The sequence below is a fragment of the Citrobacter sp. 172116965 genome, from assembly GCF_013458095.1.
Classification (GTDB): domain Bacteria; phylum Pseudomonadota; class Gammaproteobacteria; order Enterobacterales; family Enterobacteriaceae; genus Citrobacter; species Citrobacter braakii.
In genome coordinates, this window is the sequence record NZ_CP046673.1 from 572,160 (window position 1) to 628,798 (window position 56,639).

56 protein-coding genes, 1 tRNA gene and 1 pseudogene (1 of these 58 only partly in view) are annotated in these 56,639 nt (G+C 53.3%); 37 read left to right on the top strand and 21 right to left on the bottom strand.

Going from position 1 to position 56,639, the window contains the following annotated elements; all coding sequences use genetic code 11:
* Window positions 1–699 carry the 3' portion of a methyl-accepting chemotaxis protein gene (locus GPJ68_RS02810; RefSeq protein WP_016155535.1) on the top strand. 414 nt of this gene lie to the left of the window's left edge, so the window shows 699 of its 1,113 coding nt (coding positions 415–1,113); its start codon lies beyond the left edge, outside the window; the stop codon is at window positions 697–699.
* A 52-nt stretch (window positions 700–751) separates the two neighbouring features.
* On the opposite strand, the gene fbp is transcribed toward GPJ68_RS02810, so the two are convergent.
* Complete coding sequence (gene fbp, locus GPJ68_RS02815; RefSeq protein ID WP_016151459.1) at window positions 752–1,750, bottom strand: class 1 fructose-bisphosphatase; 999 nt, start codon at window positions 1,748–1,750, stop codon at window positions 752–754.
* A 175-nt stretch (window positions 1,751–1,925) separates the two neighbouring features.
* On the opposite strand from fbp, the gene mpl reads away from it, so the two are divergent.
* The 5 genes from mpl (at window position 1,926) to GPJ68_RS02840 (ending at window position 7,693) form a co-directional block, all read left to right on the top strand.
* A complete protein-coding gene (gene mpl, locus GPJ68_RS02820) occupies window positions 1,926–3,302 on the top strand; it encodes a UDP-N-acetylmuramate:L-alanyl-gamma-D-glutamyl-meso-diaminopimelate ligase (RefSeq protein WP_016151460.1) in 1,377 nt (458 codons plus the stop codon).
* Between the two features lie 287 nt (window positions 3,303–3,589).
* Window positions 3,590–4,342: a MurR/RpiR family transcriptional regulator gene (locus GPJ68_RS02825; protein WP_016151461.1), complete on the top strand. Its 753-nt coding sequence runs from the start codon at window positions 3,590–3,592 to the stop codon at window positions 4,340–4,342.
* Window positions 4,342–5,664 carry a 6-phospho-beta-glucosidase gene (locus GPJ68_RS02830; protein ID WP_104651656.1) on the top strand — a complete coding sequence of 441 codons (1,323 nt, stop codon included), beginning with the start codon at window positions 4,342–4,344 and terminating at the stop codon, window positions 5,662–5,664. The genes GPJ68_RS02825 and GPJ68_RS02830 overlap by 1 nt, the downstream gene beginning before the upstream one ends.
* A gap of 16 nt (window positions 5,665–5,680) precedes the next feature.
* Window positions 5,681–6,370, top strand: coding sequence for a 6-phosphogluconolactonase (locus GPJ68_RS02835; protein WP_104651655.1), 690 nt, complete (start codon window positions 5,681–5,683; stop codon window positions 6,368–6,370).
* A gap of 6 nt (window positions 6,371–6,376) precedes the next feature.
* Complete coding sequence (locus GPJ68_RS02840; protein ID WP_016155539.1) at window positions 6,377–7,693, top strand: PTS sugar transporter subunit IIC; 1,317 nt, start codon at window positions 6,377–6,379, stop codon at window positions 7,691–7,693.
* Window positions 7,694–7,756: 63 nt separating this feature from the next.
* On the opposite strand, the gene yjgA is transcribed toward GPJ68_RS02840, so the two are convergent.
* Entirely contained in the window at window positions 7,757–8,308 is a 552-nt protein-coding gene (gene yjgA / locus GPJ68_RS02845; protein ID WP_016151465.1) for a ribosome biogenesis factor YjgA, read from the bottom strand.
* Between the two features lie 95 nt (window positions 8,309–8,403).
* On the opposite strand from yjgA, the gene pmbA reads away from it, so the two are divergent.
* The 11 genes from pmbA (at window position 8,404) to GPJ68_RS02900 (ending at window position 17,927) form a co-directional block, all read left to right on the top strand.
* Complete coding sequence (gene pmbA / locus GPJ68_RS02850) at window positions 8,404–9,756, top strand: metalloprotease PmbA (protein ID WP_180837105.1); 1,353 nt, start codon at window positions 8,404–8,406, stop codon at window positions 9,754–9,756.
* Between the two features lie 49 nt (window positions 9,757–9,805).
* Window positions 9,806–10,192, top strand: coding sequence for a cytochrome b562 (cybC, locus tag GPJ68_RS02855; RefSeq protein WP_016155540.1), 387 nt, complete (start codon window positions 9,806–9,808; stop codon window positions 10,190–10,192).
* 330 nt (window positions 10,193–10,522) lie between these two features.
* Window positions 10,523–10,831 (top strand): PRD domain-containing protein, encoded by a 309-nt coding sequence (locus GPJ68_RS02860; RefSeq protein ID WP_016151467.1) that lies wholly within the window; start codon window positions 10,523–10,525, stop codon window positions 10,829–10,831.
* A 10-nt stretch (window positions 10,832–10,841) separates the two neighbouring features.
* Entirely contained in the window at window positions 10,842–11,204 is a 363-nt protein-coding gene (locus GPJ68_RS02865) for an SFCGS family glycine-rich protein (RefSeq protein ID WP_003830384.1), read from the top strand.
* 2 nt (window positions 11,205–11,206) lie between these two features.
* Window positions 11,207–11,506, top strand: a complete 300-nt coding sequence (locus tag GPJ68_RS02870; RefSeq protein ID WP_016151468.1) for a DUF4312 family protein — start codon at window positions 11,207–11,209, stop codon at window positions 11,504–11,506.
* A gap of 22 nt (window positions 11,507–11,528) precedes the next feature.
* Complete coding sequence (locus tag GPJ68_RS02875; RefSeq protein WP_005134210.1) at window positions 11,529–12,305, top strand: DUF4311 domain-containing protein; 777 nt, start codon at window positions 11,529–11,531, stop codon at window positions 12,303–12,305.
* Window positions 12,306–12,316: 11 nt separating this feature from the next.
* Complete coding sequence (locus tag GPJ68_RS02880) at window positions 12,317–12,961, top strand: DUF4310 family protein (RefSeq protein ID WP_003830379.1); 645 nt, start codon at window positions 12,317–12,319, stop codon at window positions 12,959–12,961.
* 58 nt (window positions 12,962–13,019) lie between these two features.
* Window positions 13,020–14,153 carry an amidohydrolase/deacetylase family metallohydrolase gene (locus GPJ68_RS02885; RefSeq protein ID WP_104651654.1) on the top strand — a complete coding sequence of 378 codons (1,134 nt, stop codon included), beginning with the start codon at window positions 13,020–13,022 and terminating at the stop codon, window positions 14,151–14,153.
* Entirely contained in the window at window positions 14,137–15,255 is a 1,119-nt protein-coding gene (locus tag GPJ68_RS02890) for a DgaE family pyridoxal phosphate-dependent ammonia lyase (RefSeq protein WP_104651653.1), read from the top strand. The genes GPJ68_RS02885 and GPJ68_RS02890 overlap by 17 nt, the downstream gene beginning before the upstream one ends.
* Window positions 15,252–15,992, top strand: coding sequence for a KDGP aldolase family protein (locus GPJ68_RS02895; protein WP_016151471.1), 741 nt, complete (start codon window positions 15,252–15,254; stop codon window positions 15,990–15,992). The genes GPJ68_RS02890 and GPJ68_RS02895 overlap by 4 nt, the downstream gene beginning before the upstream one ends.
* 21 nt (window positions 15,993–16,013) lie before the next feature.
* Window positions 16,014–17,927 (top strand): transcription antiterminator, encoded by a 1,914-nt coding sequence (locus GPJ68_RS02900; RefSeq protein WP_104651652.1) that lies wholly within the window; start codon window positions 16,014–16,016, stop codon window positions 17,925–17,927.
* Between the two features lie 66 nt (window positions 17,928–17,993).
* Here the strand turns inward: GPJ68_RS02900 and GPJ68_RS02905 are convergent, their stop codons facing one another.
* From GPJ68_RS02905 to GPJ68_RS02930, 7 genes are read right to left on the bottom strand one after another with little or no spacing between them, the layout of a single operon-like run.
* Complete coding sequence (locus tag GPJ68_RS02905; protein WP_016155543.1) at window positions 17,994–18,386, bottom strand: DUF4280 domain-containing protein; 393 nt, start codon at window positions 18,384–18,386, stop codon at window positions 17,994–17,996.
* Window positions 18,383–19,189, bottom strand: a complete 807-nt coding sequence (locus GPJ68_RS02910) for an ImpA family type VI secretion system protein (RefSeq protein ID WP_255489353.1) — start codon at window positions 19,187–19,189, stop codon at window positions 18,383–18,385. The genes GPJ68_RS02905 and GPJ68_RS02910 overlap by 4 nt, the downstream gene beginning before the upstream one ends.
* The gene (locus tag GPJ68_RS25040; RefSeq protein WP_255489354.1) at window positions 19,134–19,301 is read right to left on the bottom strand and encodes a type VI secretion system ImpA family N-terminal domain-containing protein; all 168 of its coding nucleotides are present in this window, start codon (window positions 19,299–19,301) and stop codon (window positions 19,134–19,136) included. The genes GPJ68_RS02910 and GPJ68_RS25040 overlap by 56 nt, the downstream gene beginning before the upstream one ends.
* On the bottom strand, window positions 19,298–22,831 hold the full coding sequence (locus tag GPJ68_RS02915) for a type VI secretion system protein (RefSeq protein ID WP_104651651.1): 3,534 nt from the start codon (window positions 22,829–22,831) through the stop codon (window positions 19,298–19,300). Before GPJ68_RS02915 ends, GPJ68_RS25040 begins: the two co-directional genes overlap by 4 nt.
* Window positions 22,828–23,577: a DotU family type IV/VI secretion system protein gene (locus GPJ68_RS02920; RefSeq protein ID WP_049043247.1), complete on the bottom strand. Its 750-nt coding sequence runs from the start codon at window positions 23,575–23,577 to the stop codon at window positions 22,828–22,830. The genes GPJ68_RS02915 and GPJ68_RS02920 overlap by 4 nt, the downstream gene beginning before the upstream one ends.
* The gene (gene tssK, locus GPJ68_RS02925) at window positions 23,558–24,895 is read right to left on the bottom strand and encodes a type VI secretion system baseplate subunit TssK (protein ID WP_104651650.1); all 1,338 of its coding nucleotides are present in this window, start codon (window positions 24,893–24,895) and stop codon (window positions 23,558–23,560) included. The genes GPJ68_RS02920 and tssK overlap by 20 nt, the downstream gene beginning before the upstream one ends.
* A gap of 14 nt (window positions 24,896–24,909) precedes the next feature.
* Window positions 24,910–25,278 carry a T6SS protein Cts2N gene (locus GPJ68_RS02930; protein WP_255489355.1) on the bottom strand — a complete coding sequence of 123 codons (369 nt, stop codon included), beginning with the start codon at window positions 25,276–25,278 and terminating at the stop codon, window positions 24,910–24,912.
* 466 nt (window positions 25,279–25,744) lie between these two features.
* Here GPJ68_RS02930 and tssB point away from each other — a divergent pair, with 466 nt between their 5' ends.
* Genes tssB through GPJ68_RS02970 form a run of 9 tightly spaced genes read left to right on the top strand, consistent with a single transcriptional unit; the run spans window position 25,745 to window position 33,172 of the window.
* The gene (gene tssB, locus GPJ68_RS02935) at window positions 25,745–26,257 is read left to right on the top strand and encodes a type VI secretion system contractile sheath small subunit (protein WP_016155549.1); all 513 of its coding nucleotides are present in this window, start codon (window positions 25,745–25,747) and stop codon (window positions 26,255–26,257) included.
* A gap of 19 nt (window positions 26,258–26,276) precedes the next feature.
* Window positions 26,277–27,758 carry a type VI secretion system contractile sheath large subunit gene (gene tssC, locus GPJ68_RS02940; RefSeq protein WP_104651649.1) on the top strand — a complete coding sequence of 494 codons (1,482 nt, stop codon included), beginning with the start codon at window positions 26,277–26,279 and terminating at the stop codon, window positions 27,756–27,758.
* A gap of 18 nt (window positions 27,759–27,776) precedes the next feature.
* The gene (locus GPJ68_RS02945; RefSeq protein ID WP_104651648.1) at window positions 27,777–28,262 is read left to right on the top strand and encodes an Hcp family type VI secretion system effector; all 486 of its coding nucleotides are present in this window, start codon (window positions 27,777–27,779) and stop codon (window positions 28,260–28,262) included.
* Window positions 28,262–28,642, top strand: coding sequence for a GPW/gp25 family protein (locus tag GPJ68_RS02950; RefSeq protein ID WP_019078239.1), 381 nt, complete (start codon window positions 28,262–28,264; stop codon window positions 28,640–28,642). Before GPJ68_RS02945 ends, GPJ68_RS02950 begins: the two co-directional genes overlap by 1 nt.
* A gap of 19 nt (window positions 28,643–28,661) precedes the next feature.
* Window positions 28,662–30,383, top strand: coding sequence for a type VI secretion system baseplate subunit TssF (tssF, locus tag GPJ68_RS02955; RefSeq protein WP_137380570.1), 1,722 nt, complete (start codon window positions 28,662–28,664; stop codon window positions 30,381–30,383).
* Window positions 30,347–30,670 (top strand): hypothetical protein, encoded by a 324-nt coding sequence (locus GPJ68_RS25045; RefSeq protein WP_230330186.1) that lies wholly within the window; start codon window positions 30,347–30,349, stop codon window positions 30,668–30,670. Before tssF ends, GPJ68_RS25045 begins: the two co-directional genes overlap by 37 nt.
* Complete coding sequence (locus GPJ68_RS02960; protein ID WP_230330187.1) at window positions 30,628–31,275, top strand: type VI secretion system baseplate subunit TssG; 648 nt, start codon at window positions 30,628–30,630, stop codon at window positions 31,273–31,275. The genes GPJ68_RS25045 and GPJ68_RS02960 overlap by 43 nt, the downstream gene beginning before the upstream one ends.
* The gene (locus GPJ68_RS02965; protein ID WP_180837109.1) at window positions 31,266–32,024 is read left to right on the top strand and encodes a Clp protease N-terminal domain-containing protein; all 759 of its coding nucleotides are present in this window, start codon (window positions 31,266–31,268) and stop codon (window positions 32,022–32,024) included. Before GPJ68_RS02960 ends, GPJ68_RS02965 begins: the two co-directional genes overlap by 10 nt.
* Window positions 31,964–33,172, top strand: coding sequence for an IS4-like element ISVsa5 family transposase (locus GPJ68_RS02970; protein WP_001339197.1), 1,209 nt, complete (start codon window positions 31,964–31,966; stop codon window positions 33,170–33,172). Before GPJ68_RS02965 ends, GPJ68_RS02970 begins: the two co-directional genes overlap by 61 nt.
* A gap of 12 nt (window positions 33,173–33,184) precedes the next feature.
* Here GPJ68_RS02970 and GPJ68_RS24935 read toward each other — a convergent pair.
* The 3 genes and pseudogenes from GPJ68_RS24935 to GPJ68_RS02980 form a co-directional block, all read right to left on the bottom strand.
* A pseudogene (locus GPJ68_RS24935) lies at window positions 33,185–33,286 on the bottom strand (DUF6387 family protein); the annotation flags it as partial.
* 111 nt (window positions 33,287–33,397) lie between these two features.
* Window positions 33,398–34,648, bottom strand: a complete 1,251-nt coding sequence (locus GPJ68_RS02975) for an integrase arm-type DNA-binding domain-containing protein (RefSeq protein ID WP_021517945.1) — start codon at window positions 34,646–34,648, stop codon at window positions 33,398–33,400.
* A 189-nt stretch (window positions 34,649–34,837) separates the two neighbouring features.
* A tRNA-Leu gene (locus GPJ68_RS02980) sits at window positions 34,838–34,922 on the bottom strand.
* A gap of 221 nt (window positions 34,923–35,143) precedes the next feature.
* On the opposite strand from GPJ68_RS02980, the gene GPJ68_RS02985 reads away from it, so the two are divergent.
* Window positions 35,144–36,163 carry an NAD(P)-dependent alcohol dehydrogenase gene (locus tag GPJ68_RS02985; RefSeq protein ID WP_016151513.1) on the top strand — a complete coding sequence of 340 codons (1,020 nt, stop codon included), beginning with the start codon at window positions 35,144–35,146 and terminating at the stop codon, window positions 36,161–36,163.
* A gap of 30 nt (window positions 36,164–36,193) precedes the next feature.
* Here GPJ68_RS02985 and idnK read toward each other — a convergent pair whose 3' ends face one another.
* Window positions 36,194–36,715, bottom strand: a complete 522-nt coding sequence (idnK, locus tag GPJ68_RS02990) for a gluconokinase (RefSeq protein ID WP_047358547.1) — start codon at window positions 36,713–36,715, stop codon at window positions 36,194–36,196.
* A gap of 217 nt (window positions 36,716–36,932) precedes the next feature.
* Between idnK and idnD the strand changes: the two genes are divergently transcribed.
* From idnD to GPJ68_RS03015, 5 genes are all read left to right on the top strand, one after another.
* A complete protein-coding gene (gene idnD, locus GPJ68_RS02995; protein ID WP_104652365.1) occupies window positions 36,933–37,976 on the top strand; it encodes an L-idonate 5-dehydrogenase in 1,044 nt (347 codons plus the stop codon).
* Window positions 37,977–37,987: 11 nt separating this feature from the next.
* A complete protein-coding gene (gene idnO / locus GPJ68_RS03000) occupies window positions 37,988–38,752 on the top strand; it encodes a gluconate 5-dehydrogenase (RefSeq protein WP_049268593.1) in 765 nt (254 codons plus the stop codon).
* Window positions 38,753–38,939: 187 nt separating this feature from the next.
* Window positions 38,940–40,259: a gnt-II system L-idonate transporter gene (idnT, locus tag GPJ68_RS03005; RefSeq protein ID WP_016155581.1), complete on the top strand. Its 1,320-nt coding sequence runs from the start codon at window positions 38,940–38,942 to the stop codon at window positions 40,257–40,259.
* Between the two features lie 52 nt (window positions 40,260–40,311).
* On the top strand, window positions 40,312–41,310 hold the full coding sequence (locus tag GPJ68_RS03010) for a LacI family DNA-binding transcriptional regulator (RefSeq protein WP_047358548.1): 999 nt from the start codon (window positions 40,312–40,314) through the stop codon (window positions 41,308–41,310).
* 79 nt (window positions 41,311–41,389) lie between these two features.
* On the top strand, window positions 41,390–42,892 hold the full coding sequence (locus GPJ68_RS03015; protein WP_104652367.1) for a helicase HerA-like C-terminal domain-containing protein: 1,503 nt from the start codon (window positions 41,390–41,392) through the stop codon (window positions 42,890–42,892).
* A gap of 39 nt (window positions 42,893–42,931) precedes the next feature.
* On the opposite strand, the gene lptG is transcribed toward GPJ68_RS03015, so the two are convergent.
* The 3 genes from lptG to GPJ68_RS24940 all read right to left on the bottom strand — a co-directional run bounded on the left by lptG (window position 42,932) and on the right by GPJ68_RS24940 (window position 45,227).
* Complete coding sequence (gene lptG / locus GPJ68_RS03020; RefSeq protein WP_008786067.1) at window positions 42,932–44,014, bottom strand: LPS export ABC transporter permease LptG; 1,083 nt, start codon at window positions 44,012–44,014, stop codon at window positions 42,932–42,934.
* Window positions 44,014–45,114, bottom strand: a complete 1,101-nt coding sequence (gene lptF / locus GPJ68_RS03025; RefSeq protein WP_016151506.1) for an LPS export ABC transporter permease LptF — start codon at window positions 45,112–45,114, stop codon at window positions 44,014–44,016. The genes lptG and lptF overlap by 1 nt, the downstream gene beginning before the upstream one ends.
* Before the next feature lie 62 nt (window positions 45,115–45,176).
* Entirely contained in the window at window positions 45,177–45,227 is a 51-nt protein-coding gene (locus tag GPJ68_RS24940) for a hypothetical protein (protein WP_212723231.1), read from the bottom strand.
* A gap of 153 nt (window positions 45,228–45,380) precedes the next feature.
* Here GPJ68_RS24940 and pepA point away from each other — a divergent pair, with 153 nt between their 5' ends.
* From pepA to GPJ68_RS03040, 3 genes are all read left to right on the top strand, one after another.
* On the top strand, window positions 45,381–46,892 hold the full coding sequence (gene pepA, locus GPJ68_RS03030) for a leucyl aminopeptidase (RefSeq protein ID WP_003025870.1): 1,512 nt from the start codon (window positions 45,381–45,383) through the stop codon (window positions 46,890–46,892).
* 110 nt (window positions 46,893–47,002) lie between these two features.
* Window positions 47,003–47,446, top strand: coding sequence for a DNA polymerase III subunit chi (holC, locus tag GPJ68_RS03035; protein ID WP_016151505.1), 444 nt, complete (start codon window positions 47,003–47,005; stop codon window positions 47,444–47,446).
* Complete coding sequence (locus GPJ68_RS03040) at window positions 47,446–50,301, top strand: valine--tRNA ligase (RefSeq protein ID WP_016151504.1); 2,856 nt, start codon at window positions 47,446–47,448, stop codon at window positions 50,299–50,301. Before holC ends, GPJ68_RS03040 begins: the two co-directional genes overlap by 1 nt.
* Before the next feature lie 56 nt (window positions 50,302–50,357).
* Here GPJ68_RS03040 and GPJ68_RS03045 read toward each other — a convergent pair whose 3' ends face one another.
* Window positions 50,358–51,548, bottom strand: a complete 1,191-nt coding sequence (locus GPJ68_RS03045) for a YjgN family protein (protein WP_172860584.1) — start codon at window positions 51,546–51,548, stop codon at window positions 50,358–50,360.
* A 193-nt stretch (window positions 51,549–51,741) separates the two neighbouring features.
* Here GPJ68_RS03045 and GPJ68_RS03050 point away from each other — a divergent pair, with 193 nt between their 5' ends.
* Window positions 51,742–52,245 (top strand): GNAT family N-acetyltransferase, encoded by a 504-nt coding sequence (locus GPJ68_RS03050; protein ID WP_104651639.1) that lies wholly within the window; start codon window positions 51,742–51,744, stop codon window positions 52,243–52,245.
* Window positions 52,246–52,271: 26 nt separating this feature from the next.
* Here the strand turns inward: GPJ68_RS03050 and GPJ68_RS03055 are convergent, their stop codons facing one another.
* The 3 genes from GPJ68_RS03055 to rraB all read right to left on the bottom strand — a co-directional run bounded on the left by GPJ68_RS03055 (window position 52,272) and on the right by rraB (window position 54,503).
* The gene (locus GPJ68_RS03055; protein ID WP_019078255.1) at window positions 52,272–53,102 is read right to left on the bottom strand and encodes a hypothetical protein; all 831 of its coding nucleotides are present in this window, start codon (window positions 53,100–53,102) and stop codon (window positions 52,272–52,274) included.
* A gap of 165 nt (window positions 53,103–53,267) precedes the next feature.
* Window positions 53,268–54,026 (bottom strand): tRNA isopentenyl-2-thiomethyl-A-37 hydroxylase MiaE, encoded by a 759-nt coding sequence (miaE, locus tag GPJ68_RS03060; protein WP_019078254.1) that lies wholly within the window; start codon window positions 54,024–54,026, stop codon window positions 53,268–53,270.
* 51 nt (window positions 54,027–54,077) lie between these two features.
* Entirely contained in the window at window positions 54,078–54,503 is a 426-nt protein-coding gene (rraB, locus tag GPJ68_RS03065) for a ribonuclease E inhibitor RraB (protein WP_016151501.1), read from the bottom strand.
* 163 nt (window positions 54,504–54,666) lie between these two features.
* On the opposite strand from rraB, the gene argF reads away from it, so the two are divergent.
* Window positions 54,667–55,674, top strand: a complete 1,008-nt coding sequence (gene argF / locus GPJ68_RS03070) for an ornithine carbamoyltransferase (RefSeq protein WP_016155574.1) — start codon at window positions 54,667–54,669, stop codon at window positions 55,672–55,674.
* Between the two features lie 99 nt (window positions 55,675–55,773).
* Here the strand turns inward: argF and GPJ68_RS03075 are convergent, their stop codons facing one another.
* Complete coding sequence (locus tag GPJ68_RS03075; RefSeq protein WP_103283427.1) at window positions 55,774–56,226, bottom strand: YhcH/YjgK/YiaL family protein; 453 nt, start codon at window positions 56,224–56,226, stop codon at window positions 55,774–55,776.
* Window positions 56,227–56,639: the final 413 nt, after the last annotated feature.

Genomic DNA, 56,639 nt, shown 5'->3' on the forward strand with positions numbered 1-56,639 from the left:
CAGCATCTGGCGCAACGTACTGAATCGACAGCCACTTCGCTGGAGCAGACCGCCGCCAGTATGGAAGAACTCACGGCGACCGTGAAACAGAATGCGCAGAACGCGGAACAGGCACACCAGTTGGCAAAATCGGTGTCGGATACCGCCGATCGCGGCAGTGAGATGGTGTGCTATGTGATTGAGAAAATGCGCGATATTTCCGGCAGTTCCAGCCGAATCGCCGACATCCTCAGCGTAATCGACGGTATTGCTTTCCAGACCAATATCCTGGCGCTCAATGCTTCTGTTGAAGCGGCGCGTGCCGGTGAGCAAGGGCGGGGCTTTGCGGTCGTTGCGGGTGAAGTGCGTAATCTGGCCAGCCGCAGCGCCGAGGCGGCAAAAGAGATCCGCACGTTAATCAGCGATTCACACACCCACGTGGGAGAAGGCAGCGAGCTGGCGCAGCAGGCGGGCGAAACCATGGATGAGATTGCCAATGAAGTGATGCGCATGACCAAACTGATGCGTGAAATTGCCAGCGCGTCGCAGGAACAGAGTCGCGGCATCGAGCAGGTGAATATCGCTGTGATTCAGATGGATGAAACGGCGCAGCAAAATGCGGCGCTGGTACAGCAATCTTCAGCGGCTACCCGCTCACTGGAAGAGCAGTCACATGCGCTGCTCGAAGCAATGGCGGCGTTTAAAGTACAAACGGCGTAGGGGATAAATTTGCCGGATGATGGCGTTAACACGTCTCATCCGGCAAAGCGTATTACGCGTCCGGGAATTCGCGGATAAAGCGTTCTACATCTTCAACCATATGGTCGTTACCTACGAAGAAGGAGCGACGCTGGTGCAGGCTTTCCGGGGTGATATCCAGAATGCGATCCTTGCCATCGCTCGCTTTGCCGCCCGCCTGCTCGGCCAGGAAGGCCATCGGATTGCATTCGTACAGCAGACGCAGCTTCCCTTGCGGGTGGCTGGCTGTGCTTGGGTACAGGTAGATCCCGCCTTTGAGCAGATTACGATGGAAATCCGCAACCAGAGAGCCAATGTAGCGCGAGGTGTACGGGCGCTGAGTTGACTTATCTTCTTCCTGGCAGAATTTAATGTACTTCTTCACGCCGTTCGGGAATTTAATGTAGTTGCCTTCGTTAATGGAGTACGTGCTGCCTTTCGCCGGGAAGCGCATACGTTCCTGGCTGAGGCAGAATACGCCCAGAGAAGGATCGTAGGTGAAGGCGTGTACGCCACAGCCGGTGGTATACACCAGCATGGTGGAAGAACCATAAACAACGTAGCCCGCAGCAACCTGCTTGTTGCCTGGTTGCAGGAAATCCTCTTCCGTGACCGGCGTGCCGACTGGGGTTACGCGGCGATAAATAGAGAAAATCGTACCGACAGAGACGTTAACATCGATGTTGGATGAGCCATCCAGAGGATCCATCAGCACAACATATTTTGCGTGTTCACAGCCTTCAAAGACGACGATTTCATCTTCTTCTTCCGAGGCAATGCCCGCCACAATGTCGCGCGCCTTCAGTGCAGCTTTCAGTTTTTCGTTCGCGAACAGATCGAGTTTTTGTTGAACCTCTCCCTGCACGTTCTCAGCACCGCTGGCACCCAGGATATCGACCAGACCGGCCTTGTTGATATCGCGGTGGATGATCTTGGCGCCCAGCTTTATTGCCGACAACAAAGCAGTGAGTTCACCGGTAGCATGAGAAAACTCGTGCTGCTTTTCGACAATAAATTCACCTAACGTTTTCATAACACTTTCCCTGCAATTTATGTGGAGTAAAGCGACCGCAACAATATTAACAAATATTTCCATTGCCGCGCTTAGGTGAATCGCGCCAGCAAACTACGGAATATCCTGAAATGCGTTTCTCACTTGCCGGACATGTGCGTAAAATGGCCCCCAGATTAAAAAAGGATAGTGACGTATGCGCATTCATATTTTGGGAATTTGTGGCACTTTTATGGGCGGTCTGGCGATGCTGGCGCGCTCACTCGGTCATGAAGTAACCGGTTCGGACGCCAATGTGTATCCGCCGATGAGTACCTTACTTGAGAAGCAAGGCATTGATCTGATTCAGGGTTACGATGCCAGCCAGCTCGATCCGCAGCCGGACCTGGTGATCATTGGCAATGCCATGACCCGGGGTAATCCGTGTGTGGAAGCGGTGCTGGAAAAGAACATTCCGTACATGTCCGGCCCGCAGTGGCTGCATGACTTTGTGCTGCGCGATCGTTGGGTACTGGCGGTTGCGGGGACGCACGGCAAAACCACCACCGCCGGAATGGCGACCTGGATCCTCGAAGCCTGCGGCTATAAGCCTGGCTTTGTGATCGGCGGCGTACCGGGTAACTTTGAGGTTTCCGCGCGCCTGGGTGAGAGCGACTTCTTCGTGATTGAAGCGGATGAGTACGATTGCGCCTTCTTCGATAAGCGTTCTAAATTCGTACATTACTGCCCGCGTACGCTGATCCTCAACAACCTTGAGTTCGATCACGCTGATATCTTTGACGATCTGAAAGCGATCCAGAAACAGTTCCACCATCTGGTGCGTATCGTGCCGGGCCAGGGACGCATTATCTACCCGGAAAACGACATCAATCTGAAACAGACGATGGCGATGGGCTGCTGGAGCGAACAAGAGCTGGTTGGTGAACAAGGTCACTGGCAGGCGAAAAAGCTGACCACTGATGCATCCGAATGGGAAGTGTGGCTGGACGGTGAAAATGTTGGCGTGGTGAAGTGGGGCCTGGTAGGCGAGCACAACATGCACAACGGTCTGATGGCGATTGCTGCCGCGCGCCATGTTGGTGTCGTGCCTGCGGATGCAGCCAATGCGCTGGGCTCGTTCATCAACGCTCGTCGTCGTCTTGAGCTGCGCGGCGAAGCCAATGGCGTGACGGTGTATGACGATTTCGCCCATCACCCAACGGCCATTCTGGCAACGCTTGCGGCGCTGCGCGGTAAAGTGGGTGGCACGGCGCGCATCATCGCGGTGCTGGAACCACGCTCGAACACCATGAAAATGGGCCTGTGCAAAGATGACCTGGCGCCGTCGCTAGGGCGTGCGGACGAAGTGTTCCTGCTGCAACCCCCACATATTCCGTGGCAGGTAGCAGAAGTCGCTGAAGCCTGCGTTCAGCCTGCGCACTGGAGCGGCGATGTGGATGCACTGGCAGATATGGTGGTGAAAACTGCACAGCCTGGCGATCACATCCTGGTGATGAGTAACGGCGGGTTTGGTGGCATCCATCAAAAACTGCTGGATGGCCTGGCGAAGAAAGCCCAGGCAGAAGAAGAGTAAAAAAATGCCCGGTGGCGCTACGCTTACCGGGCCTACGATCCGTTGTGGGCCGGATAAGGTGTTTACACCGTTATCCGGCACTTTCTCAGGAGCACGATCTCCGTTGCCATCCGGCCTTCTGGTTACGCCATACTTCTCAACGGAATGGGAAGCCTCCATATGGAAATTTATAACTCAGATCGCAGAAATTAATTTCTAAATCATAAAATCTATTTCCGCTTTTCCCTTGCTAATATCCCCTCGAGAGCCAATGTGGCGTAAGTGCCACATAATAAAAGGTGCGCTCCATGCGAAAAAATTTAACCAATAATGAACTGCGAGTTTATAAATTCTGTCAGGAGAACCCTGCTGATGTTTATAAAATGAAAATTCATGAACTGGCAGATCGCGTTTATACTACCGCGCCATCTATTTCTAAGTTGGTAAAGAAATTAGGCTTTAATAATTTCCAGGAGTTTAAGGTCAACATTCGGGACGTATTCTCCAGATCGCAAAACTCGCAGCACCATAACGCGTTTGTTAGCGAATATATTCAAGAAATGCAGGATGCTTTAACCAGAGTGTCTGAGAATAAAGTCAAAGTCTTTTGTGATTTTTTGTCCGACTGCAATACGATTATCACCTGGGGATACGGTACATCAGATAGCGTGGCGAACTATGTTAGCTATAATCTGATGGTGCTGGGCTTTAATATCCTCAATGAAACAGACTACACCAACTGTAATGTCCGCAGCCGCTTTCTGACCGCTAACGATTGTATGCTGATTGTTTCCAACAGCGGTGAGTCAGAAATGCTGGAAGAGATAATTTTTAATGCCAGAAAAAACGGCATCAAGGTGGCCGCGATTACCAGCCGGGAAAACTCTACGCTGGCGCTTAAGGCCGATGCAGTCTTGATCTACAAAAACGCCATTATTAAAGATACTGCTTTCGAAAATATAAGCTATCCGATCCAGATAGCCATCGTAGATATTATGCTTTTCCATTTATCCAATGTCAGAAAAGTGTCGTTGAAATTTAATTCAAAAGTAGAAGACTAATGAAAAAACTAAAACTCGTGGTGATTGGTGCGGGTAGCAGCTATACGCCAGAACTGATTGAAGGTGTAATTAAAAACTACCACCAGCTTCCCATCTCTCACATCGCTTTTGTCGACGTTGAAATGGGTAAAGAGAAAATGAACATCATTTTCGATCTCACCAAAAGAATGCTTGCCAAAGCAAATTTACCAATTGATGTCATCCAAACTTTTGACCGCAAAACAGCGCTGCTGGGTGCCGACTTCGTGGTGACTCAACTGCGCGTCGGTGGTATAGATGCCCGAATCGTTGATGAAAAACTGCCGAAGTCATACGGTTTTATTGGTCAGGAAACCAACGGCGCGGGCGGGATGTTCAAAGCTCTGCGCACCATTCCGGTCATCATTGAAATAGCGAATGAAATGAAGGCGATTTGTCCAAACGCCTGGCTGATTAACTTCACCAATCCAGCTTCCATGGTGACAGAAGCGGTACTCAAATACAGCCACAACAATCGGGTCATCGGCCTGTGCAATGGTCCTGTCAATATGACCCATCAGGTGGCCGGGCTGCTGAATGCCAACGTAGAGGATTTATACGTCGAGTTCAAAGGCTCCAACCATATGAACTTTATTACCAAAATTTTGCATAACGGCGTCGACCGTACCCGTGAAACCATCGAGATAATCAACGCCGCTGACGTCGATGCATTGAGCTTTAAAAACATCAGCAATGAGCAGTTTAATAAAGAGCTGCTGGCCGCCACCAATCTGATCCCCTCTTCCTATTTAAAATACTACCTCAAGACGACTGAAATGCTGGCCGAGCAGGAAGCAGCCGAGCAATCACGGGGTGAGATCGTCAAAAATATCGAAGCCGAACTGTTTAAAAAATACAGCGACGTTACGCTTCAGGATACGCCTAAAGAGCTGGAAGCCCGCGGCGGTGCGCTTTATTCCACCGCCGCGCTGAACGTTATTCGCGCTATTTACCTCGACGATAAGAGCATTCAAACGGTCAACGTTCGTAACGGCGGTGCTATCACTAATTTACCGGAAGAGGCGGTAGTTGAAGTGAACTGTGTGCTTACCCGTAATGGTCCGATTCCAATTTGTACTGGCGAGATCCCATCTCCTGCGAAAGGGATTGTTTCCATGATGAAAGACTATGAAGCGCAGATCGTCAAAGCCGCCGCCACCGGCGATTATCAAGCGCTTATTTCAGGCTTTATTTTCAACCCATTATGCTCAAGCGACACCTCGGGCGTGGCGTTAGTCAAAGAGATGCTGCTGGCCAATAAAAAGTATCTTCCTTTATTCGCCAAAAAGATTGAATCACTTTAATAGCGAGAAGAAACGGATGAAATGTACAACGTTTGATACCAATGCCGCGCTGGCTGAACTGGTCGTTAGTGAGCTATCCGCGCTCAAACCACATTCTCGCGTGCTGATCCCCTCCGGTAGCACGCCTCACTGGATTTACGAAGCACTGGCAGCGACACCGTTTGCCGAACGCCTTACTTTCTTTGCGCTGGATGAGTGGGTCAACGTGCCCAGCGAATCAGATGGCAGCTGCCTGAACATGATTAATCAGGACTTTGTGCACAAATGTGCCTATCCGGTGCGGTTAGTCCATTTCAATCCGTTTGCCTCTACGGCACAAAATATTGCCCATTACCAAACCGCGCTCAACGGTGAAGAGTTTGACTATGTAATTCTGGGCGTGGGAATGAACGGGCATATCGGCTTAAACGAGCCGGGCGTGCCGTTTGATGAGGATTATCTACAAACTCAACTGGATGACGTAACAATTAACGTCGCCAGCCATAAATACTTCTCCGGAGATGTCACCCTCACCGAAGGTATTACCGTCGGGCTGAATAAAATCATCAAAGCTGGAAAGGTGATTGTCATCATCAACCACGATACGAAAAAAGATATTTATCAGGAGATTGTTAACGGCGATGCGCACCACACTCAGGTTCCTGCCATCTATATCAAGCAGTTCCCGCAGGTTAATTATTACGTGACAAAAAACCTTATAGGGTAAGCGGGCATGAGCATAACCTCTCTACTCGAACAAAAGATGTTGCCACTGGCCGAGAAAATCTCGTCAAACATCTACCTGACCGCACTAAAAAATGCGTTTATTGCCCTGATTCCCTTTTTGATTGTCGGTTCATTTTTCGTATTGTTAACCAACTTTCCTGTTAACGGCTATCACGAGTTTATGAGTTCGCTGTTAGGGGAAGGCGTGCTGGATAAGCTCAATTACGGGATTAACGCCAGCTACGGATTAATGACGCTGCTGGTGATTATCACCTTCTCAAAGGAGTTAGTTGAAAAGCTTAATCTCAGCCAAAGTTCCGCTATTTTACCGGTGGCGATCTTCTTCTTAATGTCGCCTGGTCATATTACGACAGGATCGGGAGAAATCGTCGCCGATGCTTACGCGTTGCTCGACTTTAGCTCTGAATCGATGTTCTTAGGGATTATCGTTACTGTGGTCACCATCAAGGTGGTTCAGTTTCTGGAAAACAGGGCTTTCACCATCAAGATGCCTGCGAGTGTCCCGCCAGAGATTGCCAGGTCGTTTAAATCGCTGGTACCTATCTTCTTAGTGCTACTGTTCTGGATTATCGTCAAGGTGCTGTTTGAGAACACGCCTTTTGGTACGCCGGGGAAATTTATCAGCGTCATGTTGCAACAGCCGTTGCTGTATCTGGGGAATTCCCTCTTATCGCAACTGATTGCTGAGATGATGATCAGTTTCTTCTGGTTCTTTGGGATCCATGGCGACTCTATCATGACATCCGTAATGGGGCCTATCTGGCAAACGCTCAGTGCGCAGAACCTGGCGCAAACTCAGGCCGGGCTGGTAGCGACCAACATCATTACTCAGCAGTTCAGGGATGTCTATTTGATTGCCGGCGGTACGGGCTTTACCGGGGCACTGTTGATTAGCATCTTTATGGTTGCCAAAAGTACGCGATTAAAGCAGCTCTCACGGCTGGCGGCACCGGCGGCAATTTTTAACATTAATGAGCCGGTTATTTTTGGTTTGCCAATCGTGCTTAATCCGCTGATGCTTATCCCGTTTATCATTACCCCAATGGTGCTGTGTACGGTTACTTATGTGGTTATCGCATTCGGCTGGGTTCCCCCCACCTCTGGTATCTCCATTCCCTGGACAACGCCGATCTTTATTTCTGGTTTCCTCACCACCGGGATTTCAGGCATTGTTTTACAGGCCGTGAATCTGGTTATCGCCACCGCGATTTATACACCGTTCGTGAAGATTTTAGATAAGCAGTATCTGCATGAAGAGAGTCAGTCAGAGAACGCTATGGGCGAAATGCAGCCCCAGCAGTAAGAGCACAGAATCCAGGCCGGATGAAGTATTTACATCATCCGGCACTTTCTGCAGACGAAGAGGTTAGATTTCGTTTTCCGCCAGTTCACGCAGATACTGGAAAATCTGACGTGCTGATTTCGGCGGCTTGTTGCCTTCTTGCTCTTTCTTCGCATTGCGAACCAGAGAACGAAGCTGCTGGCGATCGGCGTTTGGCCACAGATTCAGCACTTCCGCTACCGCATCATCACCTTCGGCGATCAGGCGATCGCGCAGTTGCTCAAGCTTATGAAACAGTACAACCTGTTGGTTGTGACGGTTTTTCAGCTTGTCCAGCGCCTGACGGATAGGATCAACATCGCGCTGGCGCAACATTTTGCCAATCAGCTGCAGCTGGCGGCGGCGACCTTCCATCTTAATACGCTGGGCCAACTCAATCGCGGCACGTAAATCCGCGTCGAGCGGGATTTTATCCAGCGCGTTTTTCCCCAGTTTTACCAGTTCCACACCCAGGTGTTTTAACTCCTCGGCGTCACGTTTTATTTCACTTTTACTAACCCAGATAATTTCATCGTCTTCGTCTTCGATGTCATCACCGGGAACGTCGTCGAGCCAGTCTTCGGGCTGCTTAGTCATGTCAGGCTCCTTAAAAAAAGAGGCTAATGTTACCAGTTAAGATGCGCACTGAAAAACGGTTCTCTGTTAGACTTCAGAGAAACTCTCTCTACATTATGGCATTTGCGATGAAAGTAATCTCACAAGTTGAAGCGCAGCGTAAGATTCTGGAAGAAGCGGTCTCGACGGCACTGGAATTAGCGTCAGGTCAGTCGGATGGCGCGGAAGTCGCTGTGAGCAAGACCACGGGTATTAGCGTCAGCACCCGTTATGGTGAAGTGGAGAACGTAGAATTCAATAGCGATGGCGCGCTGGGGATTACGGTTTATCACCAAAACCGTAAGGGCAGCGCATCGTCCACCGATTTAAGCCCGCAGGCGATTGCACGTACCGTGCAGGCCGCGCTGGATATTGCACGTTACACCTCACCGGACCCGTGCGCGGGCGTGGCAGATAAAGAACTGCTGGCCTTTGATGCGCCCGATTTGGATCTGTTCCACCCGGCGGAAGTTTCCCCTGACGAAGCTATCGAACTGGCAGCCCGCGCTGAACAGGCGGCGCTGCAGGCCGATAAGCGTATCACCAATACCGAGGGTGGCAGTTTTAACAGCCACTATGGCATCAAAGTGTTTGGTAACAGTCACGGGATGCTGCAGGGCTACTGCTCCACGCGTCATTCTCTTTCCAGCTGCGTCATCGCGGAAGAAAATGGCGATATGGAGCGTGATTACGCCTACACCATTGGCCGGGCGATGGGCGATCTGCAAACGCCGGAATGGGTGGGGGCAGACTGTGCTCGCCGCACCTTATCTCGCCTCTCTCCGCGTAGACTTTCCACCATGAAAGCGCCGGTGATTTTTGCCAACGAAGTGGCGACTGGGCTGTTCGGACATCTGGTCGGCGCGATTGCCGGTGGTTCGGTGTACCGTAAATCCACCTTCCTGCTCGACTCGCTGGGCAAGCAAATTCTGCCGGAATGGCTGACTATTGAAGAACATCCGCACCTGCTGAAAGGGCTGGCGTCGTCGCCGTTCGATAGCGAAGGCGTACGGACCGAACGCCGTGACATTATTAAAGACGGCGTGCTGACCCAATGGCTGCTGACCAACTATTCCGCACGTAAGCTGGGACTGAAGAGCACCGGTCATGCGGGCGGGATCCACAACTGGCGAATTCCGGGACAGGGTCTAAGCTTCGAGCAGTTGCTCAAAGAGATGGGCACAGGTCTTGTGGTTACCGAGCTGATGGGCCAGGGCGTTAGCGGCATTACCGGCGATTACTCGCGCGGCGCGGCGGGTTTTTGGGTCGAAAACGGCGAAATTCAGTATCCGGTGAGTGAAATTACCATCGCCGGTAACTTAAAAGAGATGTGGCGCAATATTGTGACCGTAGGCAACGATATTGAAACACGCAGTAATATACAGTGTGGTTCGGTATTGTTACCGGAGATGAAAATCGCCGGGCAATGATACTCGTTAAGGCGTTAATTTTTTTTAATAATAAAAAAGGAAGTGAGCAATGCGTAAACACCTGTTAGCGATCGTCGCGGCTTCAACGCTGGTTCTTGGTTCTTCTGCGTTTGCAGCCGATCTCGAAGATGACATGGGGATCCTCAACGACAACCTGAAGATCGTCGAAAAAACGGACAATGCGACTGAACTGAAAGACGCGTTGACCAAAATGCGTGCAGCCGCGCTGGATGCTCAAAAGGGAACGCCGCCGAAGCTGGAGAGCAAATCCCCGGACAGTGCGGAGATGAAAGATTTCCGCCACGGCTTTGACACGCTGATCGGTCAGATTGACGGCGCGCTTAAACTGGCGAACGAAGGTAAAGTCAAAGAGGCGAAAGCCGTTGCGGAAGACCTGAAAAAAACGCGCAACGAAAACCACAAGAAGTTCCGCTAATCTACTCTTTCCGGCCTGCATAACCGTAGGCCGGATAAGACGCTGCGCCCCTGCATCCCATAAGTAAACGCTATCCCCATCACATTTTTTCATTTTTATCGTCCATTCATTGTTCGCATTTCCTTCCATTTTGCTGCTCACTCTTGCGATCTCAATCACATTCTTCCAGTGATTAATCGTGGTCCCGGCCCTTTTTGCGGCACAGATCACTATCGCTGCGCCCCTTTCCACTTCGAAGTGGAAAACAACTCGCTACAAACTTTTAACCCCCGCCGCTAAGTTAACCTCAGAGCCACTAGTGGGGTAAGACGAGTGAATAACGGAGCTGTAATGAATGACATGGGGGAATCGGTGGAACTGGCCGACCGCATGCTGGCGCAGGTGTATGCCTTGCTGCGTGAACGCCACATTATTCCCAACGCTGTACAGGAACAGATGCTGACGTCGCATGTTCGCGCCATGGCGCACCGCTCGGTAACGGGTGAACCCTTACCAGAAGTCGATGCCAGCTTGTTTGATGAAATTTCTGCCGAATCAATGGCGCTTGCCCGTGACGTGGTCGCTGAGTTTGGCAATCTTCCTGAGGAAGAGGCCTGGCTGCTGTCGGTGCACTTCGAAGTCGCGAAAGACAACCTTTAAGGAGCAAAAGATGGAACAGATTACCGTAGTGATTGGCGATCGTCTGGGTAAAGGCCAGAAAGTGGCGGCAGGCGTTGAGAAAGCGGGCGGCCGTGCGGTTGTGGTGCCGGGCGTTGCGGCTGATATGAAGCTGGGTGACGTGATGAAAGCGGAAAACGCCACCTTTGGCATCTCGTTTTGCGGCAGTGGCGGCGCGGGTGCGATTACCGCGCAGACCAAATACGGCTACAAGGCGAAATACGGCATGCGCTCGGTTGATGAAGGGGTCACTGCCATCAACGAAGGTTGCAACGTGCTGGGGTTCGGTTTTATGGACAAAGAAGAACTCGGTGAGCGCCTGGTACAGGCGTGGCAAAAGAAACACGGCGCTTAAGCATGAAAGAACAATTCACCACCACGGTGAGAGTCACTGGCAAGGGCGAGGCCAAAGCGCGCGCCTTTGCCGATGCCCTGAACCACGTTCAGGCTGCGGTGATGAAAGCGTCGCCGCATATCTTACTGCGTATTGAGCCACAGGATGTGCAGGTTGTTCAAGCGCGTGAATCGGTGCGCAAAGAGGCATTTTTATTCCTCTTTTTGCGCCGGGAAAGACGCACCTTCAGCGTGGAGCTGGACGTGACCGTCAACGTGACTGCCATCAATCTCGACAAGGTGGATTTCGTTACGCAACGCTGATTCTTTATTAAAAGGCATAATTATGTTCCTGATAATATTAATAAAATCGCTCATCATCGGCGGCCTGGTTGGCGTCGGTGTCGGCGCTGGGGCTGCACGCATGTTTCATGCGCCTACCACTCAAGGGATGGGCGCGTTTCGTACTCTGGGAGAACTGAATTCCTGCGAAGGGGATCCGGCTTCTCACTTCTCGTTCGGCCTGGGCTTCTTCTTTAACGCCTGGGCTTCCTCTGTTGCGGCGGGGGCGTTCACTCAGGACGTCGACCATCGCATCATCCCCAACTGGGGCGCTGCTGCGCTGATGGTTAAAAACCGCAACGTCGGTGAAACGCTGCACGATCCCAAGCGCATGGCGATTGCCTGCGGCGTTATCGGGATGATCGTCGTGACCTTCCTGAACCTTACGGCGTCATCCGTACCGGAAGCGTTGCAGGTGACTGCCGTCAAGGTGCTGGTGCCTGCGGCTAACCTGCTGGTCAACACCGTGATGCCGGTGATCTTCTGGCTGGCGGCGATCGATGCCGGTAAAAAATCAGGCTTCTGGGCCACCGTCTTTGGCGGCGCGGCGCAGCTGATTATGGGCAACGCCGTTCCGGGTCTGGTCCTTGGCATTCTGATCGGTAAAGGCGTGGAAGAGAGCGGCTGGAACCACGTCACTAAAGTGATGATGGTGGCTATCGTCGCGCTGTTTGTCCTGAGCGGCTTCTTCCGCGGCTTCGACATGAAGATGATCGAATCCTTCCATCTGACCGTGCCTAACTGGCTCGAACTGATCCACAACTCGCTCAGTGGCAAATAACGGAGGCCATCATGGAACAGAATAAAGGTTTTTGGTTCGCTGACTGGTCGTTCCCGATCTTCGTTGGCCTGCTCTCCTCTGGCGTATTTGCCGGAACGCACATGTACTACCTGTACGGTATTGGCGCATTTAACGAAGTCGCTTTTGTGGCGATGCTGAAGGCGGGAATGGACACCGGCTCCTACGGGGCGGTGGCGGCATTTGGTGCAAGCTTCCTGTTTGCCCGCATCATTGAAGGTTCGCTGGTGGGGATTCTGGATATTGGCGGGGCGATTCAGACCGGGGTCGGGTTAGGTGTTCCGGCGCTGCTGTTGGGCGCAGGTATTATCTTCCCGGTTGCCAACTTCGCAGCGTCGCTGGTCACCGGTCTGGTGATTGGTCTGGCGATTGGCTACATCATTATTCTGGCACGTAAGTTCACCATCAATCAGAGCGACTCGACCTACGGTGCGGATGTCATGATGGGGGCCGGTAACGCCTCCGGCCGCTTCCTCGGACCATTGATTATCCTCAGCGCGATGACGGCGTCTATCCCTATCGGCATCGGTTCACTGGCGGGCGCGCTGCTGTTTTACCTGTGGCAGAAACCGATCACCGGCGGGGCGATCCTTGGGGCGATGATCCTCGGGTCCATCTTCCCGATTGCCATTAGCTAACTGTTGATTTGTAGGCCGGATGAGGCGGTTGCGCTGCCATCCGGCAAAGGAGAGAGCGATGTTTGATTTACTCCTGCGCCGTGCGCGCCTCGTTGACGATACGGTGAGCGATATTGCGCTCAAAGACGGCAAAATTGCGGCGTTGGGCGACGTTGATGGCCCGGCGCTGAAAACCATCGAACTGGGCGGCGAGTACTACGTCAGCGCAGGTTGGATTGATTCCCACGTTCACTGCTACCCGAAATCCCCGATTTATCACGACCAGCCGGACAGCGTCGGTATAGCTACCGGCGTTACTACGGTGGTGGATGCGGGCAGTACCGGGGCGGATGATATCGATGATTTTTATACCCTGACCCGGAAAGCGACCACCGAAGTGTATGCGCTGCTGAATATTTCCCGCGTTGGGCTTATCGCCCAGAACGAGCTGGCTAATATGGCCAACATTGACGCCGATGCGGTTCGACAGGCGGTGAAGCGCCATCCTGATTTTATCGTCGGCCTGAAGGCGCGCATGAGCAGCAGCGTGGTCGGTGAAAACGGCATTACGCCGCTGGAGCGCGCCAAAGCGATGCAAGCGCAGAACGGTGACCTGCCGCTGATGGTGCACATCGGCAACAATCCGCCGGATCTGGATGAGATCGCCGAACGCCTGACCGCGGGCGACATCATTACCCACTGCTACAACGGTAAGCCGAACCGCATTCTGACGCCGCAAGGCGAGCTGCGGGCGTCAGTGACGCGGGCGATTTCACGCGGTGTGCGTCTGGACGTTGGGCATGGCACCGCCAGCCTGAGCTTTGCGGTGACAAAACGCGCTATCGGTCTGGGGATTTTGCCGCACACCATCAGCTCCGATATTTATTGTCGCAACCGTATCAGCGGCCCGGTGTATTCCCTGGCGAATGTGATGTCGAAATTTCTCGCCATTGGGATGTCGCTACCGCAGGTCATTGAGTGCGTTACTGCCAATGCCGCCGATGGTCTGCGCCTGAAACAGAAAGGGCGGCTGCAGGTTGGTCTGGATGCCGATTTAACCCTCTTTACGCTTAAGCGCCAGCCAACCGTGCTGGTAGATGCAGAAAACGACAGCCTGCAGGCTGAACAACTGCTGGTGCCGCTTGCCGCAATACGTGCGGGCAAGGGCTATATGACCGAACAAGGGAGCGCGGAACATGCCTTCGATTTTTGAGAAATACAATTTAAAACAGGTGATTAACACCTCAGGCCGCATGACGGCGCTCGGCGTTTCTACGCCACGACCAGAAGTGGTTCAGGCCGCAATGGCGGGGATGAATCAATATTTTGAGATGAAAGACCTGGTCAATAAGACCGGTGACTACATTGCGAAATTGCTGGAGGTGGAAGGGGCAACCGTCGTCTCCTGCGCTTCGGCCGGAATAGCCCTGTCAGTGGCTGGAGTGCTGGTTAAGGACAGCGACTGGCTGCTGGAGAACCTGCACGTCGCGCCGATCGAGAACAACGAAATCGTGCTGCCCAGAGGCCACAACGTCAACTTTGGCGCTCCGGTTGGCACCATGGTGGCGCTCGGCGGCGGCAAGCTAGTGGAAGCGGGTTATGCCAACGAATGTTCCGCCGCTCAGCTGGCGGCGGCCATTACGCCACGCACGGCGGCCATTCTGTATATCAAATCTCACCACTGCGTCCAGAAAAGTATGCTCAGCGTGGAACAGGCTGCGGTGGTGGCGCGTACGCATAATCTGCCGCTAATCGTGGATGCGGCGGCGGAAGAGGATTTGCAGTGCTACTACCGGGTTGGTGCGGATCTGGTGATTTATAGCGGTGCGAAAGCGATTGAAGGGCCAACCAGCGGCCTGGTGATTGGCAAAACCCAATACGTTGAGTGGGTGAAGCGCCAGACCGCGGGGATTGGCCGGGCGATGAAGGTGGGTAAAGAGGGAATTCTTGGCCTGACCTGCGCCATCGAACTGTATCTGAACGCGCAGAAAGAGAGCGGCGCGGAGATGGTCGAGAAAATGACGCCGTTCATTAATGCGTTAAACCAGCTTCACGGCGTAAGCGCCCGCGTGGTGTGGGACAGCGCAGGGCGCGACATCGCGCGCACGGAAATTAAGTTTGACGAAGCGGTAACCGGGATCGCCACAGGTGAACTGGTCGACGCGCTCAAGCAGGGAGAGTACGCGATTTACTTCCGTGGTTACAAAGCTAACGAAGGCATTATCGAAGCCGATGTGCGCAGCGTGGATCGCGCGCAACTGGAGATTGTGGCCCGTCGAATTGGTGAAGTGATTTCGCAGGAGAAAAAAGCATGAAACTGACCCCTAACTTTTATCGCGACCGCGTCTGCCTGAACGTGCTGGCGGGCTCCAAAGAAAATGCCCGGGATATTTACGCGGCGGCGGAAGGACACGTACTGGTCGGTGTGTTGTCAAAAAATTACCCGGATGTCGCAAGCGCGGTTGCGGATATGCGTGAATACGCAGCGCTTATCGACAATGCCCTCTCCGTGGGGCTGGGGGCGGGCGATCCAAACCAGTCGGCGATGGTCAGTGAAATCTCCCGTCAGGTGCAGCCACAGCATGTTAATCAGGTCTTTACCGGCGTGGCGACCAGCCGCGCGCTGCTGGGTCAGCAGGAGACGGTGGTCAACGGTCTGGTCTCGCCAACTGGCACACCGGGCAGGGTGAAAATCTCCACCGGTCCGCTGAGCAGCCAGACGCCAGACGGCATTGTGCCGGTAGAAACCGCGATTGCGTTGCTCAAAGACATGGGGGGGAGCTCGATTAAATACTTCCCAATGGGTGGCCTGAAGTGCCGTGAGGAATACATTGCAGTTGCCCAGGCCTGCGCCCGCCATGACTTCTGGCTGGAGCCAACTGGCGGTATCGATCTGGATAATTTCACTGAAATTTTGCAGATCGCCCTGGATGCCGGAGTGAGCAAAATCATTCCTCACATCTATAGTTCGATTATTGATAAGGTGAGTGGTAACACCCGACCGGACGACGTGCGCCAGCTGATGGCGATGACCCGGGCCTGCGTAGGCTAACTGACTGATGAGGAAACTGACGTGCGATTCCCCAACCAACGTTTAGCGCAGCTGTTTGGCATGCTGCAAAACGAAGCGCTTCCACAGGACGAGCTGGCGCAGCGGTTGTCGGTTTCCACACGCACCGTACGGGCGGATATCACTGCGCTAAACGCGCTGCTCACCCAGTACGGCGCGCAGTTTGTCCTCAGCCGGGGTAACGGTTATCAACTCAAAATTGACGACCCGGCACGTTATCATGCCCTGCAAACGCAGCGACCAGACGCGTTGCTGCGCATCCCTCGCACCAGCCAGGAGCGGGTGCACTGGCTGGTGGTTCGTTTTCTGACGTCGGCCTTTTCGCTGAAGCTGGAGGATTTGGCTGATGAATGGTTTATCAGCCGCGCGACGCTGCAAAACGATATGGCTGAGGTGCGCGAGCATCTGCAACGTTATCATCTGACGTTGGAAACGCGCCCCCGTCACGGTATGAAACTGTTTGGCAGCGAGATGGCGATCCGCGCCTGTTTGACCGATCTGCTATGGACGCTGGCGCAGCAGGATCCACAGCACCCGCTAGTGACGCAAGAGGCACTAAATGCCGGGATCCCTGAACAGCTACAACCTGTTTTGCAGGATATTTTTGCCCGTTTTCACATTCGCCTGACCGATGAGGGTGAGCTGTTTTTGCGGTTGTACTGTGCGGTGGCGGTACGGCGGATTAGCGAAGGGTATCCCCTCCCGGAATTTGCCGCAGAAGAAGCCGAGCAATCGGTGTGCCTGGCCACGCGGGAAATCGCAGCGGTATTGCACCGACTGGCGGATAAACCGCTTACCGTTTCCGAAGAGAACTGGCTGCAGGTGCATATCGCCGCCCGCCAGGTACAAGAGATCGCCCCCAGCGCCATCAATGCGGATGATGACGAAGCGCTGGTTAATTACATCCTGCGGTTTATCAACAGCCAGTACAACTACAACCTGTTGAATGACAAACAGTTACATGCTGACCTTCTGACGCATATTAAGACGATGATCACCCGGGTGCGTTACCAGATAATGATCCCCAATCCGCTACTGGAAAATATTAAACAGCACTACCCGATGGCGTGGGACATGACGCTGGCCGCCGTCTCGGGATGGGGAAAATATACGCCGTACACCATCAGTGAAAATGAGATTGGCTTCCTTGTGCTGCATATTGGCGTCGGGCTGGAGCGTAGTTACAACATCGGTTACCAGAGGCAGCCGAAAGTTCTGCTGGTATGCGATGCTGGAAATGCGATGCTGCGGATGATTGAGGCGGTGCTGGCGCGTAAGTATCCGCAGATAGAAATCGTTGATACCGTGACGCTACGCGACTACGAACAGCGGGAAAGCATCAGCGAAGATTTCGTCATCTCTACCGCGCGGGTTGGTGAAAAAGATAAGCCTGTGGTGATGATTGCACCGTTCCCTACCGATTATCAACTGGAGCAAATTGGCAAACTGGTGCTGGTCGACAGAACCCGTCCGTGGATGTTGAACAAATTCTTCGATGCCGCCCATTTTCGTGTGATCGACGAGCCAATGGATCAACAAACGTTGTTCAACGTTTTATATCGCCAGTTGCAGGATGAAGGCTTTGTCGATGCGGAGTTTCTTGATTCGGTGGTTGAACGTGAGGCCATCGTCAGCACCATGCTGGGTGACAGCATTGCCCTGCCGCACGCCCTCGGTCTGCTGGCAAAGAAAACGGTGGTCTACACCATCCTCGCCCCGCAGGGTATCGCCTGGGGGGATGAAACGGCGCATGTGATCTTCCTGCTCGCCATCAGCAAAAGCGAATACGAAGAAGCGATGGCGATCTACGATATTTTCGTCACCTTCCTGCGCGAGCGCGCGATGACGCGGCTCTGCGCGTGCCGGAATTTCAGCGAGTTCAAAACGGTTGCAATGGAGTGTGTGAGCCGTTTTTAACGACGCTGCAACTATCTTGCTGCGTCGTCTCCTGCAACTGTTACCCTTAATTTCAAGAGGATAACATCACGCGACGACGGTCGTTAACTGCCCGGGAAAGCTAATTTGAATCAACCCACCCCAGGCGCACATTAACTGCGATTGCGCAGTAAGAGCCGGCGCATTGCCGACTATTATCGTCGGTGAACCGGGCATCCATGGCGCAATGGTGGCAGGAATGCACGGCATTGGCGTCAGCACGCCGAGCGCCGCGGCGGTTGCGGCAGCAACGGTCGGGTTGGCGATGCTGTTGCACATCCCGAACGGCAGAATGTTTACAAATGGTTTGTTATCCATAATATTCGCCATCGGCAGGCTGTTGACGATAGTTCGGCTGGTGGGCAACACGTTCAGTGTGGCGGGCGCTATGCCAAACGAGCAGTGCAGCATTGCGCCTGTACATACGGCAGGACAACTCATGGCAGTACCCCCAATTGTCTCCACAGTCGGCGAGCGGACTCATCACCAGTAATCAGTTCATTGAGCAGTTCTGGTAGTGGCGTATGTCCCCAGATATAGGCCCGCTGCAGTAGATACGGTACCGGACTGTGGGGCTCGGTACGCGCCAGATAATCGGCTACCTGTTTAATCATCTGATATGCCTCTTCGCGGTGAAGAAACGTGGCACCGTTGCTGACCGTTGATGCAGTTTCTTGCCCGACAGGTGGCGACTGTTCCGGCAAGGTGTTGCCCAACGCCTGCAGACAGGTCTTGATTTTTTGCTCAAGTGCCTTGAATGAAGGTGCCGATTCGGTAGGCCAACTCTGACAGACGTTGTTGAGCCGTTGGAGCCACTCCGTGCTGGATGTCAGGGATAATATGGTGGCCTCGTCCGCGCCAGGCAGCGGAACGTCAGCTAATTTTCCCTGCTGCCACTGGGTCAGGGAGATGTTTTCCCCATGAGCTATAAACAGCGGGGCTTCAGCGACCAGCGTGGCGTAATGTTGCGCTATCCAGCATAGTGGCGCGGCGCGATAGTCATAGTCACCTTCTTTAATTTTAGGATGTAATTGCTCCGGGTATTGCTCCAGCGCCAGGGTCACTAATTCCAGCGCATTGGGCAGGGCTGCTAAGCCGTGAACTCTAATCCATGCCTCACCCAACCAGCTCATAATGACCAGATCCTTACTGAGCGTTTTCGTCAGCACAGTGGCGATTTTGGCGACTTCATCCCAGTCGGCGCGGCGTACTTTGCCAGACGCCGGTGGGCAGCGTTTCGTCATCCTGCTGGCGGGCGGTGACCAACTGGTCGAACTCTGGTGAATAACGGATAGAGTCCCCGCACGGATTATCCGCCTGAATGGGGGCCAGTAATGCCTCAATATGTTCCATCATTTTCCTCCTGATAATCCCTGCTCGGTAAGCGGTATCCATGGTAGCGGCGCTTTGCTTTGTGCATCTAACAACGTGACCTGCCAAAATACGGTTGACTGCAATTGCTTCTGACCATCGCCCACGGGGAGCGAAAAACGCAGCGGTTGCGTCGGCGCGCCACCGACGCGCTGTTGTTCAATCATCCTGAGCAGTGCCCACGCTCCCTGCCAGCGCCAACGACCAGTATCACCGCTTACCGTTACGCCTGTCTGTGACAGGCCTGGCATTGGACGCCATGCGGAATTGGCTGCCCAACGCAGACTAAAGTTCAGACTATCGCTGCTGCGCCAGTGCAGGTCAGTTGTGCCGCCGGGGTAGCTAATCGATTGTTGATTACCGACAAGCCGCCAGTCGGCAATCTGATCCGCGCCAGCCTCATGGTTGCGTGAGGTCCGCCAGATAACCCGTAACGTCACGCCTTCAGGGCTGACCAACGCCGACAGTAACGGCTGTGCCGCTGCCAGTTGTTGAATGAGTGGCGGCTGTTCGGATAGCGTTTCGGCGGGGAGTTGCGCCAGTAAAAGAGTCAGTTCACGTACCCGATCGACATCTGCATCTGTTGAGTGCGGCACGGCGGTAAAGGGGAAGCGCCCTGCAAGCCAGGTGTTGTACAGATTGAAGATCTTCTGTACCGCACCAATGCTGGCCTGTTGGCGTAACTGCTGACATTTTTGCAATGATGCGTCTGCCAGCGCGTTCAGCGACTGACCGTAAAAATCGTTACTGCTGGCGGTGCGAAACTGCGTCAGTTCACTCTGGCAGTTCTGCGCAGAGAGCGTCGGCAGCGCGGCAGCAAGGGCCGCCATCTGCATCGGCGAACTGGCAGGATCTTGTTGTTGCAGCCGCTTCATGGTCGCCAGTGAATTGCTCCAGCGAGCGATAAGCTGGTTATCCGCTGCCATTAACCATGGACGCTGGTTGTCGAGCCAGTCAATATCCTGCTGATAGCGGACCAGGGCACCAGAGATTTGTTCTGCCTGGGCGCTAGCCCATCCGATAATTTTCTGTCCGCTGGCCTGCGCCTGTTCTGTCGTCGCGTAATTGACCGCCGGAGGGGTAATCGGCGGAAGTAACGCGCTGCCGTCCTGACGCACCCGTGCAATCACCTGGGCCGCCGTTTGTTGGCGCAATGCGATGGCAAGCTGAGGACGATTAAGCTGGTTGAAGGCTTCAATGATGTAATCCGCGCTGGCGGTGCTGACATTGCTGTTATCCGGGGTTCCGGTGGCCCCTGTGTATAGCGTCTGACGTATGGCGTTTTCCACCGTATGTCGCGCCAGCATGGTGATTTTAGGTCGCCAGATGCTGTCTGGAAGCTGCTGCATAAATCGTTCAAATCCGCCATACAGCGCCAGCGCCTGCTGAAGTTGCAGGTTGCCAGGATAACCGACGGAGAGCTCGGTAGGCTGGCTTGCCCCCTGCTGCCAGAAGGGTTGGTTAAGTAAATCACGCAAACTTTTTTGTAATGCCAGAAGATCCGGCGATACGCTGAATTGTCCTTCCGGGGATTGCTCGGTTAATGAGGAGAAGTGCAGCCTGGAGCCATCAACCTGCGCCAGAAAGCGTTGGCGCAGTAGGGTTTCGTGGCGGAGCAGTTCCTGAACCACGCTGTTGTCGATAAGCCTAAGGGTTCGTGCCTGCGTGAGCAGCTCATCCAGTGGCAGTCTGATTGGCGAATTTGTTGCGTCACGACTCAGGTTATTAATGGTCGTCAGTGTTGCTTGTAAGCGGCTGACCTGGCGGACCAGCGAGCGGACGAACAAGGGGGTAACCCCGGTGCCATTGCCAAACAGCGCCAACAGTTGTTCGAGCTGCTCTTCGTTGTTATCCAGGCTGGTATTGCCATAGTTTTGCTCCAGCCAGCGCATGGTTTCGTGAGAAAAAAGTACGCTGTTGCGCTGAGTCAGCTCGCTAGCGTCGGGTAATTTCAGACGCGAGAGATTGAGAGTGGCAAACATCTCGTTGAGCTTTTCCTGGGAGGGTAAAGAGTCAGTGTCAACGGTCACGCCCCAAACGCTGGCGCTGACGTTTGCCAACGTCTGCACAGTCGGTTGCTTCATCTGCATTAATTGTAGCAACGGCAAATAGCGCGACTCCATTTGTTTTGCCTGAGTGAGCAAGTTCTGAATTTGCCGGTAACGCTCTTCGGGTAGCAAATCGTCCTGCTCAAAGCCCCTTTCATTGTGATTTTGCAGGCAGATACTGTTGGTGGCTGGTACCAGCAGGCTAGCCAGGGTGACGTTGTTAAACGTCTCGCGCAATTTTGTATCGGTGCGGCTGAACAGCGAGCCGGGCCAGACGATGGAACGAAACTGCCACTGTGGAATGCCATTGAGAACGCGCCAGTACAGTGCGGTGGAACGCTCACCAGTGATATCGGCCCGGACGGCTGTGGCGAGGACCTGCAGACGATCGTGCAATAGTACGGCATGGGTGTGCTGGTATTGCCAACTCCAGGTCATCGCGACAAGCCAAAGAACGCAAAGGCAGCTATAGCACGCGAGAGTGATGAAATGGCGGCGTAAATTCACGCGCAGCAAACGGCGCACCGGAAGCGCGAGACCGCGCTCAGCGGTAATTTTGCTGCTCAGTAGCGACTGACAAAACTGCATCTGTGGTTTGTCATGGTCCAGCGTACGGGCAACAAACCAGATCCCGCGCAGCTGCGGTGGCTCATCGCGGGCATGACTGTTAAACAGGGCGTCAAAAGCGTCATGCAATGGTGCGGCAAGCGGCGGGAAGCTTTCTGGCAAGCGGAATAATTCCTCCGGCGTGTTGCCTCGCAGCGCGCCAAGCTCGGTGATGAACAGCCGCAGCGAAGTCCGGGTATTGTCCAGCGCATTGTCGATCCACTGCGGTTTCCAAATGGCTTCTCTGGCGACCGGAATCGTGCTGCCAATCGGACTGCGGCGAGCATCTTCCGGCAATAGCTCCAGCAGATCGGCTGTACCTTCCAGTGATTCCATGCCGCTGATGATCAGGTAAATTGGCAGACTCAGTCCGCACACCTGCTGCAACTGCTGACAGTTATGCAATAAGCTGGCGCGGACGGTATCATCGTCATGCAGCGTCTCTAATGAAAGGGTGATAATCAGTGCATCCAGTGGTCGCTGGGGGCGGCTTTTCACCAACGCAGACAGCGTCTTCTGCCAGTCATTCTGACGGATTAGCCGCTTCTTCCCAACGGTTTGTAGCGTTTGCGGCAGGCACAGAAGGCTGCACTGAGGATTAAACCACCATTGCCCGAACCAGTATTCCTGGCCGTCGGTAAGTGACCAACTGCGGCACAGCAGACGGTTATCCTCTTCGTCGCCAAGCATCAGGATTCGCACGCTGTCGTAAGGATCCTGACTGGTACAGGCTCGCTGGATCTCCTTTTGCGCACGGTTGAACGTATCGTTTCGGTATTCCCATTGCCACCAGACGCACCAGAGAGTCATCGCCAACAGCACCAGGAGAATAATCAGTAGCGTAAGCCAGGGTTGCGTCACTTATCATCTCCCTGGCAGGACTGGGTTACCGGGAAATCTGGCAGCGAATTTACGCCGATGGCATCTTCAATACTTAGCCACAGTCGCTGACTCAACAGCAATAACGCCAAAAGTATTACGAGGGCGATGAGATGCAGGCGCGAATTGTCTGGCAGGCGGCGATGCGCCGGAAGGTGTAAAGGCGTCCCCAGCGCGGTCGATTCCATGCGTTCGGCAATATCACTGAGCTGAGCGTCATGCTGAAAGGCAAAATGCCACAGCAGGCGGCAGGTTTCCTGATGATTCTGCAGGTTAAAATCGCCACGTCGGGAACCAAACCCCAGCGTCAGGCAGCGCAAATACAGCGCGGCTAAATCCCGCTTTCCTGGGTTACGTTCATTGAGCAGAGCGGTGATCTGGCGGGGGATCTGGTCCCCAGCGCTATGGGTTTGCCACAAATGATACTCCAGCGGGCAGGACTGCCACAGGGAGAGCGCGGGCCAGTCACCATAGAGTACGGACTCATCAATCAGCGCGACCAGGGCATAAACGGACGCGTCAATCTGCTGCTGAAACGGCGAACCCAGTTCGCGGGTCAGGCGTCGGTTATACTCTTCTACCACCTGACTGGCGTATACAAGGGCCTGATTATGCAACTCATCTGGCGGTAGTGGAGTGCGTTTCCAGCGTTCGAACTGCGCCAGCCAGCGGGTGTAAATCTCATCAAACAGACGGCTGGCAGGCATATCAGGATTGGCGATTGTCATGGCGATCCTCCTGACGGTAGAGCATGATCTGCTGCGGCATATCCTCTGTTTCATGCAATGGGGCAATAACCAACGGCGTCCCTTTTTCAAACCACTGGATGGTAAGGGTCAGGGTAAACAGGGCCACCTTGCCGTCGATTTCCCAGTCACTGCGCTGCTCTGCAGCCAGCGGCGTGAAAGTCATCCCGTGCATCCGCTGACGACGCAGAACAGGTACAAAGGGTTGGCTGGTGATAAGACTCATTTGTAACCACTTTTCAGCTTTGGAGGCGTTGTCTCCGGGCATCAGCAGGCCTATAACCACCTGCTCTCCCGCGTGGATATCTATAGGGAGTTGCAGTGAAAAAGAGTTATCCAGCTTGCTGAAATTCAGCCGCTGATAGCGGCGATGAATATGCGCCAACTGGTTTTTCAGTACGGTGAAAAGAGAGGCAAATGCGGGCAGCATGTTCTGATAATCAAAGGTTGGCAGCAGGGGCAGCGTTTTATCCTGAGTCAGTATTGCCGTTTGTCCGATAAAGAGACACAGCGCGCGGTAAAGATCCTGTGGATGTGGCCGCCCGCTGCTGAGCAAGCTTTCCACCAGCGGCAACGCCCCCTGGATACTATGCAGTGACAGCGTAAGCCATAGCCAGTCGTTGGTGCGTTGTCCGTGTTGCGCCAACTGCATTTCACGGCTCAGAAACAGAATTTTTTCTCTTGCCTGCAGGCAGAGTTGTCGGGTTTGGCGTGCCAGATAACTCTCTTCGTTGAAGGCGGGAGAGGGGGGAAACCACTCGCTCTGACGAAATCCACCTTCGCTATACACAACCTGCAGCAGCGGCAGACAGACGAAATCAGCGCGATCGTGCTGGCAAACCAGACGCGGTACGGGCTGCCATTGCGAAATGCTCTCGGGGAATTCACCGCTACTCAGGTCAGGTAGCGGGGCGCTGTTGACTGAGCGATAGCGGCTATTCATCAACTGCCACTGTCCGGCACGGTTTAGCGGCGGCAGCGCCAGCCAAAGGATATGTTCACTGTCTGGTACGGCAGGCAGCAAGCGGGCGCAGTCAAACTCCAGCGATAAATCGTCGCTAATGTCATAATTGACCGGCGTGCCATCGGGCATCATCGCCTCCAGGCGCAAAATACGCAGCGTTCCTGCACACAGCGCAGCCTCGTCAATCTGGAGCCGGTTGACGCCCCAGAACCACGGATTAGCGCACCCGGTGAGCGCGGCACAAAGTGTTTCATTACGCAATGCCTGCAACTGGAAATGTTGAGGTAGCATTGCCATCCCTTCATACCAGCAAACCATTGCCGGAATTGTGCTCATAGTCCCTTCCTTGTTCATGGTGCCAGGACGGCTTCATCCGTCATTAGTAACAGATGCAGTGAATCTGCTTTTTCCAGTGTTAATCGGTGTTCTCCTGCGCTGCTGTAGCGGGCAAACAGCAGAATTGCCTCTGCCTTAACGCCGTGCAGAGGGGAGCTTTTGGTCACAAAACGCGAATCCGGCACCAGCTCCAGCGACCAGACATGCAACCCGTCAGGGCTATCGCGCAGGAGTTGTGATTTGGCGTTAAACCACTGTGTCGCACTCAGCGATTGTACGGTTGGCAGCAACGCATTATCGGCAATCGCGGCAATATCCACGGCGACTGGCGTGTTATCGTTTGCATCTGCTGCGGTTTCAATGACCACATCATTAAATGCCACACGGTTTTGCCATAATGAACAACCGCTACTCAGTAAAATTAAAATACTGAATAGTATTATATTGGCTGAATGGAATAGGCCGTTTGTCATATAAAATCCTTTTATATTGTCATTAATAAGGTAATTAATGGTGGGGGTTGTTTTTTTGACTTAAATCATCATTGGATGAATCTTAAGTAATAAAATTTGTTAACATTTAAATATTCATTAAATTTATATTTTCAGTGCAAAGCATTATTTTATAATCAATTTTAATTGTAACGTGTTGATTTTTATTGGTTAATTTTTTGTTAATTGATTTTTATCAAACAATTTATTTTTTTGTGTGAAAAGTAAAAAATTAAGTTGATATTTATTGGGTGTTGTGTTTTTTATATTGCGGGTAGTTATTCATGAATATGACTTTTCGAATAATGGTGCGGTAAATGTCGTGCCAGGGATACTATTGCAATAAAAAGGATTAAATATGGCCGAGAGCATTCAGCATAAACTCAACCGTATTAGGCCGCCGCGCGTGCAAATAACGTATGATGTGGAAACAGGTGGCGCGATTGAGAAGAAAGAGCTTCCCTTAGTTGTTGGTATTTTAGCTGATTTATCCGGACATCCCGCATGCCCACCCGCTAAATTACGTGAGCGGCGATTTGTCGAAATTGACCGTGATAATTTTGACGATGTGCTTTCCTCCCTCTCACCTCGTCTGGCGATACAGGTTGAAAATCGTCTGGCTAATGATGGCAGCAAATTGAACGTTGAGCTGTGCTTTAACGAGTTCGATGATTTTTCTCCACTCAATATTATCAATCAGGTTAAACCCCTTCAGCGACTGTTTCTTGCCCGGCAGCGTCTGCGCGATCTGCTCACCAAACTGGATGGTAACGACGATTTGGATGCGCTGCTACAGCAGGTGGTAAACGATAACGCCGAGCTTCAGGCTTTGAGACCCATCGTTGAAGAAAAACCGGCTGAAAACGCGTAACTGAATCAGGAGAAGAACAATGGAAAATGTTCAGGAACAAGCTGAAAACGGCGGACAGACGGTCACGCTGAGCGTGCTGGATCGCATTATCCAGGAAGGGCGGATGGCGCGCGATGAGCTACAACAGACCTACGCGCGTGACATGCTGGAAGAACTGGCGACGCAAATTCTTGATGAAGGGATGGCGATAGGAAGCGATACGGTGGCGATGATCAACCATCGCATCGCGCAGATCGACGAGCTTATCAGCGGCCAGTTGAATGAGGTATTGCATCACCCGGATGTGCAGAAACTGGAAGCCTCCTGGCGCGGTCTGCATCAGTTTGTGATGAATACGGAGACCAGTACCCGACTGAAATTACGTCTGCTAAACGTTTCGCGCAAAGAACTGCAGGACGATCTGGAAAAAGCGGTTGAGTTCGATCAGAGCACGTTGTTTAAGAAATTGTATGAGGATGAATACGGTACTTTTGGGGGGAATCCCTATAGCGTGCTGGTCGGTGATTTCGAGTTTGGCCGTCATCCGCAGGATGTGGCGCTACTGGAAAAACTTTCCCAGGTCGCGGCGGCCGCGCATGCGCCGTTTATCGCCGCTGCCAGTCCTCGTTTGTTTGATATGGGATCGTTTCTCGAGTTAGGTGTCCCGCGCGATCTGGCGAAGATCTTCGAAAGCACCGAGCTGATTAAATGGCGGGCATTCCGCGAAAGCGACGACTCCCGCTATGTCTCATTAGTGCTGCCGCACGTGTTGCAGCGCCTGCCTTACGGCCTGGATACGGTGCCGGTGGAAGGCGTGAACTTTATCGAGGACGTCGACGGCCTTGATGCCAGCAAATATCTGTGGGGCAATGCCGCCTGGATGCTGGCCAGTCGTATTACCGAAGCTTTTGCCTTATACGGCTGGTGTGCGGCGATCCGCGGTGCGGAAGGCGGCGGCCTGGTATCCGATCTCCCTGCGCATACGTTCTCTACGCCATCCGGCGATATCAGCCTGCGCTGCCCGACGGAAATAGCCATTACCGACAGGCGTGAGAAGGAGCTTAACGATCTGGGATTCATCGTGCTGTGTCATAAGAAGAATACCAACACCGCCGCGTTCTTTGGCGGACAGACCACCAATCAGGCAAGGATCTACAACACCCCGGAGGCCAATGCCAACGCGAGGATCTCCGCAATGCTGCCTTACATCCTCGCCGCTTCCCGTTTTGCGCATTACCTGAAGGTGATTATGCGCGACAAGGTCGGCAGCTTTATGAGCCGCGATGATGTTGAGAGTTACCTCAATAACTGGATTGCTGACTATGTGTTGCTGCGCGACAGCGCGCCACAGGAGATTAAAGCGCGTTATCCGCTGCGTGAAGCACGGGTGGACGTGAGTGATGTTCCCGGCAAACCGGGCGTTTATCGCGCCGTTGTATTCCTGCGTCCGCACTTCCAGTTAGAAGAGTTGACCACCTCAATTCGTCTGGTGGCTGAACTGCCGCCGCCAGCTGCCGCTTGATTACTAAGGAGATAGACCATGGATGCGATTTTTTTAAAGCTTGACGATATCAAAGGCGAAAGCCAGGCCGATGGCTTCAAAGATCAGATAGAGATCATGTCCTACAGCCATAACGTGGCGATGCAGGTCACTAACGACGTCAGTAATACCGAACGTACTTCCGGGCGCACGCACGTGGGTGAAATGTCGCTGACCAAGTTTGTCGATCTCGCCACGCCGGTGCTCAATGAGTATTGCTGTAGCGGGAAGGTGATCAAAGAAGCGAAGTTGACGCTCTGTCGTAACGACAATAGCGCGATGCTGCCGTTTATTGTCTATACCCTGAGTAACGTGGTGATCTCGCACCTGAGCGTCAGCGGCGGGTCCGGCGGTAAGCCGGTAGAGACGATGTCGCTGAACTTCACCAAAATCAAATGGGAAATCACCGCCCAGAAATCGGAAGGCACCCAGCAGGGCACCAGTTCATCCGTCTGGGATATGGCGCTGAATAAGAAAGGCAGCTAATGGTGGAGCCTTTCATCCCGGTTGCGCTATTCGACAGGCTGCTGGATGAGGAGATAAGCCCACGAGAGTCGGTGTGCCGGGAGTTGAATCGATTATTCAACTCCCGAGCCCCTACGGATGATGACGCACTACCGCTGTTGCTTAGCTGGGGCGTCCCGGAATGGCACGGATGTAACGCGGGCGATGAGCGGGTGCTTAACTGGTATTGTCGCCAGCTACGCGCAGCCATTTTACGCAACGAGCCGCGGATTCAGGCGCTAACTGTCAGCGTGAAAGATGCGCATCATCAGACGCTGGCGCTGCATCTCGAGGTGATGTTGTGGCACGACGACGATCCGCTGACGCTGGATCTAACGTATCTGCACGGCAGCTGGCGATGACTATCGCAGGAGAAGATCAATGGACGATCGATTGCTGGAAGACTATTTGCAGGAGTTGAGATGGTTGCGTACCGCCAGCGGCGAGTTCGCCCGGCGGCACCCGCACGTTGCCTCTCGTCTGCGGCTGAGCGAATTTGATTGCCCGGATCCCCACGTTGAAAGGCTTTTAGAAGGTTTCGCCCTGCAAAGCGCCAAATTGCATCAGCGCCTTGATGATGGTTTTGGTGAACTGTGTGAATCGCTGCTGGAGCAGCTCTCACCTCATTCGATACGCCCTTTCCCTTCCACAGCTACCGCCAGTTTTACTGCGGATCCGCTGGCAGGTGATTTGAGTCAGGGTTACGCCCTTCCTGCCGGAACGCCGCTTTACGCGTTAACGCAAAGCGGTAAAACGATCTGGTGGCGTACCGCGCTGGCGCAAACGCTGTGGCCTATTGAGATTGACGATGTTACCTGGTGCGATGCGGCGCAGGCCCGGCAATTAACCGGGCTGACGAGGGCGCGCGGCGCATTGCGTATTCAGCTACGTTGTCTGCCGCCACATCAGTTTTCGACGTTGGCGGTTACACAGTTACGCATTCATCTCAGCGGTTCGCCGCAAAGCAACGCCACGCTATTTGATTTGTTGTACGCCCATGTCATTGGGCCGCTGCGCCCACATCCCATTGGCCTGCTGAATGCCGAAAAGATTTTGCCCTGCGAACCGGGCGTAGAGTCCAGCGTGCTGGCGCTCAGTGCCTGGATGAACAGCCCGCAGGCGCTGATGTATTTCGATTTGCCGCTGCCGCCTTCGGGGGAGGGCGACGGCATGATCTTGTGTATTCCTTTCGATCGCGCTCCGCCGGGGGCGCAGCATATTCACTCGGGTGATATTCGTTTGGGGTGTGTGCCTATCGTTAACCTGTTCACCCGGACCTCTGAGCCGCTGATCGCCGGGCATATTCGCAGCGAGCATCGGCTGGTGGCCGATCATCATGATCAACATGTACAGATCTACCGTGTACAGACGCTGTGGATGAGCCGCCGTGAAGAAGCCTGGCGCGTGCCCGCATATTATTCCGCTCACGGGCATAGCGAGTCCCGCTGGTTCTGGCATGCACGACGCAACCGCCAGCAGGGCAATGCGTTGTGGTTAACGCTGGTGGACAGCCGTTTCGACCCGTTTGCGCCGGATGAAGAAGCGAGCCTGACGGCGACGCTCTGGTGCAGCAACGGTGAGCAGGCCGCACTGCTTTGTGCGGGAACGCCACTAACCTTTGAAGTACCCGGCCCGGTTGCGCAGGTGCATTTACTGGGAACGCCGACCACGCCTTCAGCGCCTGCGTTGCAGCGAGATGCACGCTGGAAACTGCTCTCAACGCTTGCGCTCAACCATCTCTTATTGAACGAAGGTCAGAGCGCGCTGGACTCGCTGAAAGAACTGCTGGCCCTGTATGCCCCTTCCTCTGCGTCACCCGCTGTCTGGCAGCAGATCAATGGCATCCGCGAGATGTGTTGCCAACGGGTGAGTGAGCATCGGGGGCGGGATGCCTGGCGCGGCTGGCATAACGGTATCAAGGTGACGCTGGAACTCGATCCACAAGCCTTTACTGGAAGCAGCCGACTGTTGTTTGCGGGCGTTATTGCCCGTTTTCTGGCGCGTAATGCCACCGCAAACTGCTTTATCCACACGATATTGCAAGACGAAGGAGAGGAGCTGTCGCTATGGACAGACGTCGAACAGACCACGCTGATAGCGTAATCGCCCAGCTTAAGGCCGAGCCGTGGCGCTTCTCGCTGGAGCAGTGTGTCCGCATCCTGGAAGCGGCGGGTGAGACGCCCGAACTGCGGGGCGATCTGGGGCTGGCATTTAGCCCAGCGGAAGTCAGTTCGCTGAACGAAGACGTTGTGCAGGTGCGTAGCCTCGGGCCAGGGGGGGCGGATGGCGTATTGCCCTACAGCAGGCGACGCAGGATAAAAACAGCGCACTGCAGGATTTTATCTTTATGTTTCAACAGCGTTTTCTTCAACATCACTACCGTAGCCTGAGCCTGCATCGGCTGGCCAGGCCTTACGCCAGGCGAGAAGATGCGCCAGGGCTTTCTGTAATGCGTGCGCTGTGTGGTTTCAGGCTCGACGCCATGGAAAAGTATGAATCTGCGCAGGTACCGAGTCTGCTGATGCAATGCGGCAACCTGCCTAATCGCAGGCGTTCTACGGCTGGATTTGTGGCGCTGGTCGAGGCCGTACTGAACGTCACCGTGCATGTCGAAGAATTTGTCGGCCGCTGGCAGCCTTTGCCACAGGCATCAATAAGCCGGACGCGATGTCGGCTGGGGCGCAATAGCGTCGCCGGTCGGCGAATATGGAACCAGCATGCGGCGCTACGGGTGCATCTGCGTGCTAAAAACGCTACGCAGTGGCGCGAATTTTTACCCGGCAGTCAGGGTTTTCTCCAGCTCAGTAAGTTAGCGGAAATCTGGTTTGGCGCGGGAATAACGCAGGAATTGATGATGCGCGCAACCCTGACGCTGGATCATCGCTTAACCCGCGCTGCGCCGCCGCGTCTGGGGTATACCGCGCAACTGGCAGGGCGCAAGCCCGCCATGTTCCATTGCCAACAGCATCTTGAGGAGAACAGTAAATGGATTTGAAAGCGCTGGTAAAACGACTGAACCCCATTTGTTTTCGTGCGCTGGAACAGGCCGCCGAACGCAGCCGGGCGCAGGGACACTGGTTCGTTGAGCCGGAGCATATGCTGCTGGCTTTACTGGATGATGAACACTGTGATTTAGCGTATTGCCTGAGCAACGCGGCTATCTCCACCGATACGTTACGTGAAGAGATCCAGCGTGCTCAGGCGCAGTTCAAAGCGGGCTGTACGCGGATGCCGGTGTTTTCCGTACAACTGATAGAGCTACTGGAAGGGGCGATTTTGCAGGCGACATTCCAGCGTATTCCTCTGGTTCGTTCGGCCTTATTGCTCCTGACCTTACTCACCCGAGAACGGCTGCGTACCCAGTTGGCGCAGGGAATGCCACTGTTGTTACAGCTTCCGGCTGCGGAGCTGGAAAGCCAGTGGCAGACCTGGTGTCGCAACTCCGTTGAGGAGGCTGCAGACCCTGACAAGGGAGAATCCCCGAAGCGTGAAGGCGGGGTACTGGATCAATACACGCACGATCTGACTCGTGACGCGCGGGAAGGGCGGATCGATCCGATCATCGGGCGCGACGCGCTGATGAATCCCCTAATGATTTTGGTAAAAATCATTAAGTTAAGGTGGATACACATCTTGTCATATGATCAAATGGTTTCGCGAAAAATCAATAATCAGACAACAAGATGTGCGAACTCGATATTTTACACGACTCTCTTTACCAATTCTGCCCCGAATTACACTTAAAACGACTCAACAGCTTAACGTTGGCTTGCCACGCATTACTTGACTGTAAAACTCTCACTCTTACCGAACTTGGCCGTAACCTGCCAACCAAAGCGAGAACAAAACATAACATCAAACGAATCGACCGATTGTTAGGTAATCGTCACCTCCACAAAGAGCGACTCGCTGTATACCGTTGGCATGCTAGCTTTATCTGTTCGGGCAATACGATGCCCATTGTACTTGTTGACTGGTCTGATATTCGTGAGCAAAAACGACTTATGGTATTGCGAGCTTCAGTCGCACTACACGGTCGTTCTGTTACTCTTTATGAGAAAGCGTTCCCGCTTTCAGAGCAATGTTCAAAGAAAGCTCATGACCAATTTCTAGCCGACCTTGCGAGCATTCTACCGAGTAACACCACACCGCTCATTGTCAGTGATGCTGGCTTTAAAGTGCCATGGTATAAATCCGTTGAGAAGCTGGGTTGGTACTGGTTAAGTCGAGTAAGAGGAAAAGTACAATATGCAGACCTAGGAGCGGAAAACTGGAAACCTATCAGCAACTTACATGATATGTCATCTAGTCACTCAAAGACTTTAGGCTATAAGAGGCTGACTAAAAGCAATCCAATCTCATGCCAAATTCTATTGTATAAATCTCGCTCTAAAGGCCGAAAAAATCAGCGCTCGACACGGACTCATTGTCACCACCCGTCACCTAAAATCTACTCAGCGTCGGCAAAGGAGCCATGGGTTCTAGCAACTAACTTACCTGTTGAAATTCGAACACCCAAACAACTTGTTAATATCTATTCGAAGCGAATGCAGATTGAAGAAACCTTCCGAGACTTGAAAAGTCCTGCCTACGGACTAGGCCTACGCCATAGCCGAACGAGCAGCTCAGAGCGTTTTGATATCATGCTGCTAATCGCCCTGATGCTTCAACTAACATGTTGGCTTGCGGGCGTTCATGCTCAGAAACAAGGTTGGGACAAGCACTTCCAGGCTAACACAGTCAGAAATCGAAACGTACTCTCAACAGTTCGCTTAGGCATGGAAGTTTTGCGGCATTCTGGCTACACAATAACAAGGGAAGACTTACTCGTGGCTGCAACCCTACTAGCTCAAAATTTATTCACACATGGTTACGCTTTGGGGAAATTATGAGGGGATCTCTCAGAGCTCTGTATGCAGTTCTTTGATTGTAAGTGATTTTAACTGCTCATAGTTTTCGAGACTAAACCAGCTTTTTAATTCTTCATAAGGGCTTACTACTTTCATTAATCCCTCCACTGTATTCAAAGCTTGAATGAGTTAACACTGCTTATTTGAATTAATTCTCCCTTAACAAGGTTGATAAGGGAGAACGATTAATTAACTACTTATTCATAGTTAAGTCTTTTTAAAATCAAATGGTGAAACTTGTCGTATTCTAAGGAGGTCAAGGTAATCGGCCCACCACTGCAACATAAGCTTTCTCTCATCAAGGTGCTCTGCTTTATGTATGTAGGCAGCACGAACTGAGTTCCGCTCCTGATGGCTCATTTGCCGTTCAACAGCATCTTTCGACCACAAGCCGGATTCAATCAAGGCACTACAAGCCATAGCCCTGAATCCATGTCCACAGACCTCCACGGTTGTGTCATAGCCCATAGCTCGCAAAGCTTTATTAACTGTGTTCTCGCTCATAGGTTTGCGGAAATTATGATCGCCAATAAATACGAGTTCATGGTCACCACTGATCTCTTTGATTTTCGTCAGCACAGCCAATGCCTGACAACTCAAAGGAACAAGATGTGGAGTTCGCATTTTCGAACCACGGTGCGAATGTTTGACCCCTGGCAATGGTTCGCGTTCTCCAGGGATAGTCCACATCGCATTTTCAAAGTCGATCTCCGACCATCTTGCGAATCTGAGTTCACTGGAACGAATGAAAATGAGCAATGTAAGCTTTACGGCTAACTTAGTGAGTTTTCTACCCTTGAAGCTATCTATTCGTTCTAAAAGTTCTGAGAATCGTTCGAATGGCAAAGCTGGCCTGTGGACTCTTTTAGCTACCGCAATAGCTCCTGCCATCTCTTGAGCAGGGTTGTAATCTATCAGCCCGTTCTGGACAGCATATCGCATCACTGCCGTTGTTCTTTGCTGTAGGCGGGAAGCAACTTCCAGTCGCCCAGAAGCTTCAACAGCCTTGATAGGGGCAAGAAGATCTCTGGTATTAAGCTCGGATATTTTTCTTTTACCAATAGCAGTAAAGAGACCATCTTCCATGCTTTTTAGAACTCTCTCGCTATGGGAATCTGACCATTTCCTTTTACAAGCCTTATGCCAGTCCCTGGCAACAGATTCAAAAGTAAGAGCTTCGCTCTGCTCGATCTTGTCTGCCTTTTTCTTCTCGGAAGGGTCGATACCATCAGATACCAACTTTTTAGCCTCATCTCGTTTCCTGCGAGCTTCACCAAGAGAGACCATTGGATAAACACCCAATGCTAAAACTTTCTGTTTGCCATCGAAACGGTATTGGAGTCGCCAGTATTTTGAACCATTGGGGTTGATCAGCAGGTGCATACCCTGCCCATCTGTGAGTTTGAAAGGTTTGTCGGAGGGCTTGGTAGTCCTAACTTTGATATCGGTGAGAGCCATCAGTTGATACCTCCAGTGTTGGTACCAAAATCAATCGAACCGGGAATACCATCAGTTATACCATCATCGGTTGGTATATGTTCAAGGAACTGAGTAGACGTGAACAGACTAAGCCAAGTTAGAAACCTGCTTAACTTACTGTTTTTATGGACTAAAGTAGACGTTAGTAGACTTAAAAAAAGCTTTGTATGGTGCCGAAGGCCGGACTCGAACCGGCACGTATTTCTACGGTTGATTTTGAATCAACTGCGTCTACCGATTTCGCCACTCCGGCACGGAAGGGATGCGGAAAACGTTGTGGATTATACCTGTCATGCGCCACCATGCAAGCACCAGCGTGTGCCTGACTCGCTAAGTGTTGAAAATTTCAGCATTCCCTTTCTCACCTGCAACCATCGTCACAGTTTGCCCCCCTTATTAATCCCCCCTTCTGCGAAGCGTCCCGTTTCCCCATGCTCTACACTTCCAGTTCAACACCACACAGAGGGAAATACGATGTCGATGATAAAAAGCTACGCCGCAAAAGCGGCGGGCAGCGAACTCGAACTCTATGAATATGATGCGGGCGAGCTTAAGCCGGAAGATGTCGAAGTCCAGGTCGATTACTGCGGTATCTGCCATTCCGATTTGTCGATGATCGACAACGAATGGGGGTTCTCTCAGTATCCGCTGGTGGCCGGGCATGAGGTGATTGGTCGCGTGGCAGCGCTTGGTAGCGCGGCGCAAGATAAAGGTCTGAAGGTTGGTCAGCGAGTCGGCATTGGCTGGACGGCGCGCAGCTGCGGGCATTGCGACGCCTGTATCAGCGGCAATCAGATTAACTGCCTGGAAGGTTCCGTTCCCACTATTCTCAATCGCGGTGGCTTTGCCGAGAAGCTGCGGGCCGACTGGCAATGGGTGATCCCGCTGCCGGAAAGCATCGATCTGGCGGCGGCAGGTCCCTTGCTGTGCGGCGGTATCACGGTGTTCAAACCGCTGCTGATGCACCATATCACCGCCACCAGCCGCGTTGGGGTGATCGGCATCGGCGGCCTGGGGCATATCGCCATTAAGCTGTTACACGCGATGGGGTGCGAAGTGACCGCGTTCAGCTCCAATCCGGCGAAAGAGCAGGAAGTGCTGGCGATGGGGGCGGATAAGGTGGTTAACAGCCGCGATCCGGATGCGCTAAAAGCGCTGGCGGGCCAGTTCGATCTCATTATTAACACGGTTAACGTCGATCTCGACTGGCAGCCTTATTTTGAAGCGCTGGCTTACGGCGGTAACTTCCATACCGTCGGCGCGGTGCTGAAGCCGCTGCCGGTGCCAGCGTTCACCTTAATTGCCGGCGATCGCAGCATCTCCGGTTCAGCAACCGGTACGCCGTTCGAACTACGCAAGCTGATGAAGTTTGCCGGGCGCAGCAAGGTGTCGCCCACCACCGAACTGTACCCGATGTCGCGAATTAACGAAGCTATCCAGCACGTGCGTGACGGCAAAGCCCGCTACCGCGTGGTGCTGAAAGCCGACTTCTGATGCAAGGTTCAGTCCCGCAAGGGGCTGAGCTTATTGCCCGTTACGAAACGCGAGCACCGCCTGGCGGCACTGTTCCGTCACATGCTCAATGTCATGGTTCACGTCGATGCGGGCAATATCACGTTCGTCCTCCTGCGGGCACTCCAGCGCATCGAACTGGCTTTTGAGTAATCCCACCGGCATAAAATGCCCTGCCCGACGCTGCATGCGCGCCAGAATGGTCTCGTAATCGCCGTCCAGCCACAAAAAATGCACATTCGGGCTGCCCTGCCGCAATATATCGCGATACTGTTTTTTTAATGACGAGCAAACAATAAACCCGGTCTCATTCTTTTTATATAAACTGTATGAAGCGTCATTTAATCGCGCTAACCACGGTAGTCGGTCTTCATCGGTTAATGGAATACCTTCAGACATTTTATCAATATTTTTGGCCGGATGGAGATCGTCACCATCAATGAATTTGGCCGATAATACTGCAGCAATTTTGCTGCCAATTAAAGATTTACCGCTACCCGAAACGCCCATCAAAATATAACTTTCCCCGGCCATTGAAAAAACTCCAGATTCATATTCCATGGCGCGATACTACGCCTTCCACATTGCAGAATTCACCTTTTTTCGGCGCGGCTGAGCAGATTTACAAGGCGCATCACGTTATGCGTAACATTGTAGTGTAACAATTTTCCAGCGTGATCTTTATCACAAATAATAACAATCAAAACCGTTTAAATGCTGCCGAGGTTACTACCTGACCAGTGAGGCATTTATGCAAGTCAAAACCCAATCCTGCGTTGTCGCGGGTAAGAAAACTGTTGCCATTACCGACCAAAATATTGAATGGAATAATAAAGGAACGCTGGTACAAATTACCCGCGGCGGAATTTGTGGTTCCGACTTACATTATTATCAGGAAGGAAAAGTCGGTAATTTTACCGTTAAAGCACCGATGATTTTAGGCCATGAAGTTATTGGTAAAGTGGTGCACAGCGACTCAAAAGAATTACATGAAGGTCAGTCGGTGGCTATTAATCCGTCGAAGCCCTGTGGCGACTGTAAATACTGTCTGCAGCACGAAGAAAACCAGTGCACGGAAATGCGCTTTTTTGGCAGCGCCATGTATTTTCCCCACGTTGACGGCGGCTTTACCCGATTTAAAACCGTCGATACCGCGCAGTGCATCCCCTACCCCCAGCACGCCGATGAAAAAGTCATGGCCTTTGCCGAACCGCTGGCAGTCGCGATCCACGCCGCGCATGAAGCAGGAGACCTGCAGGGCAAACGCGTGTTTATCTCCGGCGTGGGGCCTATCGGCTGCCTGATCGTCAGCGCAGTGAAAACGCTCGGCGCAGCAGAAATTGTCTGTGCTGATATCAGCCCGCGCTCGCTGTCGCTGGCCCAGCAGATGGGTGCTGACACGCTGATTAACCCGCAGCAGGACTCGCTCGATGAGTGGAAAAAAGAAAAAGGCCACTTCGACGTCAGCTTCGAAGTCTCTGGTCATCCGTCCTCAATCACCACCTGCCTGGAGGTCACCCGCGCGAAAGGCGTGATGGTGCAGGTCGGCATGGGCGGCGCGGTGCCGGACTTCCCGATGATGATGCTGATCGGCAAAGAGATCGCGCTCAAAGGCTCGTTCCGCTTTACCACCGAGTTCAACACTGCGGTGTCGTGGCTGGCGAATAACGTTATCGATCCGCTGCCATTACTCAGCGCCGAATATCCGTTTACCGAGCTTGAACAGGCGCTGATCTTTGCCGGGGATAAAACCCAGGCAGCGAAAGTCCAGCTCGTTTTTGCTGAAACAAAATAAGGAAGAACATAATGAAAGATCTTTTTTCGCTGGATGGCAAAAATATTCTGATCACCGGTTCGGCCCAGGGTATTGGTTATTTACTGGCGACCGGGCTGGGTAAATATGGCGCGCAGATTATCGTCAATGATATTACGCCGGAGCGCGCAGAGGCTGCCGTCGCCAAACTGCAACAGGAAGGGATCCGCGCCGTTGCCGCGCCGTTTAATGTTACGCAGAAACAGGACATTGATGCCGCCATCGACCATATCGAAAAAGACATTGGCCCAATCGATGTACTGGTGAATAACGCCGGTATTCAGCGCCGCCATCCGTTTACCGAGTTCCCGGAGCAGGACTGGAACGATGTGATTGCCGTTAACCAGACGGCGGTGTTCCTGGTCTCGCAGGCAGTAACGCGTCGGATGGTGGAACGTCAGGCCGGGAAGGTCATCAACATCTGCTCCATGCAGAGCGAACTGGGCCGCGACACCATCACGCCGTATGCCGCCTCGAAAGGCGCGGTGAAAATGCTCACCCGCGGTATGTGCGTTGAGCTGGCGCGCCACAATATCCAGGTCAACGGTATCGCACCGGGCTACTTCAAAACCGAGATGACCAAAGCGCTGGTCGAGGATGAAGCCTTCACCGCCTGGCTGTGCAAACGTACGCCAGCCGCGCGCTGGGGCGATCCGCAGGAGCTGATTGGCGCAGCGGTCTTCCTCTCTTCCAAAGCATCCGATTTTGTTAACGGGCACCTGTTGTTTGTCGATGGCGGCATGCTGGTCGCCGTCTGATGCAACACAACGCAACATCACGCAGCGCCCAGGCGCTGCATTTTTGGCCACCCCTAAATAATTCGAGTTGCGGGACGGCGGCAAGTGAATGAACCCGATGAGCTTACTTGAGTAAGTGATTCGGGTGAGTGAGCGTAGCCAACACACCTGCAACTTGAAGTATGACGGGGATATAAGAGAAACGATTATGCCATTAATAATAATTGCGGCAGGCGTCGCGCTGCTCCTGGTCCTGATGATTGGTTTTAAAGTTAACGGCTTTATTGCTCTGGTCCTGGTGGCGGCGGTCGTCGGTTTTGCCGAAGGGATGGATGCCCAGGCCGTTTTGCATTCAATACAAAATGGGATCGGCGGGACGCTCGGCGGTCTGGCGATGATCCTTGGCTTCGGTGCAATGCTCGGTAAGCTGATTTCCGATACCGGCGCGGCTCAGCGCATCGCCACCACGTTAATTGGCACGTTTGGTAAGAAACGCGTGCAGTGGGCGCTGGTGATCACCGGACTGGTGGTAGGTCTGGCGATGTTTTTCGAAGTCGGCTTTGTTCTGCTGCTGCCGCTGGTGTTTACGGTGGTGGCCTCTTCCGGCCTGCCGCTGCTGTATGTTGGCGTCCCGATGGTAGCTGCGCTGTCCGTGACCCACTGTTTTCTGCCGCCGCATCCGGGGCCGACCGCGATTGCCACCATTTTCGAGGCTAATCTCGGCACCACCCTGCTGTACGGCTTTATTATTACTATCCCGACGGTGATTGTTGCCGGGCCGCTGTTTTCTAAGCTGCTGACCCGCTTTGAGAAAGCGCCGCCGGAAGGGTTATTCAACCCGCATCTGTTCACCGAAGAAGAGATGCCGTCGTTCTGGAACAGTATCTTTGCCGCAGTAATCCCGGTCATACTGATGGCGGTCGCCGCAGTGTGCGAAATCACGCTGCCGAAAACCAACAGCGTACGGGTGTTCTTTGAGTTTATCGGTAACCCTGCGGTCGCGTTGTTTATCGCTATCGTGCTCGCCATTTTTACCCTTGGTCGGCGTAACGGACGTACGATCGAGCAAATTATGGATATCATTGGCGACTCTATCGGTGCGATTGCGATGATTGTGTTTATCATCGCCGGGGGCGGCGCGTTTAAGCAGGTTCTGGTCGACAGCGGCGTGGGGCAATATATCTCGCACCTGATGACCGGCACATCGCTTTCTCCGCTGCTGATGTGCTGGACGGTCGCCGCCTTGCTGCGTATCGCGCTCGGTTCAGCCACCGTGGCGGCGATTACCACCGCAGGCGTGGTACTGCCGATTATTAACGTCACCCACGCCGACCCGGCGCTGATGGTGCTGGCTACCGGCGCGGGCAGCGTGATTGCCTCCCACGTTAACGATCCGGGATTTTGGCTGTTTAAAGGCTATTTTAATCTCAGCGTCGGGGAAACGTTGCGTACCTGGACGGTAATGGAGACGCTGATTTCCATTATGGGGCTGCTGGGGGTTCTGGCACTGAACGCCATTCTGCATTAAGACGGTCATCACCGGGGAGCACAGATCCGCGCTCCCCGGCACTGGAGAGAAAATGAGGAACCACAGAATTTCTTTGCAAGACATCGCCACGCTGGCGGGCGTGACCAAAATGACGGTGAGCCGCTACATTCGCTCGCCAAAAAAGGTCGCAAAGGAAACCGGTGAACGCATCGCGCAGATTATGGAGGAGATTAATTACATCCCCAACCGCGCGCCCGCGATGTTGCTGAATGCGCAAAGCTATACGCTTGGCGTGCTGATCCCCTCGTTTCAAAACCAACTGTTCGCTGACATTCTGGCCGGCATTGAGTCGGTCACCTCGGATCATAACTATCAGACGCTGATCGCCAACTACAATTACGACCGGGAATCCGAGGAAGAGTCGGTGATCAATCTGCTGTCATACAATATCGACGGCATTATCCTGTCCGAAAAATATCACACCCTGCGCACGGTGAAGTTTTTGCGTTCAGCCAACATTCCGGTGGTGGAGCTGATGGATATTCAGGGCGATCGTCTGGACATGGAAGTAGGCTTCGATAACCGTCAGGCGGCATTTGATATGGTCAGCACCATGCTGGATAAACGCCAGCGGCGCAAAATCCTCTATCTCGGTTCGAAAGACGACGTCCGCGATGAACAGCGCTATCGCGGCTATTGCGATGCCATGACGCGCCGGGGTCTGGTGCCGCTGCGCGTCAATCCGCGTTCTATTTCGTCCATCCATCTCGGCACTCAGATGATGCGGGACGCGCTCGCCGCGCATCCGGATTTAGACGGCGTTTTTTGCACCAACGACGATATTGCGATGGGCGCGCTGCTGCTGTGCCGCGAGCGCGATCTGGCCGTTCCGGAACAGATCTCGATTGCCGGTTTCCACGGGCTGGAAATGGGCAGGCAGATGATCCCAAGCCTCGCCAGCGTGATCACCCCGCGTTTTGACATTGGCCGCATGGCAGCGCAGATGTTGCTGAGCAAAATCAAGAACAACGACCATAACCACAACACCGTGGATTTGGGGTACCAGATTTATCACGGCAATACGCTTTAAGTCATTTTCTCTGGCCATCGCATACTCTCTTTGATGGACATTGCCTATACTCCAGGCAAGATAAATGGAGGAAATCTCAATGAGCACACCCCTGCTAATTGCCCGCACGCCGGACACCGAACTGTTTTTACTGCCAGGCATGGCCAACCGTCACGGACTGATTACCGGCGCGACCGGGACCGGTAAAACCGTCACGCTACAGAAGCTGGCCGAATCGCTGTCTGAAATTGGCGTACCGGTATTTATGGCCGATGTGAAAGGCGACTTAACCGGCGTGGCCGAGGAAGGGCAGGCCTCTGAAAAGCTGCTCGCCCGCCTGAAAAATATCGGCATTACCGACTGGCAACCGCATGCTAATCCGGTCACGGTGTGGGATATCTTCGGCGAAAAAGGTCACCCCGTGCGGGCCACGGTATCTGACCTCGGCCCGTTGCTGCTGGCCCGTTTGTTGAACCTCAACGACGTGCAGTCCGGCGTGCTGGATATTATCTTCCGCATTGCTGATGACCAGGGCCTGCTGCTGCTCGATTTCAAAGACCTGCGAGCCATTACCCAGTACATCGGCGATAACGCCAAATCCTTCCAGAATCAGTATGGCAATATCAGCAGCGCCTCGGTCGGGGCAATTCAGCGTGGACTGCTGTCGCTGGAGCAACAGGGGGCGGCGCACTTCTTTGGCGAACCGATGCTGGACATCAAAGACTGGATGCGAACTGACGCCAGCGGCAAAGGGATGATCAACATCCTCAGCGCAGAGAAGCTCTACCAGATGCCCAAACTGTACGCCGCCAGCCTGCTGTGGATGCTCTCCGAACTGTACGAACAGCTGCCGGAAGCAGGCGATCTGGAGAAGCCAAAACTGGTGTTCTTCTTCGATGAAGCTCACCTGCTGTTCAACGACGCCCCGCAGGTACTGCTGGATAAAATCGAACAGGTGATCCGCCTGATCCGCTCGAAAGGGGTCGGCGTGTGGTTCGTCTCGCAAAACCCGTCAGATATTCCGGACAACGTGCTCGGTCAGTTGGGGAACCGCGTGCAGCACGCCCTGCGCGCGTTCACACCGAAGGATCAGAAAGCGGTGAAAACCGCCGCGCAAACCATGCGCGCCAACCCGGCATTTGAAACCGAAAAAGCCATTCAGGAACTGGGAACCGGCGAGGCGCTGGTGTCGTTTCTGGACGCTAAAGGCAGCCCGTCTGTGGTTGAACGAGCAATGGTGATTGCGCCGTGCTCGCGGATGGGGCCAGTGACGGATGACGAGCGTAACGGGCTGATTAATCACTCCTCGCTGTACGGTAAATATGAAGAACAGATCGACCGCGAGTCCGCCTATGAGCGTTTACAGCAAGGCGTGCAGGCCAGCACCGAGCAGCAAAATACACCTCCCGCCAACGGTAAAGCGATCGATGTGGACGGCGGTATTCTCGGTGGATTGAAGGATATTCTGTTTGGCAGCACCGGACCGCGCGGCGGCAAGCGCGATGGCGTGGTACAGAGCGTGGCGAAGAGCGCGGCGCGACAGGTCACCAATCAGATAATCCGCGGCATGTTGGGGAGTTTGATGGGCGGGAGAAAACGCTAGCAGGAAGGCGCCCCTCCCGCACAGCGGGAGGGGCGAATATCAGGACTTACGCAGCATCAGCCACAGGCTTATCAGGAAGAAGCTGGCGCTTGGCAGCAACGCGCCGATAATCGGCGGAATGCCGTACACCAGCGTCAGCGGGCCAAAGATTTGGTCCAGCACATAGAACACAAATCCGAAGCTAATCCCTGTCACCACGCGCACGCCCATCGGGACGCTACGCAGCGGACCAAAGATAAACGACAGCGCCATCAGCATCATTACCGCCACAGACAGCGGCTGGAAGACTTTGCTCCACATATTGAGCTGGTAGCGTCCGGCGTCCTGGCCGCTCGACTTCAGGTACTTCACGTAGTTATGCAGACCACTAATCGAGAGCGCATCAGGATCCAACGCCACGACGCCGAGCTTGTCGGGTGTAAGGTTGGTTTTCCAGGTGCCGCTCACCGTCTGCGAGCCGGTGATTTGCTTCGGATCGGTCAGGTTGGATTCATCCACCTGCGACAAACGCCAGACCTTCTGCTCCGGGTCAAACGTCGCGCTTGCGGCATAGCGAACGGACTGCAAACGGCGCTTGTCGTTAAAGGAGTAGATGCTAATTCCGCCTAACTCGGCGTCACCTTTCACCCGCTCAATGTAGACAAAGCTATCGCCATCTTTCGCCCACAAACCTTGCTGGGTAGAGAGCAGCGAGCCGCCGTACATCTGCTGCGCACGGTAGTTACGCGCCATCTGTTCGCCCTGCGGCGCCACCCATTCGCCGATGGCCATCGTCAGCAACACCAGCGGAATCGCGGTTTTCATCACCGACAACGCCACCTGCATACGGGTAAAGCCAGAAGCCTGCATGACCACCAGTTCACTGCGCTGCGCCAGCATGCCCAGCCCCAGCAAAGCACCCAGCAGCGCCGCCATCGGAAAGAAGATCTGGATATCTTTCGGCGCGCTGAGCAGGGTATACAGCCCGGCGCCCATCGCATCGTAGCTCCCCTGCCCGGCTTTTTTCAGCTGGTCGACAAACTTGATGATCCCGGAGAGCGACACCAGCATGAACAACGTCATCATGATGGTGGTGAAAATGGTTTTACCGATATAGCGGTCAAGTACACCAAAAGGCTGCATTATACCGCTCCTTTACGCATAAAACGGGCACGTAAGCGGCGCATCGGCACCGTATCCCAGAGGTTAAGCACAATTGCCAGCGCCAGATACGCCAGGTTAACCGTCCACATCCAGAACACCGGATCCAGCTTACCTTTGCCGCCGTTCGACTTCAGCGATGTCTGAACCAGGAAGAACAGCAAATAAAGCAGCATTGCTGGCAGCATGGACAGTACGCGACCCTGACGCGGGTTCACCACGCTCAGCGGTACAACCATCAGCGCCATCATAAATACGGTGAATACTAACGTGATACGCCAGGTCAGCTCCGCACGGGCGCGATCGGTGTCGGTCGTCCATAGCGTACGCATGGTCATCTGGTCGGTATCGTTTGGATCCAGCGCCACGGCCTGATGACCGATAATCGCCTGATAATTCTGGAAGTCGGTAATGCGGAAATCGCGCAGCAGCGCGGTCCCTTCAAAACGCGTCCCCTGGTTCAGCGTCACGACCTGAGAGCCATCGCGCAATTGGGTAAGATGACCGGAGTCCGCTACCACTACCGAAGGACGGGCGTTACCTTTCGGGCGGATTTGCGCGAGGAACACATCGTTGAAGTTACTGCCGTCAACGCTTTCGATAAACAGCACCGAGCCGCCGTTAGTCGCCTGCTGGAATTGCCCCTGAGCAAGCGCCGCCATACCGGGGTTCGCTTTCGCCTCCGCCAGGACTTCGTCCTGATGTCTGGAGGACCACGGTCCGGCCCACATCACGTTGACCGCCGCAATAATACTGGTAAACAGCGCCAGCACCATCGCCGCTTTTACTAAGACAGCCTTGCTCAGCCCGCAGGCGTGCATGACCGTAATTTCACTTTCGGTATACAGTTTGCCCAGCGTCATCAGCAGCCCGAGGAACAGGCTTAATGGCAAGATAAGTTGCGCCATTTCTGGCACGCCCAGCCCCAGCAGCGAGAGCACCAGATTCGCCGGGATATCACCGTCAACCGCCGCACCAAGGATCCTGACTAACTTTTGACAAAAGAAGATCAAAAGCAGGATGAATAGGATCGCAAGTTGGCTTTTGAGCGTTTCCCGAACCAGATATCTTATGATTATCACTTTAAATACGCCCGTAAAAACCCGTCTTTTGCCGGAATTTAGCTTGTTTCATGGCTTAAACGTCATTTATTCTCTTGAGTCGTCGAAATCGTCGCTAAGATCATTATACTCAACGGATCCACCTCTCAGAAATTGTTCTGACGTGCCAATGCCGTAATAACGTTAAGATTAACACGAAGTCACCGCAACAGCGGGTATGAGTTACGAAAGCTTGCAATTCTATCCGTAGCCACCGCCGTTGTCTTTAAGATTCAGGAGCGTAGTGCATGGAGTTCAGTGTAAAAAGCGGTAGCCCGGAGAAACAGCGGAGTGCGTGCATCGTCGTGGGTGTCTTTGAACCACGCCGTCTCTCTCCGATTGCAGAGCAGCTCGACAAGATCAGCGACGGGTACATCAGCGCACTGCTGCGTCGTGGCGAACTGGAAGGCAAACCAGGTCAAACCCTGTTGCTGCACCATGTTCCTAACGTTCTGTCTGAGCGAATTCTCCTCATTGGTTGTGGCAAAGAGCGCGAGCTTGATGAGCGCCAGTACAAGCAGGTCATTCAGAAAACCATCAATACGCTGAATGATACTGGCTCAATGGAAGCCGTCTGCTTCCTGACTGAGCTGCACGTCAAAGGGCGCAATAACTACTGGAAAGTGCGTCAGGCCGTTGAGACGGCACAGGAAACGCTGTACAGCTTTGATCAACTGAAGACCAACAAAAGCGAGCCGCGTCGACCGCTGCGTAAAATGGTCTTCAACGTACCGACCCGCCGGGAACTGACCAGCGGTGAGCGTGCGATCCAGCACGGTCTGGCGATCGCCGCCGGCATTAAAGCGGCAAAAGATCTCGGCAACATGCCGCCGAACATCTGTAACGCCGCCTACCTTGCCTCTCAGGCGCGCCAGTTGGCAGACAGCTACAGCAAAAATGTTGTAACCCGCGTGATCGGCGAGCAGCAAATGAAAGAGCTGGGCATGCACTCTTATCTGGCCGTCGGTCACGGCTCGCAGAATGAGTCGCTGATGTCGGTCATCGAGTACAAAGGCAATCCGTCCGAAGACGCGCGTCCGATCGTGCTGGTCGGTAAAGGGTTAACCTTTGACTCTGGCGGTATCTCCATCAAACCTGCCGAAGGCATGGATGAGATGAAATACGACATGTGCGGCGCGGCAGCGGTATATGGCGTGATGCGCATGGTGGCCGAGCTTCAACTGCCAATCAACGTCGTCGGCGTGCTGGCAGGCTGCGAAAATATGCCGGGTGGCCGCGCGTATCGCCCAGGCGACGTGCTGACCACCATGTCTGGTCAGACCGTTGAAGTTCTCAATACCGATGCCGAAGGCCGTCTGGTCCTGTGCGACGTATTAACCTACGTCGAGCGCTTTGAGCCAGAAGCGGTGATTGACGTCGCAACCCTGACAGGCGCGTGCGTGATTGCGCTGGGCCATCACATCACTGGCCTGATGTCGAACCACAACCCGCTGGCGCATGAGCTGATCGGTGCATCCGAACAGGCTGGCGACCGCGCGTGGCGTTTGCCGCTGGGCGATGAATACCAGGAGCAGCTAGAGTCCAACTTTGCGGATATGGCGAACATCGGCGGACGTCCTGGCGGCGCCATTACCGCGGGCTGCTTCCTGTCACGCTTTACCCGTAAGTACAACTGGGCGCACCTCGATATCGCCGGTACCGCATGGCGTTCAGGGAAAGCCAAAGGCGCAACCGGTCGTCCGGTGGCGCTGCTGTCGCAATTCCTGCTCAATCGTGCCGGTTTTAACGGCGAAGAGTAAGGCGGTAAGCACAAGCAATAAGACCCGTAGGCCGGATAAGCGCAACGCCATCCGGCCTACGGTTGTGCATCATGGCAACGCATTTAAATTCACCAGAAGAAGCCCCATATATGAGAAACGCAACTTTCTATCTTCTGGACAATGACACGCAACACGATGGCTTAAGCGCCGTCGAGCAGTTGGTGTGTGAAATTGCCGCAGAACGTTGGCGTGCTGGCAAGCGCGTGCTGATCGCCTGCGAAAACGAAAAGCAGGCTCTTCGACTGGATGAAGCCCTGTGGGCAAGACCGGCAGAAAGCTTTGTTCCGCATAATCTGGCAGGTGAAGGCCCCAGAGGCGGCGCACCGGTAGAAATTGCCTGGCCGGAGAAACGCAACAGCAGCCCGCGCGACCTGCTTATCAGTTTGCGCGTTGGCTTTGCAGATTTTGCCACCGCTTTCACAGAAGTGATAGACTTCGTTCCTTACGAAGATTCTTTGAAACAATCGGCACGCGATCGCTACAAAGCTTACCGCGTGGCTGGTTTTAACCTGAATACGGCAACCTGGAAATAATGGAAAAGACATACAACCCACAAGATATCGAACAGCCGCTTTACGAGCACTGGGAAAAGCAGGGCTATTTCAAACCTAACGGCGATGAAAGCAAAGAGTCCTTCTGCATCATGATCCCGCCGCCGAACGTCACCGGCAGTTTGCATATGGGTCATGCTTTCCAGCAAACCATCATGGATACCATGATCCGCTACCAGCGTATGCAGGGTAAAAACACCCTGTGGCAGGCCGGTACCGATCACGCGGGTATCGCAACCCAGATGGTGGTTGAGCGTAAGATTGCCGCTGAAGAAGGTAAAACCCGCCACGACTACGGTCGCGAAGCGTTTATCGACAAAATCTGGCAGTGGAAAGCGGAATCCGGCGGCACCATCACCCGCCAGATGCGCCGTCTCGGCAACTCCGTTGACTGGGAGCGCGAGCGCTTCACTATGGACGAAGGTCTTTCCAATGCCGTGAAAGAAGTCTTCGTTCGCCTGTACAAAGAAGACCTGATTTATCGTGGCAAGCGCCTGGTGAACTGGGACCCGAAACTGCGCACCGCAATTTCCGACCTGGAAGTGGAAAACCGCGAGTCGAAAGGCTCAATGTGGCACATCCGCTATCCGCTGGCCGACGGTGCGAAAACCGCTGATGGTAAAGATTACCTGGTCGTCGCCACCACCCGTCCGGAAACCGTACTGGGCGATACCGGCGTGGCCGTCAACCCAGAAGATCCGCGTTATAAAGATCTGATTGGCAAATTTGTTGTTCTGCCGCTGGTTAACCGCCGCATTCCCATCGTCGGCGATGAACACGCTGATATGGAAAAAGGCACCGGCTGCGTGAAGATCACCCCGGCGCACGACTTTAACGACTACGAAGTCGGGAAACGTCACGGCCTGCCGATGATCAATATTCTGACCTTTGACGGCGACATCCGTGAAACCGCGGAAGTGTACGACACCAAAGGCGAAGAATCCGACGTTTATTCCAATGAAATCCCGGCTGAGTTCCAGAAGCTGGAGCGCTTTGCCGCGCGTAAAGCGGTGGTTGCCGCTGTTGATGCGCTGGGCCTGCTGGAAGAAATTAAACCGCACGACCTGACCGTACCTTACGGCGACCGTGGCGGCGTGGTTATTGAACCGATGCTGACCGACCAGTGGTACGTCCGTGCCGACGTGCTGGCGAAACCGGCGGTTGAAGCGGTTGAAAACGGCGACATTCAGTTCGTACCGAAGCAGTACGAAAACATGTACTTCTCCTGGATGCGCGATATTCAGGACTGGTGTATTTCCCGTCAGCTGTGGTGGGGTCACCGTATCCCGGCATGGTATGACAACGACGGCAACGTCTACGTTGGCCGTACAGAAGACGAAGTGCGTCAGGAAAACAACCTCGGTGCCGACGTTCAGCTTCGCCAGGACGAAGACGTACTCGATACCTGGTTCTCCTCCGCACTGTGGACCTTCTCTACCCTGGGCTGGCCGGAAAACACCGACGCGCTGCGTCAGTTCCACCCAACCAGCGTGATGGTTTCCGGTTTCGACATCATCTTCTTCTGGATTGCCCGCATGATCATGATGACCATGCACTTCATCAAAGATGAAAACGGCAAGCCGCAGGTGCCGTTTAAGACCGTCTACATGACCGGTCTGATCCGCGACGACGAAGGCCAGAAGATGTCCAAATCCAAGGGCAACGTCATTGACCCGCTGGATATGGTCGACGGTATCTCCCTGGCAGAACTGCTGGAGAAACGTACCGGCAACATGATGCAGCCGCAGCTGGCCGAGAAGATTGCCAAGCGTACCGAGAAGCAGTTCCCGGACGGCATCGAGCCGCACGGCACCGACGCACTGCGCTTCACCCTGGCGGCGCTGGCCTCTACCGGTCGCGACATCAACTGGGATATGAAGCGTCTGGAAGGTTACCGTAACTTCTGTAACAAGCTGTGGAACGCTAGTCGCTTCGTGCTGATGAACACCGAAGACCAGGATTGCGGCTTCAACGGCGGCGAAATGACCCTGTCGCTGGCGGATCGCTGGATCCTTGCTGAATTCAACCAGACCATCAAAGCGTACCGCGAAGCGCTGGACAACTTCCGCTTCGACATCGCCGCGGGCATTCTGTACGAATTCACCTGGAACCAGTTCTGCGACTGGTATCTGGAGCTGACCAAGCCGGTAATGAACGGCGGTTCCGAGTCTGAACTGCGCGGCACCCGCAATACGCTGGTCACCGTTCTGGAAGGTCTGCTGCGCCTGGCGCATCCGATCATCCCGTTCATCACCGAGACCATCTGGCAGCGCGTGAAGGTGATTTCCGGTATTACCGCCGACACCATCATGCTGCAGCCGTTCCCGGAATATAACGCCGCACAGGTTGATGAAGCCGCACTGGCTGATACCGAATGGCTGAAGCAGGCGATCGTTGCCGTACGTAACATCCGTGCGGAAATGAACATCGCCCCAGGCAAACCGCTCGAACTGCTGCTGCGTGGTTGCAGCGCTGATGCGATGCGCCGTGTGAACGATAACCGCAGCTTCCTGCTGAACCTGGCGCGTCTGGAAAGCATCACCGTACTGCCAGCCGATGACAAAGGTCCAGTCTCCGTGACCAAAATCATCGACGGCGCCGAGCTGCTGATCCCGATGGCTGGCCTCATCAATAAAGAAGATGAGCTGGCGCGTCTGGCGAAAGAAGTGGCGAAAATCGAAGGTGAGATTGCCCGTATCGAAGGCAAACTTTCCAACGAAGGTTTCGTTGCTCGCGCACCGGAAGCAGTTATCGCCAAAGAGCGTGAGAAGCTGGACGGTTATGCGGAAGCGAAAGCGAAGCTGATTGAGCAGCAGGCGGTCATCGCCGCGCTGTAATTGCCGTTGACGTTATACACGTATTAAAGGCCGGAGCATGCTCCGGCCTTGTTGTATCAGATGAACGGGAAGTAGGTCATCACACCACGTGATACCCACATCGCCGGACCTGTTTCCAACGCCTCTGTATGGTCAGTCAGTTCCAGCGCATCCAAATCCCCTTGTACATGGGAGTTACTGGCCAGCCAACTGACCAGCCACATTTTCATCCACGGATAAGCTAGCCCAAACGTGATGCCTGAAATAAACAACACCAGTACAAAACGCCAGATCAGGCCATGTGCAGTGACGGAAGAATGAAAGCGGATTTTGCCCTCGGCCAGCGCCAGGTTATTCATGAACAGATTACGTAGCGTGGTGTATAAATAGCTTCCAACCACAATAATTCCGGCGAAATAGAGAAAATAGCTCGCCATTATTCTGCTCTGATTCTCCCGGATAAATTCGTCGTCGGCCACGCCTAACACAGCCAACATCACCATTTGCAGAAAGATAGGGGCAATTAGCCAGAGAATCACAACAACAAATGGCAGCAGTACCAGCACGGCTTTAATACACCCCACTATGCTTGCTTTCATATTAACGTTAATAGTAAAGCGGTGAATACCAAAATTACCGCCATTACCCACTAACTGCATCCATTTTGCATAGGTAATACCGTAGGTGATACCCATACCCACAATTCCCACCAACGCGATAAATGCTATTCTGATAAGAATTCCAGTACTGCCCTCAATCCAGTCGGTGGCAAGTGTCAGAAGATAAATCACTCCCCAGTTCACCACAGCAAGCACCACTGGCACAACCAGTAAAAAGAGCCACGCCTGTAATTGTGAGCAGTCAAAACCAAAACGCACACCGTTAAGCGACGTCATCATCGCCTGATACTGCAGGCTTTTTATGGTCATTAATGGAAGGACAGCTACCAGTAAACCAATCAAAGTAAAACCAACGAGAGGACTGCCGTTAGCAATAAAACTCATGCTGGCACCATAAACCACCATAATCGACAAGAAGCTTACGAGTATCGCGCCACCTGTCGCCTTATAGGTAAAGGGTTGGCCATTGAGAGTCATATTTTCGTAAATATAACGCCGACATTTCACTATCGCCCACGGTGTATAAATACCCAGAGTAATACAACACAGCAAAAAATTGACAATGCAAATAATAAAGTACTGCCATCCTTTACCGATAAAAATAAATGTGTGTCGTTGATTTTCCCGACCACCAACAAAATCATTCATGAACAATATCCCTAATATAAATTCCATTAAGATAAAAAATAAAAACCAGTGTTTATTTACTGGTTCGTTTACAATACTATTTTTAATTAGCCAATGTATTTTAATTTTTTCTGATTCAGGAACGTCTTGCACCCGACAGAAGAGAGTGGTATTAAATAAATATATAAGTGTATTTTTAGAATTGAGCCATATTATGAATGTTGTGCTACCCACCACGCTTACGCTGCGCCGAATCACCGCAGCAGATAATGCCGCTATCGCTGCGGTGATCCGCAAAGTTTCCGCTGAATACGGGCTTACTGCCGATAAGGGCTATACCGTTGCCGACCCTAATCTGGATGAACTATTCCAGGTTTACAGCCAGCCGGGCGCGGCCTACTGGGTGGTTGAGCAAAACGGTGAAGTCGTGGGCGGCGGCGGCGTTGCGCCGTTAGGATGTAGCGAACCGGACATTTGCGAACTGCAAAAGATGTACTTCCTGTCGAGCGCACGCGGTCAGGGGCTGGCGAAAAAGCTGGCGCTGATGGCCCTCGAACATGCCCGTGAGCAGGGTTTCAAACAGTGCTATCTGGAGACCACGGCGTTTCTGACCGAGGCAATCCGCCTGTATGAACATTTAGGGTTTGAGCATATCAGCGAAGCGCTGGGCTGTACCGGGCACGTGGATTGCGAAGTGCGGATGATAAAGCCCCTCTGACTTCAGCCGGAGGGGCAATGGTTGCGTTACTGCATTTCGGCGGAGAGCATCAGCCGAATGACGCCAGCCGCGCGAGCGGTTGGCAGCGTCAGCACCTGTGACCATAAATCCTGCACCATTTCACAAGCGACTTTCTCTTTGCCCACACCTTTACTCGGATCAGCCATAATCTGGATATCCGGTCCAAAGCGCTGTACCAATCCCGGGCCGATGGATTGCAGATCCTGAAGCGCCAGCTGTTTCTCTTGCGCCGTAACCGTATGTTTGTTCGGGCCATAAGCCGCGTGCATCATACTCATGTCGCTGGCCATTCGACGATTCATCAGCTCCCGCGGAATAATACGCACCGGGTTAATCCCGCCTTTCACCGCCGGGAACAGAAAGCGAAAACACTCGTCATCGCCCACTTTTGCCACCGCAGCAATCTGCTCGAGGTTAATTTTCATATACTCAATCACATTGGCATCGGGTGCCTGCTGCAAACGCGCCATCTGTACCTGCAGGATTTGCGGCTGAATAGCGTCGATAATCTGTTGTTCGCTTTTCCCAGCTTCTTTCAGTTGCGTTGCCTGGTTGAGGATATTCTGCCATAACGCGGGTTCTTGCTCTTTAAGTACCTGATAAACAGGCATTGCCAGCATCGCATTTTCAAATTTCTGCGCGTCCGTCAGCCCATAATCAGGGCTTTCGCGCGGGATCAGGTAGTGCACATCAAACAGATTCCACGCGACAATCGCTACCACAAAAACCACCGCGCCGGAGATCTTTCCCAGCCAGCCTTTTTTGCGAAACATGCCAACGACGATAGCAATCACCGCCCCGATATAACCCGCCAACAATACGTGTGCCCAGTTCATTAACCATCCTTATGCAAAACAGTCTCTGTTGCGGGGATATATTTCCCCTTCGTGTGTTTTGATTATTACGGCAGCAGCGAGCGATTTCCAGCCACCAGATTTTGCTAATGGAAACAGGAAAGGTAAAACCGCGCGACGATTAGCGCCGCGCGTCAGAGAAGAGAGTCAGGCTGGCACGCCGCTGTGGAAGCGGAATTCATCGTCGGGAGAAGTAATCAATGCGGCTTCTACTTCGCCAAAGAACCGCACCCGACTACTGATATCGTCGGCAGAAACCTGCTGTGCCAGCGCCAGATAGTCCTGATAGTGCCGCGCCTCGGATCGCAGCAGCGAAAGATAAAATGCCTGTAAATCGTCATCCAAATACGGCGCCAGCGCGGCGAACCGTTCACAAGAACGCGCCTCAATGTAAGCCCCGCAAATCAGTTTGTCGATTAGCGTTAATGGCTCGTGGGTTCGCACCTCTTTGAGCATGCCTTTGGCATAACGGCTGGCGGTAATTTTGACGTAGGGAATGTTGCGGCTCATCATCGCCTCACGCACCTGCCAGAAGTGGTGCAGCTCTTCTTTGATCAGCAAAACCATGCTGTCGATCAGCTTGCGCCCCCACGGGTCGTCAGTTTGCGGCATTACGCTTTTGCTAATCTGTTTATTCAGCGCGATAAAATCCGGTTCATCCCCTTCTCTGAAAGCATACGCTTCATAGGGTTTCAGCCAGTCCAGTAGCGCCTGCGATCCCTGTTTATCTGCAACATACTTACGCACCAGCAGCATGGCCGTTTGCGCCGCTTTCAGCTCGCAGACGAGATGATCCGTCAGTAACAGAGGGAGATTCGCCGGGGCTCGTGCTTTATCAAGCCAGGCCTGGGGCGTTTTACAGTGCAGGAAGTTGTGGATCGGGGAGAGTATTTGCAGGTAATCCATACGTTATCCTTGGCCTACGGCAGCAGACGCTACCGTAGGTCAGCAGATGACTTAGTGACGCACGCCGTCATCATCTTCGTCGACGAGGTCTTCATCGTCGCCGTCTTCACCTTCTTCGCCGTTCGGGTCTTCAAAATAGGTGCCCCAACCGTCGTATTCCACATCAAATTTTTCAGCCAGGTTCATCAGTTGCTCAACCTGAGCGTCGATCAACTCGGCATTCAGAGCACATTCGCTCAGGATGTCACAGCAAATAACCGTGTCGCCCTCTTCCACCTCCAGCTCTTCCGGCTCGGTCACTTCATAACCCAGCTTGAAGGCTTCTACTGCCGCTTTTTCCAGGGTTTCAAAGTCGTCCGCGGAAAGGTGATGCTCGATGGTGTACAGCGCGTCGGGATCGCTGCCATCTTCGAGTAACTCTTCAATAATCAAGCGCGTTTCTTCACGCTGTTCTTCCAGTAGTTCCGGGTTTGCCATGGCTCATTCCTCATAATGTCCTGCCGATACTCTTATTGTCACATACCGCTGTCATTGCCTCCACCTTTCCAGGAAAGATTTGTTAAACAAGGTTGCAAATGAATAAACATCCATATAAATTGAATTTTAATTCAATAAATGGCCTAAGCCATGTGAGGGAACTATGTCTGCGTTTTATCAGAAACATTTTTTGAAACTGCTTGATTTCACCTCTGCTGAACTCACGTCACTGCTCCAGCTCGCCGCGCAGCTCAAGACGGATAAGAAAAACGGTACCGAGGTCGCTAAACTCACCGGTAAAAACATCGCGCTCATCTTCGAAAAAGACTCAACCCGCACCCGTTGCTCTTTCGAAGTTGCCGCATACGATCAGGGCGCGCGCGTGACGTATCTCGGGCCGAGCGGCAGCCAGATTGGTCATAAAGAGTCTATCAAAGACACCGCCCGCGTACTCGGTCGTATGTACGACGGTATTCAGTATCGGGGCCACGGTCAGGAAATTGTCGAGACGCTGGCGGAATATGCCGGAGTTCCGGTTTGGAACGGATTAACCAACGAATTTCACCCCACCCAGTTGCTGGCGGATTTACTCACCATGCAGGAACACCTGCCGGGTAAAGCGTTTAATGAGATGGTGCTGGTCTACACCGGCGATGCCCGCAACAATATGGGCAATTCCATGCTGGAAGCCGCTGCGTTAACCGGACTGGATCTGCGTCTGGTCGCGCCCCAGGCCTGCTGGCCGGAGGAAAGCCTCGTTGCGGAGTGTAAAGCGCTGGCACAGAAAAACGGCGGCAATATAACGCTAACCGAAGATGTCGCCACGGGCGTGAAAGGCGCGGACTTCATCTATACCGACGTATGGGTATCGATGGGCGAAGCGAAAGAGAAATGGGCCGAACGTATTGCGCAGTTGCGTAAGTACCAGGTTAATAGCGCGATGATGGCGTTGACCGGCAATCCGCAGGTGAAATTCCTGCACTGCCTGCCCGCGTTCCATGACGATCAAACCACGCTTGGCAAACAAATGGCGCAGGAATATGGTCTGCACGGCGGCATGGAAGTGACCGACGAGGTGTTTGAGTCACCCGCCAGTATCGTATTTGATCAGGCGGAAAACCGAATGCACACCATCAAAGCGGTGATGGTCGCGACGCTTTCCAAATCATAGCATTGCGTGATTGAATTGCCGGATGGCGATGCTGACGCACCCTATCCGGCCTACCATCGTACTTCCTTAGGCCGGGTAAGTCGCACCCGGCAAACCGGTTTATGCTACCCGCATTTTCACCACGGCTTTGCGTACCAGCGCCGGAGCGCCGACCGCGCACAGCGGTTTATGCACTTCACCCGGATAAAAGACGACGAAGTCACCTTCGTTCAGCACCACCGTTTTCTCCTGTTCGCCTTCCGGCAGGAAGGCGATATCTTTATCCGCCAGCCATTCAGTTTCCGGTGCGCCCGCAGGCTGCGTGCTGAAAGTCATGCCTTCCTGACCTTTGAGCAGGATCTGAATATCCAGATAGCGAGCGTGATATTCGGCGCGGCGCTGCGCAAACGGCTCCGTCATATCTTCAGCAATCAGATAGAACAGACGTTCGCCGTCGATGTCGTGCTTACCCTTTTCCGTCGCATCCGTCACGTGCGCTTTAATGTGCTCAATCGCCTGACGCAGCTCTTCCGGCAGCCAGGCATCCAGGTTGTGAATATTGCCGACAATCATTTCAAACCCCTTAATTAAAACATCGTTTCATTTTTGTTGTTATACGAAAAAACGGTCTGCCATACCACTGCTATTTACCGATATTTTGCGTCAACGCATGTTTATCGCTGATGATGTTAAATAATTGCTAATAGCCAGCAACAGGTTATGCATAAACTCTGCATAACTTTCGTCTCATACTTTTCAACTCAGTCACTAACTCACTGTTATAGAAAGCTTTGTTAGAAAAACCAGCAATCGATCACAGTTTACGTCTCCTTCGTTATCTTTCTTCATCGTCATATTTATTTTGAAATAAACCTTACAGCACAAATAATAAAATAATAGATTCGCATAAAAATTCATTAAATATAGAAAAACACATAAAAATCAACGCACTATTTAATTTATTAAATATTTAAATATGTACATAA

Coding starts and splice junctions, on each gene's coding strand:
- holC (WP_016151505.1), top strand. CDS start 47,003: ATGAGAAACGCAACTTTCTATCTTCTGGACAATGACACGCAACACGAT.
- GPJ68_RS02945 (WP_104651648.1), top strand. CDS start 27,777: ATGGATGCGATTTTTTTAAAGCTTGACGATATCAAAGGCGAAAGCCAG.
- GPJ68_RS03010 (WP_047358548.1), top strand. CDS start 40,312: ATGAGGAACCACAGAATTTCTTTGCAAGACATCGCCACGCTGGCGGGC.
- GPJ68_RS02970 (WP_001339197.1), top strand. CDS start 31,964: ATGTGCGAACTCGATATTTTACACGACTCTCTTTACCAATTCTGCCCC.
- pepA (WP_003025870.1), top strand. CDS start 45,381: ATGGAGTTCAGTGTAAAAAGCGGTAGCCCGGAGAAACAGCGGAGTGCG.
- GPJ68_RS02960 (WP_230330187.1), top strand. CDS start 30,628: ATGTTTCAACAGCGTTTTCTTCAACATCACTACCGTAGCCTGAGCCTG.
- pmbA (WP_180837105.1), top strand. CDS start 8,404: ATGGCATTTGCGATGAAAGTAATCTCACAAGTTGAAGCGCAGCGTAAG.
- mpl (WP_016151460.1), top strand. CDS start 1,926: ATGCGCATTCATATTTTGGGAATTTGTGGCACTTTTATGGGCGGTCTG.
- GPJ68_RS02910 (WP_255489353.1), bottom strand. CDS start 19,189: ATGACGAAACGCTGCCCACCGGCGTCTGGCAAAGTACGCCGCGCCGAC.
- GPJ68_RS02875 (WP_005134210.1), top strand. CDS start 11,529: ATGTTCCTGATAATATTAATAAAATCGCTCATCATCGGCGGCCTGGTT.
- tssK (WP_104651650.1), bottom strand. CDS start 24,895: ATGAGCACAATTCCGGCAATGGTTTGCTGGTATGAAGGGATGGCAATG.
- GPJ68_RS02920 (WP_049043247.1), bottom strand. CDS start 23,577: ATGACAATCGCCAATCCTGATATGCCTGCCAGCCGTCTGTTTGATGAG.
- idnD (WP_104652365.1), top strand. CDS start 36,933: ATGCAAGTCAAAACCCAATCCTGCGTTGTCGCGGGTAAGAAAACTGTT.
- cybC (WP_016155540.1), top strand. CDS start 9,806: ATGCGTAAACACCTGTTAGCGATCGTCGCGGCTTCAACGCTGGTTCTT.
- GPJ68_RS02880 (WP_003830379.1), top strand. CDS start 12,317: ATGGAACAGAATAAAGGTTTTTGGTTCGCTGACTGGTCGTTCCCGATC.
- GPJ68_RS03075 (WP_103283427.1), bottom strand. CDS start 56,226: ATGATTGTCGGCAATATTCACAACCTGGATGCCTGGCTGCCGGAAGAG.
- GPJ68_RS02975 (WP_021517945.1), bottom strand. CDS start 34,648: ATGGCTCTCACCGATATCAAAGTTAGGACTACCAAGCCCTCCGACAAA.
- GPJ68_RS02985 (WP_016151513.1), top strand. CDS start 35,144: ATGTCGATGATAAAAAGCTACGCCGCAAAAGCGGCGGGCAGCGAACTC.
- GPJ68_RS02885 (WP_104651654.1), top strand. CDS start 13,020: ATGTTTGATTTACTCCTGCGCCGTGCGCGCCTCGTTGACGATACGGTG.
- idnT (WP_016155581.1), top strand. CDS start 38,940: ATGCCATTAATAATAATTGCGGCAGGCGTCGCGCTGCTCCTGGTCCTG.
- GPJ68_RS02830 (WP_104651656.1), top strand. CDS start 4,342: ATGAAAAAACTAAAACTCGTGGTGATTGGTGCGGGTAGCAGCTATACG.
- GPJ68_RS03040 (WP_016151504.1), top strand. CDS start 47,446: ATGGAAAAGACATACAACCCACAAGATATCGAACAGCCGCTTTACGAG.
- GPJ68_RS02825 (WP_016151461.1), top strand. CDS start 3,590: ATGCGAAAAAATTTAACCAATAATGAACTGCGAGTTTATAAATTCTGT.
- GPJ68_RS02895 (WP_016151471.1), top strand. CDS start 15,252: ATGAAACTGACCCCTAACTTTTATCGCGACCGCGTCTGCCTGAACGTG.
- GPJ68_RS02965 (WP_180837109.1), top strand. CDS start 31,266: ATGGATTTGAAAGCGCTGGTAAAACGACTGAACCCCATTTGTTTTCGT.
- idnK (WP_047358547.1), bottom strand. CDS start 36,715: ATGGCCGGGGAAAGTTATATTTTGATGGGCGTTTCGGGTAGCGGTAAA.
- idnO (WP_049268593.1), top strand. CDS start 37,988: ATGAAAGATCTTTTTTCGCTGGATGGCAAAAATATTCTGATCACCGGT.
- GPJ68_RS03015 (WP_104652367.1), top strand. CDS start 41,390: ATGAGCACACCCCTGCTAATTGCCCGCACGCCGGACACCGAACTGTTT.
- lptG (WP_008786067.1), bottom strand. CDS start 44,014: ATGCAGCCTTTTGGTGTACTTGACCGCTATATCGGTAAAACCATTTTC.
- tssB (WP_016155549.1), top strand. CDS start 25,745: ATGGCCGAGAGCATTCAGCATAAACTCAACCGTATTAGGCCGCCGCGC.
- fbp (WP_016151459.1), bottom strand. CDS start 1,750: ATGAAAACGTTAGGTGAATTTATTGTCGAAAAGCAGCACGAGTTTTCT.
- GPJ68_RS03055 (WP_019078255.1), bottom strand. CDS start 53,102: ATGAACTGGGCACACGTATTGTTGGCGGGTTATATCGGGGCGGTGATT.
- GPJ68_RS25045 (WP_230330186.1), top strand. CDS start 30,347: ATGGACAGACGTCGAACAGACCACGCTGATAGCGTAATCGCCCAGCTT.
- GPJ68_RS02835 (WP_104651655.1), top strand. CDS start 5,681: ATGAAATGTACAACGTTTGATACCAATGCCGCGCTGGCTGAACTGGTC.
- miaE (WP_019078254.1), bottom strand. CDS start 54,026: ATGGATTACCTGCAAATACTCTCCCCGATCCACAACTTCCTGCACTGT.
- tssC (WP_104651649.1), top strand. CDS start 26,277: ATGGAAAATGTTCAGGAACAAGCTGAAAACGGCGGACAGACGGTCACG.
- GPJ68_RS02890 (WP_104651653.1), top strand. CDS start 14,137: ATGCCTTCGATTTTTGAGAAATACAATTTAAAACAGGTGATTAACACC.
- GPJ68_RS02950 (WP_019078239.1), top strand. CDS start 28,262: ATGGTGGAGCCTTTCATCCCGGTTGCGCTATTCGACAGGCTGCTGGAT.
- GPJ68_RS02865 (WP_003830384.1), top strand. CDS start 10,842: ATGGAACAGATTACCGTAGTGATTGGCGATCGTCTGGGTAAAGGCCAG.
- GPJ68_RS02840 (WP_016155539.1), top strand. CDS start 6,377: ATGAGCATAACCTCTCTACTCGAACAAAAGATGTTGCCACTGGCCGAG.
- GPJ68_RS02905 (WP_016155543.1), bottom strand. CDS start 18,386: ATGAGTTGTCCTGCCGTATGTACAGGCGCAATGCTGCACTGCTCGTTT.
- GPJ68_RS03050 (WP_104651639.1), top strand. CDS start 51,742: ATGAATGTTGTGCTACCCACCACGCTTACGCTGCGCCGAATCACCGCA.
- tssF (WP_137380570.1), top strand. CDS start 28,662: ATGGACGATCGATTGCTGGAAGACTATTTGCAGGAGTTGAGATGGTTG.
- rraB (WP_016151501.1), bottom strand. CDS start 54,503: ATGGCAAACCCGGAACTACTGGAAGAACAGCGTGAAGAAACGCGCTTG.
- GPJ68_RS02870 (WP_016151468.1), top strand. CDS start 11,207: ATGAAAGAACAATTCACCACCACGGTGAGAGTCACTGGCAAGGGCGAG.
- GPJ68_RS25040 (WP_255489354.1), bottom strand. CDS start 19,301: ATGATGGAACATATTGAGGCATTACTGGCCCCCATTCAGGCGGATAAT.
- GPJ68_RS02860 (WP_016151467.1), top strand. CDS start 10,523: ATGAATGACATGGGGGAATCGGTGGAACTGGCCGACCGCATGCTGGCG.
- yjgA (WP_016151465.1), bottom strand. CDS start 8,308: ATGACTAAGCAGCCCGAAGACTGGCTCGACGACGTTCCCGGTGATGAC.
- argF (WP_016155574.1), top strand. CDS start 54,667: ATGTCTGCGTTTTATCAGAAACATTTTTTGAAACTGCTTGATTTCACC.
- GPJ68_RS03045 (WP_172860584.1), bottom strand. CDS start 51,548: ATGAATGATTTTGTTGGTGGTCGGGAAAATCAACGACACACATTTATT.